The sequence below is a fragment of the Kribbella sp. NPDC043289 genome (assembly GCF_056436705.1).
Window position 1 is genome coordinate 57,517 of the sequence record NZ_JBWKCB010000004.1, and the last position, 57,671, is coordinate 115,187.

Consider the following 57,671-nt stretch of genomic DNA (forward strand, 5'->3'; position numbering starts at 1 on the left):
GCCAACGCCCTCGGCACCATCCGATTCCACGCCCGCACCGACCGAGCTCACGACATCGGCGCCGTCCGAGCTCACGTCACCGGAGCCCGCATCCTCGGAGCCAGCCTCGCCCGCCACGACCACATCGCCGGCCTCACCGCCAGCGTCGCCAGAAGCAACGTCCGGGGAGCCCGCGTCGCCAGACGCCGTCTGCTCAGCCAGCTCAACCTGGCCATCGACCTCGCCAGCCGCGTCACTACCGGAGATCACACCGCCAGCAACCGCGCCTTCAACAGCCGCGACCTCGGTGTCGATCCCGCCAACGACCTCGCCATCCGCATCCGTCTCGCCAGACGCAACGTCAGCCGAGGCCACAGCAGCGGATGCCACATCACCCGAGACTGCAGCGCCAGCGACCACCGGCTCAACTGCAGCGGCGGCGTCGCCGAGCGCGCCGGCTTTCTCGTCGTCGGCGCTGTCGGACGTCCCGCCGTCGGCGCTGTCGGACGTCCCGTCGTCGGTGGTGTCGACCGCCTCGCCGTCGGCCTCGTCAGCCGTCTCCTGAGACGCACCGTCCCCGAGGGTCTCGTCGCCGGAAACCGCCTCGCCGGCGACCGTACGGCCAGCCTGCTCGGTCTCGCCGTCGGTCTCCTCGGAGCCCGACTTCTGCACCGACGCCAGGTCCGCAGATGCTGCCGTCTCCGATGCCGGGGCTTCACCGTCGTAGACCTGCCCGGAGGAATCGTCAACGGACGTCGTGTCTTCTGAGTCCTCGGAGTCGTCAGAGGCGGTGCTCTCCGAAACGGTGCCGTCGGCAACGATCGGCGACGCAATGGCCTCATCCCCAGCTACTTCAGCGCTCTCGTCGTCAGCCGTATCAGTGACCTCGGCAGCCCCACCGGTCGTACCTGCAGCCACGCCAACCGTCGGTCCTTCACCTACGTCGACGGTCGTATCCGCGGTGGTGTCAGTGCCGTCGTCGGTCGCGTCAGCAGCTGCGTCGGCGTTCGTGTCCTCGGTGGTGTCAGTGGCGTCGTCGGTCGGTTCTGCCGACGCGATGGTCACCGCCTCATCAGCGGCGTCTGCGGTCCCATCGGAACGCGCGTCGATAGCTGTGGCGCTCGCCTCAGCATCTGCGTCAGCCGCCGTGACCGGGGTGGCGTCGACGGATGCGTCAGTACGCGTGTCGGTGTCGTCAGCGCTCGGCTCGGCGACAGCGTCGGCCGTTGCGTCAGAGGTCGTGACCGAGTTCCCATCGGCACGCAGGTCGGTGCCATCGGCGGTTGCCTCTGCGTCAGCCGTTGCATCTGCCGCCGTGCCCGCGGTGGCGTCGGTGGTCCCGTCGGCGGCCGCGTTAGCCGTTGGCTCGGCGTCGGTGGCATCGTCCGCTGCGGTCTCTGGAGTCCCGTCCGCAGCGGCGAGGTCCTCAGTTGCTTCGGCAGCCTTGTCCGCGCTGGCGTCGGCGGCTACCTCGGCGTTTGTCGCATCGACCGCATCGTCGGGGGCGTCAGTGGTTGCGTCGGCACCCTCATCCGCAGTTGCGTCGGTGGTTGCCTCAGGCACCGCTACGGCGGTCGCGTTGATGGTGGTTGGGGCGTGGTTGTCGTGAAGGTCCGCGCTAGTTGAGGGGGCGGTGGCCTTGACGGGCTTGGGGTCGGCAGAGGTGTCTGCTGGGCCTTGGCCTGCAGGCGAGTCGTCCGAGTCGTTGGCCGGCGCTGGCGGAGCGGCGTACTGGCGGCGGACGTCGGTTGTCTTGGAGCTGACGGTCGGCTGGGCAGGCTCGGGGTGCGTTGGTACCCGTTGCAGTTCGACGGTGTCTGCTTCGTCGTCTGCGGTCGGCTCAGTCTTGTCAGCCGTTTGCAGGTTGGAATCGGGTACGTCGGTTGTGGTTCCTCTGGATGCTGCGTCGGTCTCCGCAGTGTCCGCTGCCTGCTCGGTGGCCTCAGCGGTGGGTGCCGGAGGGCGGGCTGGCGCCAACGTGATGGGCGTTGCGGAGGCGGGTGGTCTTGAGGTCAGCTCGTGGCCGGGCGACGGCGCGGAGGCGGCCGTTGGCGCCTTGGAATCATCAGAGTCAGCCGCGGGCGCAGAGTCAGGTGTGACTGCAGAGTCCGGCGTCGCATCTGACAGTGGCGCGGGCCCAGAGGACGGCGTCGAGTCGGACGGGCGCGAGGGCTCGGACGGCGGTGCGAGCTGAGAGGGCGACGCGAGCTCGGAAGCCGACGCGGGCTCGGAAGAGCGTGTGGGCTCAGACGATGGCGCGGGCTCCGAGGCAAGTCGCGCGGATTCCGAGATCGATGGTGCGGACTCCGGGGCAACCGACTCGGACTCCGGGGCAGCCTGAGGGGGCTCGGAGGCAGACGGTGCGGACTCCGGGGTCGCCGGGGCGGGGTCCGGGGTGGTTCGGAGGGTGGGGCGTTCGGGGGGTGTGGGGATGGATTGTTGGAGTTCGCGTTTCCAGGCGAGGCGGACCACTGGGAGTTCGGTGGTGCGTTCGGAGGCGTCCTCGTCGGCGTACGGGGTGGTTTCGGGGGTGGTTGACGGGCCCTGGCCGGTGGGGCCGGAGCTGGAGGTGGCGCCGGCTGGTTCGACGTGGGGGGCGGTCTGGTGTTCCAGGGTGCCTTCGAGCCAGCGTTGTTTGAGCAGGGGGCGGAGGATCTTGCCGCTGGGGGTGGTCGGGAAGTCGCGGCGCGGTACGCCGACGACCTCGGCGGGCAGGCCGAGGCGGGTCTGGATCAGGCTGCGGATGGCCTGGTCCATGCCGGGGACGGAGTCCGGGGTCAGGGCGTAGAAGACGACCAGGCGGTCGGTACCGGTGACCTCGTCGGCGACGCCGCAGGCGGCGAGCAGGCCGTGTTCGGCGCCGACCACCGTGGCGGCGACGGACTCGATGTCGTGGGCGTAGTGGAGCTTGCCGGACAGGATGATGCGTTCGCTGTCGCGGCCGGTGATGACGACCTGGCCGCCGGTGATGAAGCCCTGGTCGCCGGTCGCGAGCCACTTGCGGGCCGGCCAGTTGCCGACCGGGAACGCGGCGCGGTCAGCCTCGAGATTGCCGAGGTACCCGGGCGTGACGCGCGCGGACGCGACCTGCAGCTGACCGATCCGGCCCTCGGGCAGTACGGCGCCGTTCGGTGCGACGATGCGCACCGTCGTACCGGGAGCAGGCGCGCCCACCGACACCAGGCTGAGGACGCCAGGCGCCTCGGTCCGCGGCTTGCCCGGGCGTGCGACCGCGACCTTGCCGGAGGACGGGCGCTGGTCGACCCACTCGACAACACCGGTCGGTGGGATGCGTACGCGGTGCACGTTCGGCGTCAGGCCAGGCCGGGCGAACGTGATCCCGGTGACCGTCTCGGTCATCCCCCACGCCGCGACGAACGTCTCCGGCACCACGCCGAACCGGTTCGTCACCCGCAGGAACTCCGACACCACCGGCACCGTGATCTGCTCGCCGCCGCTGACCAGACTGCGCAGCGCTGACAGGTCCCAATGCCGGTCCGGCTCGCCCGCGATCGCCTGGGTGGTGAGCCGGTACCCGAAGTTCGGCGACCACGAGTGGTTCACCCGGTGCTGGTCCATCAGGTCCAGCCAGCGCAGCGGATTCGCCAGCACCCAGTCGGCGTTCACGTGGATGTTCGTGCACCCCGTGAACACCGGCAGCAGGTGGTACAGCAGGAACGCGCCGCTGCGATCCAGCGGGAGCCAGTTCAGCGTCGTCTGACCGGGCCGCACCGGCAGCATCGCCGGCGTACCGGCCGCGAACTCGACCAGCCCGCGGTGCGTCAGCTGCACCATCTTCGGCGCGCCCGTGGTCCCGGACGACAGCATCAGTACGGCGACGTCGTCCGCCGCCGGTCGATGGAAGTCGGACGTCGGCTCATGCCCCGCCATCGCGTCCGGGTCGAGAACCGGCAGGCCGAGGTCGTTCGGCAGATCCGACGGGCGGCCGATCAGCACCGTCCAGCCGAGCAGGTCGGTGATCTTGCGGAGCCGCTCGCGGCCCTCCTCGGTACGGTCGCCGGCCGGGTGCGGCGCGACGAGCAGCGGCCGGATGCCACCGAGCGTGCAGGCCCAGAATGCCGCGAAGAAGCCGACAGGCTCCGTGCAGTGCACGACCGCGGGATCACCGGCCCGTACGCCGTTCGCGCGCAAGCCGGCGAGGATCCGCGCGGCCAGTTCGAGCAACGTCGGGAAATCGAGCTTGGTCTCGCGCCCGTCCGGCCCGATCTCGACGACGCCGGCGCTGCCGTAGTCACGCGCCGCCCGGAGCAACGCGCTCGGCAGGTCGCGGGGGTAGCCAGCAGGAATCATCAACGCCGGCCCGGTGGAGATCGCCGGCCGGTCCGCACCACTTCTCACGCCGATGCCACCACCAGCAGAGACTCACCCGTGAGTACGACGGGACGCGGGAAGACGCCGGCCGGTTGGCGACCCACGGACACGTGCCTCCCCAACTGGACGGAGCGGGTTCTGGGCAGACCCGCCTCACTTCACACCGACAGCAGCCCCGTTTTCCACCTGCCGGAACCATGCCGCGACCGGGGGCACCCGGTGCGTCATCGCGCCGACCGACAGCCGTGAACCCTACCAGCCGCGACCCGCCCTGGAGGAGTCCGTTCTCACCAGCCGAAGGTTAAGAATTCCGGCAGGAACCCTGGTACCGCCGACATGCTTCCAACGAGTGACGGCGGGTTCCGATACGCGCCGTACGAAAGCCGTGCACCCGTGCCCGATCAGCGGCCCGCGAGCGGCGTACCAGCTGCTCGTCGTCACGCCGCGTCAGCGCTGTGGCGGTCCCATGTCAGGGCTCCCGGGGAGTGTTGTCGACGTCAGCAAGACCACCGAATGAGGAGTACGAAACATGTCGATCCAGTCCCCGGACCACGGCACCGTCGAGCAGAACCGGGCTGAGCTGCAGAAGGCCGTGCAGGAGTTTGTCGACGCGGGGTTCGGCGGTCTCGAGCTGCGGGTGCACGACGAGCACGGCGAGTGGGTGCGTACTGCCGGGATCCGCGAGATCGGGCAGACCGAGCAGCCGCCGATGGACGGTCAGTTCCGGGTCGGCAGCGTGACCAAGACGTTCGTCTCGACGATCGCGCTGCAACTGGTGGCCGAAGGCAAGCTCGAGCTGGACGGCCCGGTGGCCGGTCACCTGCTCCGGTTCGAGCTGGACCCGCGGATCACACTGCGGATGCTGCTGAACCACACGAGCGGGCTGTTCAACTACACCGGTGAGTACTACCCGGACGGCACCGTCGTCATGGGCCTCCCCGCGACCGGCAAGGAGTGGGCCGACAACCGCCTGCAGGGCTACACGCCGGACGAGCTGGTCGAGTTCGCGCTCGCCAAGCCGGCCCGTTTCGAGCCGGGCGCCGAGTGGAGCTACTCGAACACCAACTACACCGTCGCAGCGCTGGTGATCGAGGCGGTCACCGGTCGCACCCTGTCCGAGGAACTGCAGAGCCGCATCATCGAGCCGCTCGGCCTGACGGGCACCATCCAGCCGGGTGATCGGACCGACATCCCCGGGTCGCACTCGCACGGCTACTTCCGCTACCAGGACGGCGAGGAGTGGAAGGTCGTCGACGTCACCGAGCAGAACCCGTCACTTCTGTTCGCCGCCGGAAGCATGCTCTCGACCACCCGCGACCTGCACCTGTTCGCCTCCGCACTCCAGGCCGGCAAGCTGATCCCCGCCGACCTGCTGGCCGAGATGCGTACCCCGGAGCCGAAGAGCGGACCGCTGAACTACGGCCTGGGCCTGTTCAAGCAGGACGTCGACGGCCAGACCCTCTACCACCACAACGGCAGCGCCCCCGGCGGGTACGGCGCCCTGATGTACAGCACCGCCGACGGCACCAAGACCCTTACCGCCGCCATCACCATGGCCGACGCCGACGTCAACCTCCTGGAGATCTTCCCCCCAGCCCTCGACCGCCTGGTCAAGGCCGTGTTCGGAAAGAAATAGGGGTGGGCGAAGAGGGGATCGAACCCCCGACATCTTCCTTGTAAGGGAAGCGCTCTACCGCTGAGCTATTCGCCCGGATCCAGCGACCGCAGGAGTCTACCTGAGGTCTGGCCTCAAACTTGCCAAGGCTGTTGCGTAGTCGTCTGGGTTGCGGGCCTCTGCGATTGGGTTGACGACTGACCAGCGGATGAGGCCGGTTTGGTCTATGACAAAGGTGCCTCGGCGGGCGCAGCCTTGGGTGGGGTCGAGGACGCCGTAGGACGACGCGATCGCACCATGTGGCCAGAAATCGGTCAGGAGACCGAAATCCAGCCGCTGTGCGTCGGCGTACGCCCGGAGTGTGAACATCGGGTCGCACGAGATCGCCAGGAACTCCGCGGCGGCCAGCAGGTCCGGCCGGTCGCGGAGTTCGGCCAGCTCACTCGTGCAGACCTGACTGAACGCATAGGGATAGAAAACCAGTACGACGTCCCGGTGGCCGGCGTAGTCGCTCAACCGGACCTGTTCGCCGTACTGGTTCCGTGTGCTGAAGTCGGGTGCCCGGCTGCCCGCAGCCGGGACCGTCACCCGCGGCGACCGGACTTCGGAACCACCAACTTGGTGGCCGACCAGTCGTCGGTGACGCTCAGCGTGCTCGTGGTGGCCAGCCCCGCGACCGGTGCGGCCTCGGTGATGTCGCTGGTCTCCACGTAGCCGTCGCGGCCGACCTTGGGGGTCAGCAGCCACACCACGCCACCGGCCTTCAGGTCGGTCAGGATGTCGAAGAACGCGTCGACCAGGTCGCCGTCGTCCTCACGGAACCAGAGCAGGACTGCGTCCACGACCTCATCGGTGTCCTCACCGGCGAAGTCCTCTCCGGTGATGGCCCGGATCGCATCACGCAGGTCGTCGTCGCAGTCGTCGTCGTACCCGATCTCCTGCACGACCCAGCCGGCCTCCAGGCCCAGCCGGGACGCCATGTTCGGCACTCCGCTCTTGCCGTCCGCGTGATCCGCGGTCGCGCTCACGTGTCCTCCTCCGTGGTCCCCGCTTGCCCGGGGGTAGGTGTCAAAGCCACTCAACTAGCGATAGTCCATCGTGACGTACCGCGTCGCGCAAGTATGCACCAGGGTTCCGTGACGTGTCCGGTATGCGCGTGCCGGGTACCGGGCGTGTCCGCTGGCATCACGCCTGGCGAGCCGGAATGGAGCCTTCTGGGAAGGCGAAGTAGAACGCATTCCGAACAGGTGACAGGATTGCGGGTGAACACAACCAGAGAGAACGGCAGGACACCGTGGCTTCCGGACACGAACCACCAGCCATCATCACCGAGGGGATGCCCACCCAGCTCCCCGACATCGACCCTGACGAGACGCGTGAATGGGTCGAATCGCTCGACGCCGTCCTGGACGAACGGGGCAAGGCGCGAGCGCGCTACCTGATGCTCAAGCTGATCGAACGAGCCCGGGAGCGACAGGTCGGAGTGCCCGCACTGCGGAGCACCGACTACATCAACTCGATTCCACCCGAGCGGGAGCCCTGGTTCCCCGGCGACGAGCACATCGAGCGCCGGATCCGGGCCTTCATCCGGTGGAACGCCGCGGTGATGGTGAGCAAGGCGAACCGCAAGGGCCTGGAGGTCGGCGGTCACATCGCCACCTACCAGTCGGCCGCCAGCCTGTACGAGGTCGGTTTCAACCACTTCTTCCGGGGCAAGGACCATCCCGGCGGTGGCGACCAGATCTTCATCCAGGGGCACGCCTCCCCCGGTATGTACGCGCGCGCCTTCCTCGAGGGCCGGTTGAGCGCGGACGCACTGGACGGTTTCCGCCAGGAGGTGTCGCGCGGGCCGCACAACGGCCTGTCGTCGTACCCGCACCCGCGGTTGATGCCGGACTTCTGGGAGTTCCCGACGGTCTCGATGGGGCTCGCCGCGCTGAACTCGATCTACCAGGCGCGCTTCAACCGGTACCTGCACAACCGCGGCATCAAGGACACCAGCCAGCAGCACGTCTGGGCGTTCCTCGGTGACGGCGAGATGGGTGAGCCGGAGTCGCTCGGCGCGATCGGCCTGGCCGCGCGCGAGGAGCTCGACAACCTCACCTTCGTGATCAACTGCAACCTGCAGCAGCTGGACGGACCGGTCCGTGGCAACGGCAAGGTCATCCAGGAGCTGGAGGCGTACTTCCGCGGCGCCGGCTGGAACGTCATCAAGGTGATCTGGGGCCGCGAGTGGGACAGCCTGCTGGCCCAGGACCACGACGGCGCGCTGCTGAACAAGATGAACAGCACGCCGGACGGCCAGTTCCAGACGTACTCCGTGGAATCCGGTGAGTACATCCGGAACAACTTCTTCGGCGGCGACGCGCGGCTGCGCCAGATGGTCAGCGGCCTGTCCGACGAGGAGCTGCGCAAGCTGCCCCGCGGCGGTCACGACTACCGCAAGGTGTACGCCGCGTTCAAGAGCGCGACCGAGCACGTCGGGCAGCCGACCGTGATCCTCGCCCAGACCATCAAGGGCTGGACGATCGAGGCGCTGGAGGGCCGGAACGCGACCCACCAGATGAAGAAGCTGACCTCGGAGGACCTGAAAGCGTTCCGCGACCGGCTGTACCTGCCGATCGAGGACAAGGACCTCGAGGACGCGTACAACCCGCCGTACTTCCACCCCGGCACCGACTCGCCGGAGTACCAGTACATGATGGAGCGGCGTAAGCAGCTCGGTGGTTCGCTGCCGGAGCGCCGGGTCGCGCCGAAGACCTCGCTGACACTGCCGGGCGACGCGGTCTACAAGCCGCTGAGCAAGGGCAGCAACCAGCCGGTGGCGACCACGATGGCGCTGGTGCGGCTGTTCCGCGACCTGATGAAGGACCCGGAGATCGGCGACCGGATCGTCCCGATCGCCCCGGACGAGTACCGCACGTTCGGTATGGACTCGATGTTCCCGACGGCGAAGATCTACTCGCCGCACGGGCAGCAGTACGAGGCCGTCGACCGCAACCTGCTGCTGTCCTACAAGGAGTCCGAGCAGGGTCAGCTGCTGCACGAGGGCATCAGCGAAGCCGGTGCGATGGGCTCGATGATCGCCGCCGGTACGTCGTACGCGACGCACGGCGAGCCGATGATCCCGTTCTACATCTTCTACTCGATGTTCGGCTTCCAGCGGACCGGTGACTCGCTCTGGGCGCTCGGCGACCAGCTCGGCCGGGGCTTCCTGGTCGGCGCGACCGCCGGGCGTACGACGCTGACGGGTGAGGGACTGCAGCACGCGGACGGTCACTCGCCGCTGCTCGCCTCCACGAACCCGGCGGCGGTGCACTACGACCCGGGCTTCGCCTACGAGGTCGCGTACATCGTCAAGGACGGCCTGCGCCGGATGTACGGCTACGGTCTGGACGACGCCAAGCCGTTCGGCGAGGACGTCTTCTACTACCTGACGGTCTACAACGAGCCGGTGGCGCAGCCGGCCGAGCCGGAGAACCTCGACGTCGCGGCCCTGCTGAAGGGCATGTACCGCTTCAACGAGGGTCAGACCGCGGACGGCGACGACGCGCCGCGGGTCCAGCTGCTCGGCTCCGGTGTCGCGCTGCCGTGGGTGGTCAAGGCCCAGCAGATCCTCGCTGAGGAGTACTCGGTGGCCGCGGACATCTGGTCCGTGACCTCGTGGAACGAGCTGCGCCGGAACGCGATCGCGGCCGAGGAGCACAGCCTGCTGCACCCGGACGAGCCGGAGCAGGTGCCGTTCATCACCGAGCAACTGAAGGACACCAAGGGTCCGGTCGTTGCCGTCAGCGACTTCATGCGCGCGGTGCAGGACCAGATCTCCCGCTGGGTGCCGAACGACTACACCTCGCTCGGTACCGACGGTTGGGGTCTGGCCGACACCCGGGCGGCGGCGCGGCGGCACTTCCACGTCGACGCCGAGTCGATCGTGGTCGCCACGCTGGAGATCCTCGCCAAGCGCGGTGACGTGAAGCCGGAGGTCGCCGCCGAGGCGGCCCGCAAGTACCGCATCGACGACCCGACCGCGGTCGCCGGCGTGAAGCAGGAGGGCGCCGGGGCCTGAGTCCCGGATCGCCTCGGCCACGGGCCGCTCACCTCACGGTGGGCGGCCCGTGACCGTTCTAGGCTCGGCGACATGTTCGAACTGATCGATCCGACCGTTGACCTGCGGGACTCCTGGCTGGAGTCGGCGGCCGAGTGGGACGGCGTCCACCAGGACGGCGCCGGGGTGTGGGAGGCGAGCGACCTGAGCACGCTCGACGGTTTCGCGACGTGGGTCGGGCGGTTGCGCGAGCAGTCCGACGAGACCCGCGAGATCGAGGCCGGCCGGGTGCACGCGTCGTACTGGTGGGTCGTCGAGGGCGGGACGTACCTCGGCGCGATCAGTCTCCGGCACCGGCTCAACGACCGCCTGCTCGAGGGCGGCGGGCACATCGGGTACGGCGTCCGCCCGTCGGCTCGTGGTCGCGGGGTGGCGACGTGGGCGCTGGGAGCCGCGGTGGAGCGGGCGCGGGGGCGCGGGATGGACCGCGTGCTGGTGACGTGCGACGACACCAACGTCGCGTCAGCGCGGACGATCGAGCGCAACGGCGGGGTGCTCGAGGACATCCGAGACACCTGGCTGGGCCGCGCCCGCAGGTACTGGATCACCCTCTGAATCACCCGCTGGATGGGGTCTACACGTCGGCGTGACCTTCTGTTGCTACGGTCGGACCGGCAGTCCGATCTCACGGGGAGTAGTCGAGCGTGTCCGTATCGCAACAGACCAGCGGGGAGAAGACCTTCCTCGGTCATCCGCGCGGCTTGATGACGCTGTTCACCACCGAACTGTGGGAGCGGTTCAGCTACTACGGGATGCGCGCGATCCTGCTGCTGTACCTGACCGACAAGGCGCACGGTCTCGGCCTCGGCGAGTCGCTCGGCCAGGCCGTGGTGTCGATCTACGGCGCGTCGGTTTACCTGCTCTCGGTGCTCGGCGGCTGGTTCGCCGACCGCGTCTTCGGCGCCCGCCGCACGGTCCTGTACGGCGGGTCCGTGATCGTCGCCGGCCACGTGTGTCTCGCGCTGCCCGCCACCGGACCGGCGTACGCCGGGATCGCGTTGGTTGCCCTTGGCACGGGTCTGCTGAAGCCCAACGTGTCGACGATGGTCGGCACGCTGTACGAAGACGGCGACAAGCGCCGCGACTCGGCGTTCTCGATCTTCTACATGGGGATCAACATCGGGTCGTTCACGGCGCCGTTCGTGGTCGGGTTCTTGCGCCGCGAATTCGGGTTCCACGTCGCGTTCGCGGCCGCCGCGGTCGGGATGACGCTCGCGCTGATCGCCTACCTGCTCGGCCGGCGGACGCTGCACGGACGCGGCGACACCCCGCCGAACCCACTGACTGCCGAGGACCGGCCAACGATGGTGCGGGTCACGGTCGCGGTACTGGCGCTGCTCGCGGTGGTGTTCGCGTGGTCGGCCTGGCGCTCCGGCGGCATCGGCCCGAAGCCGGTCGTGGACGCGATCTCGTACCTGTGCTTCCTGGCCCCGATCGCGTACTTCGTGATGCTGCTCCGGAGCCCGCTGGTGACACCGGTGGAGAAGCAGCGGGTGCGCGCGTACGTCCCGCTGTTCATCGCCGCGATGCTGTTCTTCATGCTGTTCGAGCAGGCGGCGACGACGCTGACCTCGTTCGCCGCCGACCGGACCGACCTGCACCTGTTCGGGATCGAGATCTCGCCGGAGTTCTTCCAGTCGGTGAACCCGTTCTCGATCATCGTGCTGGCGCCGGTGTTCGCGGTGATCTGGATCAAACTCGGCGACCGGGGCCCGTCGATCGGGCAGAAGTTCGCCACCGGCCTGCTGCTCGCCGGGATCTCGTTCGCGGTGATGGCGCTCGCGTCGTCGGTCGCCGGGGACAACCTCGCGTCACCGCTGTGGCTGGTCGGCGTGTACGTGATCCAGACCCTCGGCGAGCTGTTCCTGTCCCCCGTCGGGCTCGCCGCGACCACGGTGCTGGCGCCGCGGGCGTTCCTCAGCCAGATGATGGCTCTCTGGTTCCTCGCGCCGGCCGCCGGTCAGGCGATCACCGCCCAGCTCGTGCAAGCCACCGAGGGCGCCTCCGACACCGCGTACTTCGGCGGGCTGGCGATCGTCACGATCGTGGTCGCGGTCGCCGTGTATGCGTTCGCGCCGTGGATCCGCCGGCACACCGACGTACGACAAACCTCGTAGTCGCGCCCTGGGGCGAGTTGCGCATTCTGTCCGACGCGGCCCCACCGACATCTTCGCGAAACTCGACGTACCGTCCCGAACGGCCGCCGTGGCGTACGCCCACGACCACGACCTGCTCTGAGCTGTGCGGCGATCTAGTCCGTGAGGCGGTCGGCCAGCCAGGCGATCGCGAGCGGGTGGCGATACTCGACGGCGCGATGACCGCCGTCGAAAAGCTCGAAATGGACGGCGTCGGCGGAGACACCGACGTCGGTCAGCGTTCGGCGGAACGCCTCGGCACCGAGGTCCAGGAACCACTCGTCACTGGTCCCGGCGTCGATCCAGATCGCCCGCTGGGAACAGAGGGCCTCGGCGTGGTCCGGCGCCATCCGGACCGGGTCCCACCGCAGCCAGCGCGCCCAGACCTCCGGCCGGAGCGCGCCGGTCTGGGGGTCGAACGGCAGCCGCGGCGTACCGTACGGGTCGGGTGAGAAGCAGGCCGAGACGCCGAGCAGCTCCAGCAGCCGCTCGTCCTCGGCCTTGGTGAACGCGACCCGCTCGGTGAAGTCCGACCACCAGCGCATGATGTCCCCGTCGTAGGCCCGCAACTGGCGAGCCGCCCAGAGAAAGTGCGGGATGTACTGCGCCTCGGACAGCGCGTCACCCGAATGCGACGCGAAGGCGCCGAACAGGTCCGGCCGGAGCATCGGCGTGATCATCGCGCCGAGCCCGCCGCTCGACTTGCCGGCGATCGCCCGATAGTTGCGGTCGGCAAGCGTCCGGTAGCGGGCGTCGACCCACGGGACCACCTCGTCGCACAGGTACGAGTGATAGCGGCCGGTGCCCGGCGAATCGACGTACTGACTCCCGCCGTACTTCGTGAACGCGTCGACGTAGACCACGATCATCGGCGGGGCCCCGCCACTGCTGAAGAGCGAGTCGATCAGTTCGGGGACCGGTCGCCGGAACGGCATCCGGTTGCGCCACAGCGGCAGCGTTCCGCCGTACCCGAGGAGCAGGTAGACGACCGGGTAGCGCCGGGTGCTGCCGTCGTACCCGGGCGGGGTCTGGACCCAGATCGGTCGCTGGTGCGGATCGTTCAGTGGATTGCCGCGCAGCACCTGGCTGTCGACCACTCCCTCGTCGATCCGGCCGGTCAGCTCGAGCATGGCATCGCCTCCTCATTTACTACGAAACCATAGTATATGGATTCGTAGTAGTCTCCTGCTCGTGGCGGAGGACTCGATCGATCGGCACATCGCGTACTGGCGGGCCGAAGTACCCGACCTCGACGACAGCGTCGAGGGCATCGTGACCCGGATGCAGATGCTGGTCCGGCATCTGCAGCATCGGCGGGCCGAGGCACTCGAGGAGCACGGCCTGCGCGCCTGGGAGTACGACGTCCTGTGGCAGCTGCGAGCAGCCGGGCCGCCGTACCGGGTGGCGCCGACCGCGTTGGCGATCGCGCTCGACACCCATCCGGCGACCCTCACCAACCGTCTCGATCGGCTGACCCGCGCCGGCCTGGTCGAGCGCAGCCGCGACGTGACCGACCGGCGCAGCGTGGTCGTCGTCCTGACCCCCGAGGGCCAACGGGTCTGGGAGGCGGCGATCGATTCGCAGGCCGACGCCGAGCACACACTGCTGCAGCCGCTGTCTGAGCGCGAACGCGAGACGCTGACGAAGCTGCTGCGCAAGGTCGTGCTGTCCGCGGAGGAGGACGGACCCGCACTGATGGCGGTGCCGCGGAGCTGAACGCTCTCCGGAGGGAGCGGGTTCACTCCTGCGGGTGAGGTGCGGCGGGGTCGCGTGACCGGATGCTCTTGGGGTGACTACCACCGAGCGTCCTGTCCCCCGCTGGGCGTACCGCCTGGCTCATGTCATCCCGTTCCTGACCCTGCCGTCCGGCCTGTGGCGACTCGGGCTGGTCTTCGGATCGTCGATGGGCATGTTCGACGACAACGGCAACCCCGCCGACCTCGGCGGCGTGGGCGCCAAGGTGTACGTCGTCTCGCTGACGATCTTCTCCGAACTCGTCGCCCTCACCGCGCTGGGTCTGGTCAGCCGCTGGGGCGAGGTCGCTCCGCGCTGGATCCCGTTCATCGGCGGCCGCCGCGTCCACCCCTACGCGGCGATCGTGCCTGCCACCCTGGGCGCGCTGTCGCTGATCGCGATCTGGACGTACGGGTTCCGGGACGCCTGGACCGACCACTTCATCCCGTTCGCCGGCACGGGATGGAAGGTACTGATGTTCGCCTGCTACGCACCCCTGAACCTCTGGGGCCCGGCACTGCTCGTCCTCACCTGGGCGTACTACCGCCGCCGCGGTGTGTCACTCCAACCCGTCACCGAGAGCGTGGCCGGGGTCTGAGCGTGGTCGCCGGCAGCGGCGGCGCCGGGAGCGGGTCGCCGTCGTAGCCCGGGACCATCGGGAAACGGTCGTTCCCCTCAGCGGCGATCGCGGCCTGCCAGGCGTCCCGCGCGGCGACGATCTCCTCGTGACTGCGGCCGATGAAGTTCCACCACATCACGAGCTCTTCCTCGAACGGTTCACCGCCGAGCAGCAGGAACCGCACACCGTTGTCCGAGGCAACCAGATCGATCGCGTCCCGGCCGGCGCCGAGGTAGGCCATCTCGCCGAACCCCGGCGTCAGGTCTCCGACGCGCAACGATCCGTCGACCACGAGGACGGCGTACTCGTTGGACGGGATCAACGGGAGCGTCAGGGTGCGGCCGGCTTCGACGGTGACGTCGGCGCCGACCAGCGGCGTGTACGCCGGTGCGGGCGACGTGACACCGGCGACGGTGCCGATCATCACCGTCACCTTCGCGCCGTCGAGGTCGAGCTTCGGCAGGTCGGCGTACGCGTTGAAGGCGGGCGGGGTCGTCGTACGGACGTCGTCCGGGAGAGCGACCCACAGTTGCGCGCCGTGCAGCATCGGCGGGGCGTCCGGCGTGGAGACCTCGGAGTGCGCGATCCCGGGGCCTGCCGTCATGATGTTGAGCTCCCCCGGCCGGACGAGAGCATGCGAGCCGACGCTGTCCCGGTGCTCGATCTCCCCCTCGAACAACCAACTCACGGTCTGCAGGCTCGTGTGCGGGTGCGGCGGAACAAGCATCCCGCTCGCCCCCGGTACGCCGTACGAGTCGACCCTCCGGGTCAGGTCGTCCGGTCCGTAGTGATCCACGAAGCACCACGCACCGACCATCCGCCGATCCTTGTTCGGCAACAACCGCCGCACAGTCGTCGACCGCCCCAGCACAACCTCCCGCCCCTCGAGCATCTCCAGCGCGGGCCCTTCACAGTCCCCAGTACCGACAACTTCCGCCGGGTGCTTGTCCAGATCGCTCACGATGACGTCCATTCCAGGAGTTGTTGCTGGTCCCAGGTGTTGATGACCCGGTCCGGGGTGACGCCGCGGTCTTCGGCGCGTTCGCAGCCGTAGACCTGCCAGTCGAGTTGGCCGGGGGCGTGGGCGTCGGTGTCGATGGAGAACAGGCAGTCCATCTCCACGGCCATCGCCAGCAGGCGCTTCGGTGGGTCCAGGCGTTCGGGGCGGGAGTTGATCTCGACCGCCGTACCGAACTGGCGGCAGGCCTCGAACACCACCTCGGGGTCGAACTCGGACTCGGGCCGGGTGCCGCGACCGCCGGTGATCAGGCGGCCGGTGCAGTGGCCGAGGATGTCCACGTGCGGGTTCGCGATCGCGCGGACCATCCGTTCGGTCATCGGTTCGGAGGCCATCCGCAGCTTGGAGTGCACGCTCGCGACCACCACGTCGAGCCGGGCCACGATCTCGGTGTCGCAGTCCAGCGTGCCGTCCTCGTTGATGTCGACCTCGATCCCGTTCAGGATCGTGAAACCGTCCAGCTCGTCATTCAGCTTCTTGTTGAGTTCGGCAACGACCTCGATCTGCTGCAGCCGCCGCTCCCGCGACAACCCGTTCGCGACGGTCAGCCGCGGCGAGTGATCGGTGAGCGCGATGTACTGGTGCCCGAGCCGGTGCGCCGTCCGCGCCATCTCCTCGATCGGGCTGCCGCCGTCGGACCACTCCGAGTGCAGATGCAGATCCGCCCGCAACGCGCCCCGCAACTCCTGGCCGGCGGTCGTCAGCGCCCCCGCCGCTTCCTCCAGCTTCACCAGGTACGACGGTGTCGCGCCGTCCATCGCCTCGACGATGACCGCCTCGGTCTTCGGCCCGATCCCGGCGAGCTCGGTCAACGTCCCGGCCCGGCGCCGCGCCCGCACCTCGGTCGGCGGCAGGGCGGCGATGGTGTCGGCCGCGCGCCGGTACGCCTTCACCCGGTGCGTCGGCTGCTGGTCGCGCTCGAGGTAGTACCCGATCGCCCGCAGCGCCGCGATGGCGTCGTCCACACCCGCCTTGTCGGTCATACGCCCATCATGGCAGCGCGGACCCCCAGGCCATCACAATCCGGCCGGCGAACCCGGCGTCCGCGGGGACCCGCCGGGAACCGGCGATTGTGATGGCCTGGGGATCCGGGGTTTATGGTCTGGACGTGGCGACCAAGGAGCATCTGGCGCGGGCGGAGCGGTTGCAGGGCGCAACCGGTGCGCTGGCCACGGCCGCGATGGCGGCGATGGACGCCAAGCTCCCGTGGTTCGCCCAGCTGTCCGCGCAGGACCGGTCCTGGATCGGACTGGTCGCGCAGTCCGGGATCTCGGCGTTCGTCGAGTGGTTCCGCGACCCCGAGGCGCACTCCTCGATGCCGACCCGGATCTTCGGCTCCGCGCCGCGCGAGTTCACCCGGGTGATCTCGCTGCACCAGACCGTCGACCTGGTCCGCACCACGATCGAGACCATCGAGAACACCATCGGCACCCTGCTACCGCCGGACGACGTACCGGTCGTGCACGAGGCGATGCAGCGCTACGCGCGCGAGGTCGCGTTCGCCGCCGCGACCGTCTACGCGCAGGCCGCCGAGATGCGCGGCGCTTGGGACGCCCGTCTTGAGGCGCTGCTCGTCGACTCGGTGATCCGCGGCGAGGCCGACGAATCGGTCCGCTCGCGGGCCTCCGCCCTCGGCTGGACCGGAGCCGCCGGTACGACGGGATCCGCGGAGGTCGCCGTGGTCGTCGGGCGGGCCCAAGCCGCGGAGGTCCCGCAAACCGGCAACAACACCTCGAACGTGGCGGACATGGTCCGGCACGCCGCGCGGGAGGCGGGTGCTGACGCTCTGTGCGCGATTCAGGGCGACCGCCTGGTCGTCGTACTCGGCGGTACGAGCAAACCTGTCGAGATCGTACAAAAGCTCGCGCGCTGGTTCGGACCCGGTCCGATCGTCGTCGGACCGGTCGTGAAGGACCTGATGTCGGCCGTGACCTCGGCGCGGGCCGCCGTCGCGGGTCTGCGAGCGGCGGCCGCGTGGCCGGGTGCCCCGCGGCCGGTACAGGCCGACGAACTACTTCCCGAGCGGTCACTCTCCGGAGACGGTCACGCTCGTCGGCAGCTCGCGACAGAGGTCTACGGCCCGCTCACCGTGGGCGATGGCGTGCTCCTGGACACGGTCTCGGCGTACCTGGACTCCGGTGGTTCGATCGAGGCGACGGCCCGGGCGATGTTCATCCACGCCAACACCGTGCGGTACCGGCTGAAGCGTGTGGCGGACCTCACGGGGTACAACCCGCTGGATCCCCGCGACGCTTTCACAGTCCGTGTCGCACTGACCTTGGGTCGCCTGCTCAATCCCGAGCCGGGCAGCACGGTTTTGTAGGATCTCTACAAACCGGCCCCGAAGAATTCGTGCTCGCCCTTCGGCTCACGGCGGGTCCGGCTGAGGGAGAGTTGTCACGTGCTCGTCATCGCCGCGCCCGGTCAGGGTGCCCAGACTCCAGGATTCCTCGAGCCGTGGCTGGCGGATCCCGTGTTCGAGAGCCGGCTGAACTGGCTCTCCGCGGTCGCCGGTCTCGACCTCGCCCACTACGGCACCCAGGCTGACGCGGACACGATCCGCGACACCGCGATCGCGCAGCCGCTGCTGGTCGCGTCCAGCATGCTGGCCGCGCTGGCGGTGTTCCCGCACCCGGCCGACGCCTTCGCCCAGGTCGGCGCGGTCGCCGGTCACAGCGTCGGTGAGCTCGCCGCCGCGGCCGGCACCGGCGTACTGACCGCCGAGCAGGCGATGGTCATGGTCCGTGAGCGCGGCAAGGCGATGGCCGCCGCGGCCGCGCTGACGCCGACCTCGATGACCGCCGTCCTCGGCGGCGACCGCGAGGAGGTCCTCGCCAAGCTCGCCGAGCACGGCCTGACCCCGGCCAACGACAACGGCCCCGGCCAGATCGTTGCCGCCGGCACCGTCGAGCAGCTCGAGGCGCTGGCCGCCGACCCGCCGGCCAAGGCCCGGCTGATCCCGCTGTCGGTCGCCGGCGCGTTCCACACCAGCCACATGGAGCCCGCGGTCCAGACGCTCGCGAAGTACGCGACCGCGATCAGCACTCACGACCCGCGGACCCGCCTGATCTCGAACCGGGACGGCCACGTCGTCCACGACGGCCGCGAGGTCCTGCAGCGGCTCGTCAACCAGGTGAACGCCCCGGTCCGCTGGGACCTGTGCATGCAGACGATGTCCGACCTCGAGGTCACCGGCATCCTCGAACTGCCGCCGGCCGGCACCCTGACCGGGATCGCGCGGCGCGCCCTGAAGGGTGTCGAGACGTTCGCGCTGAAGACGCCGGACCAGCTCGACGACGCCCGCGCGTTCGCCGAGAAGCACGGCAGCCCGTCCGAGATCGACGCCTCCCCCACGTGGCGGCTGCTGGTCGCCCCGATCAAGGGCACCTTCACCCGCGAGGTCGACGTACGCCGGGACTCCGGTGACACCGTCGCCGCGGGCGAGGTCGTCGCGAAGGTGGCGAGCCTGCGTGACGAGGTCGCGGTCACCGCGCCGCACGGCGGCATCGTCGTCGAATGGCTCGTCGAAGAAGGCGACCCGGTCGCCCCGGGCCAGCCGCTCGTCCGCCTGCACCCCGCCGGAGGAACCGCATGATCACACCGTCGACAGGTGCGCAGTACGCCGGGATTCTCGGGATCGGGTCGTACCGACCGCGGCGCGTCGTACCGAACTCGGAGATCCTCGAGCAGATCGACTCCAGCGACGAGTGGATCCAGACCCGGTCCGGGATCAAGGAACGCCGCTGGGCCGACGACGACGAGACCGTGCTGATGATGTCGGTGAACGCCGCGAAGGAAGCGCTCGCGGAGTCCGGTATCGACCCGGCCGACATCGGCTGCGTGATCGTCGCCACCGTCACGCACCTGTACCAGACGCCGGCGATCGCGACCCAGATCGCCGTCCAGGTCGGCGCCCCGACGGCGGCCGCGTTCGACATCTCGGCGGCCTGCGCGGGCTTCTGCTACGGGATCGCGATGGCCAACGACCTGGTCCGCGGCGGCAGCGCGAAGTACGTACTGGCGATCGGCGTCGAGCGACTCAGCGACATCACCGACCGGACCGACCGCGGTACGGCGTTCATCTTCGCCGACGGCGCCGGTGCAGCGGTGGTCGGTCCGACCGACGAGCCGGGGATCGGCCCGGTGGTGTGGGGTTCGGACGGCACGCAGCACCAGGTGATCAGCCAGCGCGAGTCCTGGCAGGAGGTGTTCGGCACCTACAACTGGCCGCACCTGACGATGGACGGCAACCCGGTGTTCCGGTGGGCGTCGTTCGAGATGGCCAAGACCGCGCAGCAGGCGCTGGACGTCGCCGGCGTGAAGGCGGAGCAGCTCGACCTGTTCGTGCCGCACCAGGCGAACATGCGGATCACCGACGCGATGCGCCGGGCGCTCAAGCTGCCCGAACACGTCAAGGTCGCACGCGACATCGAGCGCCAGGGGAACACCTCGGCGGCGTCGATCCCGCTCGCGATCAGTGCCATGCGCGACAACGGCGAGGCCAAGAGTGGCGACCTCGCACTGATCATCGGCTTCGGCGCCGGGCTGGTGTACGCCGCCCAGGTGATCCGGCTGCCGTAACAAGCAGTAGTCCATAGTTGTCCGGGGCAGCTCAGGTGGCTGCACCCGGCTGTCACGAGCCAGCAGAAATCCGAAAGGGAACCAGAGAATGGCCAGCACCGAAGAGATCCGTTCCAACCTCGCCGAGATCGTGAACGAGATCGCCGGCATCCCGGTCGAGGACGTCCAGCTGGACAAGTCCTTCACCGACGACCTCGACGTCGACTCGCTCTCCATGGTGGAGGTCGTGGTCGCGGCCGAGGAGAAGTTCGACGTGAAGATCCCCGACGACGAGGTCAAGAACCTGAAGACCGTCGGCGACGCGGTCGCGTTCATCGAGCGCGCCCAGAACGGCTGACGGACCCGTCACCGTGCTGGCCGGTGCTCATCGGTCCCCCGTTCGCGCGAGGCGGTCCGATGAGCACCAGACCGGCACCCCGCAGTACCCACCCCTCGCTCCCAACCGCAGATCGCTCTTGTGAAGGATGAGGTAACCATGTCGAAGACCCGAGTCGTCATTACTGGGCTCGGAGCCACGACCCCGCTCGGGGGCGACGTGGCCAGCTCCTGGGAAGGTCTGCTGGCGGGGCGCTCCGGTGCCAAGCGGCTGACCGACGAGTGGGTGCAGCCCCTGGCGGTGCAGATCGCCGCACCGGCCGCGGTGGACCCGACCGAGGTCATCGAGCGGGTGAAGGCCCGCCGCCTCGACCGTACGGCGCAACTCGCCGTGGTCGCCGCCCGCGAGGCCTGGGCCGACTCCGGCCTGGAGGACTCCGGGCTGGACAAGGAGCGCCTCGGTGTCGCGGTCGCGTCCGGGATCGGCGGCCTGCACACCACCCTGTCGAACTACGACGCCCTTAAGAGCAACCCGCGCCGGGTCTCGCCGCTGGCGATCCCGATGCTGATGCCGAACTCGTCGGCGGCGTACGTCGGCCTGGAGTTCGGGGCGAAGGCCGCCGTCCACACCCCGGTGTCGGCGTGTGCCTCCGGCAACGAAGCGATCTGGCTGGGGCTTGACCAGATCCGGCTCGGCCGCGCGGACGTGATCATCGCCGGTGGCGCCGAGGGCGCGATCATGGCGCTGCCGCTGGCCGCGTTCGGGATGATGCAGGCGCTCAGCAAGCGCAACGACGAGCCGGAGCGGGCGTCGCGTCCGTGGGACGTGGACCGCGACGGCTTCCTGCTCGGTGAGGGCGCCGGGGTCCTGATCCTGGAGTCCTACGAGCACGCCAAGGCGCGCGGGGCGAAGATCTACGCCGAGCTCGCCGGCGCGGGGATCTCCGCCGACGGTCACGACATCGCACAGCCCGACCCGACCGGTTCGGGTGCCCGGCGGGCGATGGAGCGGGCGTTGTCCGAGGGCGACCTCACCCCGGCCGACATCTTCCACATCAACGCGCACGCCACCTCGACCCCGCAGGGCGACATCGCGGAGTCACTGGCGATCCGGCAGGCGCTCGGCAAGGACGCGGACCACGCGATCGCGACCGCGCCGAAGTCGATGATCGGCCACCTGCTCGGCGGCGCCGGCGCGGTCGAGTCGGTCGCCACGGTGCTGGCCCTGCACCACCGGGTGTCGCCGCCCACCATCAACGTGGACAAGCTCGACGACCAGATCGACCTCGACGTCGCGACCGAGCAGCGCAAGCTGCCCGAGGGCGACATCGCGGCACTGAACAACTCGTTCGGCTTCGGCGGTCACAACGCCGCCATCGCGTTCAAGTCGGTGTAGTTCCTTCACCACGTTCGATCGGTGCAGTTCCTTCACCACCCTCGGAGGACACCATGACCGTCGCCCCGGCGAAACCCGCCAAGCTGCCCCGTGAGCAGGACCCGCGCAACCCGGTCACCCGGCTCCGCAACCTGCTCGACCCGGACAGCCTGGAGCTGATCACCCCGGACAACCTGTCCGGGATGGTCGCCGCTCGCGGGACGATCGCCGGGGCGACGGTCATCGCCTTCTGCTCCGACGCGACCGTGATGGGCGGCGCGATGGGCGACGAGGGCTGCGACGTCGTCGTCGAGGCGTACGACGTCGCGCGCGCCGAGCAGGTGCCGATCATCGGCCTGTGGCACTCCGGCGGCGCCCGGCTGGCCGAGGGCGTGCTGAGTCTGCACGCGGTCGGCAAGATCTTCTACGCGATGACACAGGCCTCCGGGAAGATCCCGCAGATCTCCGTCGTGCTCGGGCCGGCGGCGGGCGGAGCGGCGTACGGTCCCGCGTTGACTGACGTTGTCGTCCTCGGGCCGGAGGGCCGGATCTTCGTCACCGGGCCGGACGTGGTCCGCTCGGTCACCGGCGAGGACGTCGACATGCTGCGCCTCGGTGGCCCCGAGCCGCACGGCCGGCGGTCCGGCGTCGTCCACATCACCACCGACTCCGAGGCGGCCGCGCTCGAGCAGGCGCGCCGGCTGGCCGACCTGCTCGCCAACCAGGGCACGATCTCGACCGACATCCCGGACACCGACCTTTCTGGGTTCCTGCCGGAGTCGGCGAAACGCGCGTACGACGTGCATCCGCTGGTCGGCGGTGTGCTCGACGCAGAGTCTGGCGTCGAGCTGCACCAGCGGTGGGCGCCGAACATCGTCACCACGCTCGGCCGGCTCGGCGGGCGCACAGTCGGCGTGATCGCCAACAACCCGCTCCGGCTCGGCGGCTGCCTGGACGCCCTGTCGGCGGAGAAGGCTTCCCGCTTCGTCCGGATGTGCGACGCGTTCGGCGTTCCCTTGGTCGTGCTGGTCGACGTACCGGGCTATCTGCCGGGTGTCGGTCAGGAGTGGGACGGCGTCGTACGACGGGGCGCCAAACTGCTGCACGCGTTCGCGGAGGCCGTCGTACCGCGGGTGACGCTGGTGACCCGGAAGACGTACGGCGGGGCGTACATCGCGATGAATGCGCGGTCGCTCGGAGCCACGCGGGTGTTCGCTTGGCCGCGCGCCGAGGTCGCCGTGATGGGCGCGGTCGCCGCCGTCCGCGTCCTGCACCGGCGCAAGCTCGCCGACGTCGACCCGGAGCTCCGCCCGCAGGTCGAGGCCGAGCTCGCCGCCGAACACGAGAAGATTGCCGGTGGCATCGATCGGGCCCGCGAGATCGGCGTCGTCGACGAGGTCGTCGAACCCACCAGCACCCGCACCGCACTGGCCACCGCGCTGGCGAAGGCCGAAGCGGACGGCCCGACCCGCGGGCAGCACGGGAACATCCCGCTCTAGCCGGACATCACGAAGGGCGCGAACCCTGGGGGTTCGCGCCCTTCACGTGGTGCGGCCGCTGTTGTTCACAACCACCGGGGGTGTCCCGACACCCGGTGGCCCAGCGGCCACGGCCCCTCCCACCCTGTGCAACGTCTGATGCTCAGTCTCATCGAAAAGTTCGGGGAAGTCTCCGGACTTCATAGGTTTCTTCTGAAGTTCTCAGGATCGCCTCAGACAACCTGATGCAGCCACCGCACCGGCGCACCGTCACCGGCGTACCGGAACGGCTCCAGCTCGTCGTCCCACGGACGCCCGAGCAGCCGCTCGACCTCTTCGGTCAGGTCGGCCTCGCCACTGGCCGCCTTCAGCATCGCGGCCTTCAGCCGGTCCTCCGGGACCATGATGTCGCCGTGGACGCCGGTGGTCGCGTGGAAGATCCCGAGGTCGGGGGTGAACGAGTACCGCTCGCCCTCGGCGCCGTTGCTCGGCTCCTCGGTGACCTCGAACCGCAGCTTCTGCCATCCGCGCAGCGCGGACGCCAGCTTGGCCGCCGTACCGGCCTCAGCCTGCCAGGACAGTTCGGCCCGGTAGGTGCCCTGGGCCGCTGGTTGCGGCGTCCAGTCCAGTTTCACGGGCACGCCAAGGATGCCGCCCGCGGCCCACTCGACATGCGGGCACAACGCTGACGGCACCGTGTGGACGTACAGAACGCCACGAGTTGTCGCCACCGGGACCTCCTGTGCTCGAGCTGCGCCTTCCCCAGCGTTCTCGAACAGTCCGTCGATCTCGGCGTACTGGTTTCTCTACTTCAGTCTCTCAGGGCACCACAAGATGACCCGCGAAACACTTGACCATCTTGCACCACTGTTACCACAAACACCAGTAACCTCGCCGTGTCAACCACATCACTGTCGTGTCGCGACCGGGGGTCAGGTGACGCGGCCCGGCAGGGCGGCGGCGTACGAGTCTGCGGCCCGCTGCACGGCTTTGACCGTCTTGCGCTGCCAGAGGGCGATGACGGGGTCCGGCCAACTGGAGACGTTCTCGAGGCGATACGTGACCTCGGTGCCGCCGGCGTGCGGCGCGAAGGTGTACTCGCCGCGGTACCAGAACTGGCCCTGCAGGCCGATCGTGGCGGCCGCCGGGTCGGCGTCCACCGAGACGCCCGCCGGGTTCCCCCCGTCGAGGCCGAGCAGCACCTTGCAGCGGTCCTCCGTGAGCAGCGGCTCGACCTGCTCGAAGGGAACGGCGGCTACTGCCTTGGCGGTTCCGAGAAGTCCCATGCCGCCAAGGGTAGCCTGTCTACTTATTGGATCACGGGAACCGGGTGGCGAGGGCGATACAGGCGCCGGCCGCGGCGAGCGTGAAGAGCATCGCGATCCCGGCGTACCGAGCGGTGACTTCCTTGTCCACCTCGTCGTACCCGACCGAGGAGCCGATGTCCTTGTAGACGTCCTCGAGCTCGCCGGCCGACTCCGCGGTGTACGCCTTGCCGCCGCTGATCTCGGCGACCGAGCGCAGTTCGGTGCGGTCCGGTGGGACGCGCTGCCGGATGCCGTCCATCTCGATGAAGCCGGAGTCGGTGCCGAAACAGATCGTGTACACCGGGGTGTTCTTCGCCTTCGCCGCCTGCGCGCCCTCCTGGGCGGTCCGGCCGACTGTCCGCTTCCCGTCGGACAGCAGCACGATCCGCGCCGGGGCGGGCTCGTTCGGGTGCTCGGGGTCCGGCGGGACCTGGGTGAGCGCCTGCAGCGAGGTGAAGATTCCCTCACCGGTCGCGGTCGACTCGGCCAGTTCGAGCCCGTCGATCGAGCGCAGTACCGTCGCCCGGTCGGTGGTCGGCGGCACGATGATCGATGCCGTACCGGCGAAGTTGACCAGCGCGACGTTGAACTTGCCCGGCAGCTGGTTGACGAAGTTCTTCGCCGACTTCTTCGCCGCTTCCAGCCGGTTCGGGTCGATGTCGGTGGCCATCATCGACAGCGAGACGTCGATCGCGACCACGATCGTGGCCCGCTCGCGCGGCACCTTGACCTTGTCCTTCGGCTGCGCGAACGCCACGATGCAGGTGAACGCGGCCACCAGCGCCAGCCCGACCGCGAGATGCCGCCGCCACTGCGGCCGCCGCGGCGCGACCCGGTCCAGCAGCGCGATGTTGGTGAAGCGCAGCGCGTACTGCGAGCGCCGGTGCTGGAGAAAGATGTATCCCGCGATGATCAGCGGGATAAGTAACAGGAACCACAACCGCCCCGGAGACAGGAACTCCATCAGCGAGCCACTCCCTTCGGCGGTTGGTGCAGGCGGGACGCCACGTGCCGGTAGGCGAGCACGAAACGCACCGTGTCCGCGACCCAGTCACGGTCGGTGCGCAGCACGAGATGACCCGCACCTACCCTACGCAGGGCGGCCCTGGTTCGTTCCCGCTGCGCCAGCGCGGCCACTCCGAACGCCTCCCGGACCTTGCGCCGCCGGGTGTCGATCTCGCGGACCTCGCCGGTCTCCGGGTCACCGATCGTGACCACACCGATGTTCGGCAGTTCGAGCTCGCGCGGGTCGACGATCTCGACCGCCAGCACCTGGTGCTGCGCGGTCAGCTTCCGCATCGCGCGCTCCCAGGACGGCTCGATCCCGCTGGCCACCTCGCCGTCCTCGGGGGTGAGGAAGTCGGAGACGATGACCCGCAGTCCGCGCTTGCGCTGCGTCCGCGCCATCGACTCCAGCGCCGCGGCCAGATCGCTACGGTGCGCCTCCTGGTCGGTGCCGAACTGTTCGGCGAGCAACGCGCGCAGCAGTCCGTAGAGCGCGAGCCGCCCGGACCGGGCCGGCCAGCGGCGCAGCGCCGAGTCGCGGAGCATCAGCCCGCCGAAGCGGTCGCCGAGCCGGTGGGTGAGGAACCCGACCGTCGCGACGGCCGCGACCGCGAGCTCGCGCTTCTCGAGGGTCGACGTACCGAAGTCCATTGAGCCGGACAGGTCGACCAGCGCCCAGGTCTCCAGCTCCCGGTCCGCGATCAGGTCGCGGACGTGCGGGACCGTGGTCCGGGCGGTGACCGCCCAGTCCATCCGCCGGACGTCGTCACCGACCTGGTACTCACGGGCCTCGGCGAGCTCGGTCCCGGGCCCGGGGAGCAGGCCCAGATGTTCCCCGTGCAGGTAGCCCTCGAGGCGCCGTACGACGGTCAGCTCCAGCCGCCGCAACGCACGCTCGGGAGCGAGCTGCGAGATCGTCATCGCAACTCGCGGATCGGGACGGTTTGGCATCAGTGCTCCGGGCCTGGGAGTGCTTGAGTGGTTGCGGCGGTCAGGTGCGTGCATCGCGGTGCTAGGCGAGCGTCCTCGATGCGGAGCATCGTGGATGCTCGGCTAGTCCCGTGAGGTGCGTGCCTGGGCGTCGCAAGCACCAAGCACTCCCGGGCCCGGAGCACTAGACGAACTCCGGGCGGCCGGTGCCGTCGGCGCCGTCGCGCCAGACCGGCTGGGGCGGCGGGACAGTCGCCAGGATGCGCTCGATCACGGCCCGGGGGTCGATGTTGTCCGCGACCGCGTCGAAGGTGAGGCCGAGGCGGTGGCCCATCACGTCCAGCGCGACGGTCTGGATGTCGCTCGGCAGCAGGTAGTCGCGGCCGTGGATCAACGCGAGTGCGCGACCGGCCGAGATCAGGCCGAGCGTGGCGCGCGGGCTGACACCGAGCTCGATGATCGGTTCGAGGTCAGGCAGGTGGAAGTCGGTCGGCGTCCGGGTCGCCATGACGAGGCGTACGGCGTACTCCGCGACCAGGTTGTGCACGAAGACCTGCTCCGCGGACCGCTGCAGCTCGAGGATCGTCTCCGGCTTCAGCACCTGCCGCGGCTCCGGCGGGTCGACACTCATCCGGCGGAGGATCTCGAACTCCTCGTGCCCCCGCGGATGCGGTACGTCGATCTTCACCAGGAACCGGTCCCGCTGCGCCTCGGGCAGCGGGTACACGCCTTCGGACTCGATCGGGTTCTGGGTCGCGATCACGATGAACGGCTTCGGCATCGGGAACGTCTGGCCGCCGATCGACACCTGCCGCTCGGCCATCAGCTCCAGCATCGCGGACTGCACCTTGGCAGGCGCGCGGTTGACCTCGTCGGCGAGCACGAAGTTCACGAACGTCGGGCCGAGCTCGATGTCGAACGTCTCACGGGTCTGCCGGTAGATCCGGGTGCCGACGATGTCGGACGGGACCAGGTCGGGGGTGAACTGGATCCGGGCGAACGTGCCGCCGACCACGCTCGCGAAGGTGCGCACGGCGAGCGTCTTGGCGACGCCCGGAACACCCTCGAGCAGGCAGTGACCCTTGGCCAGCAGTGACACCATCAGCGTCTCGACCATGTGCTCCTGGCCGACGATCACCCGCTTGACCTCGCCGACGGCCTCGCCGATCAGCCGGGACTGCTGGGCCACCGTTCCCGCCGGCACCGTGGTTTCGGTCATGCCTGTCCTTCCGGGGCCCGCGCACGGACCATGTCAAACACCGTCAATCCCCACTTCGCAACACCGGCCATTCCATCAGATCCCCGGGTTCAGCACCCGCAGGGCCCACCGGATCCCTCCCAATCCTCCCCCGCCCACCCAAATCCCGCCCGGTCTGCGCACTTTGAGCACCCACCGACCACCTCCGTGCCGGATCCGTGGTTGGTGGGTGCTCAAGGAACTCGGTGGCGGCCGTGGCGACAGTGCTACCAGGGATGTGGTGGGATTGGGGTGATGACTGCGACCGATTCCCAGCCTGAGGTGCAGCCGGCGGATGCGCCGGAGGAGCGGCCTGCGCTGGAGATTCCGGACGCCCTGCCGCTGCAGCCCGAGGACCCGCCGCGGGTCGGCGAGTTCTGGCTCCGCGGCCGCCTCGGCGCCAACGCTGCCGGATTCCTGTACGCCGCCACGGACGATTCCGGCCGCTCCGCCGTGGTCGCGATGATGGCCGAAGGCTCCGCCGACGACGCCGCGGCTCGGGAACGGTTCGTGCATGCCGTCGACGACCTCCCCGAAGACGCCGTCCTCGCACACAACGACTCCGATGACGACGACCTCGCACTGTGGGTCGCGGTCGGCCCGATCCGGGAGGACGACGGGTCGAGCGCCGTGTCCGACGAGCGGCTGCTGGCCGAGCGCCGCGGCGAGGACGTCCTGTCCTCGGTACTGATGGACCGGGTCCCCCAGATCGGGAAGCTGCGTGGGCCGGATTTCCGGCACTACTGGGAGAACCGCCGCCGCCCCGGCCTGTTCCGCATCTGGCCGCTGCCATGGCCGGAGGCGCTGCGCCCGGCGTCCCGGTGGGCGCTGGCGCTGGCGCTGTTGACGATGGCCGTGATCATGGCTCTCGCGGTGTTCCTGGCGTGGCTGCTGTTCCGGCACGCCCAGCCGCTGGAGCCGGAGCCGGTGATCCCGACCCCGACCGGCACGACGACCGTCACGGTCACGCCGACCACACCGCCGCCCGGCACCGGGTCCGTGAGCCCGAGCACCGGCGGCCCGTCGACGGTATCGCCGAGCCCCGGCGGCACTCCTCCGACGGAGGTACCGACGGGTTCGCCCCCAACGGCGACGAACCCCGGCGACAAGTTCTAGCGGTCCCTAGTGCTGCGGGGCCGCTGCTCGAGCTAGCGGTTCCTAGTGCTGCGGGGCCGCTGCCGGGCGGCCGCGGCGCAGGCCGATCAGCCCGATCAGGCTGATGACTGCCCAGCTGCCCTCCAGCAGCAGGAAGCCCCAGGACAGCTGTACGGCCGCGATCGCCGCGAGGACTCCTGAGCCGAGCAGGTTCAGCAGCTGATAGGTGACAGTGCGCTGCTGCAACCGACCGGCCTGGGCCGCCGCGAAGGCGACCAGAATCGTGAGCGCGCCAACGATCTCGAGAACATCCAGAACGTGCATGAGGACGAACCCCTTCCAAGAGGGTGAGGCGCCGTCTTGTCAGACCGGGTACGGCGCCGCTCGTCCGGGGAGCCGCGGAATGGCGAACTCCTACTCCGAGTCTAGCAAGCCCACGAAGTCCGGGTCGTTCCACAGCCGCTCCGGCACGGGCTGCCGGACGAGTGCCGCGTCGGCCCGGATCTCCGCCGGCGACGAGGCCGCGATCAGCACCGAGGTCACGGCGGAGTGCCTGCTCGGGTACGCCAGCGCGGCCTGCGGCAGCGAGACGCCGTACCGCTCACAGACCGCCGAGATCCGGCGGGCCTGGATGGCCAACGGGTCGCTGAGCTTCTCTGCCTGCATGACCTGCGGGCTGAGGACGCCGGACACGATCACCGACACTCCGCGTGCGAGGCAGCGGTCCAGCAGTGGTGTCGCCGAGCGGTCGAGCAGTGAGTACTGCGCGGTCAGCAGCACGCAGTCCAACTCGACGTCACGCACCAACTGGTCCAGCTCGCGCCACTCCCCCGACACCGTCCCGACCGCTTTGATCGCACCGTCGCGCCGCATCCGATCGAGCACCGGGTACGCCGTCTCGTCCTCGGCGAACACCAGATCGACCGCGAGCCCGAGCCGCTCGGAACTCGCGCGCACCGATGCCTCCGGATCGGCCCCGGCGGGCACCTTGGTCGAGACCAGGAACTCACCACGGGGCCGCTGCTGCAACGCCGTACCGAGTCGCCGCTCGGAGTCGCCGTACGCCGGTGAGCTGTCGAATAAGCGGATACCGGCCTGGTACGCCGCGTCCACGGTGGCGACCGCTGCCGCGTCACCGTCCGGGCCCGGGGGTTCGCCGAGATGCGAACCGCCGAGCCCGAAGCGTGGCGGCCGGAACCTGACCGTCGAGCGGGGCGCGAGCACCTGGCTGGGTGCGGGCATCGCACTCACCTCCGCTGGTCGGCTTGGGTACCTACAGGATCGGCTCTCTACGAGACTTTCGCATCTCGAAACTAGGATCCGGATTCGTAGAGTGTGCGCACCTCCGCGTCCGTGAGAGCGCGGTCGTACAGGTGCACCTGGTCGACCGTTCCGTCCAGGAAGTCGACCTGGTTGCCGCCGAACTTCGCCCGTCCGATCACCGTGTTGCCGGTCGAACCGGAGTCCAGGCTGCAGGCGGCCTTGGTGGCGACCAGGGCGCCGTCGACGTACAGCCGCAGTTCGCCCTTCACGACGTCGCGGACGCCAGTGACGTGGTACCACTGGCCCGGGTTCGGCTTGGTCGGCGCCAGTGCCCGAATGCCCGGGAAGCTCATCGCGAACCGCTGGTCCTGGCCGGAGTACTGCAGGAAGAACGCGCTGTCCCGCGCGCCGTCCTGGCTGACGAACGTCTGGAACGAGCCGTCCACCTTGTCGAGTTTCACCCACGCACTGGCCGAGTAGTTACCGCTCGTGTCGAGCAGTGCGGCGCCGGTGTCGACAAACTGATTGTCGCCGTTGAGTGCGACGCCTTGGCCGTTCTTGCCCTCGGCAAATACTGCGCCACCTTGGAGCGTGGCGTCGTTGTTGCCTACGGCATCTTCTCCGGTTCCGTTCAGCGGATAGAAGTGAATGCCGTCGGCGCCAGGGGTTCCCGGGCCTGGGTTCGGTACGCCGGTCCCGGTTCCGTCGGCGCCCGCGATGATCGCCTGGTTGACGGTCCGGACCTGGGCGAAGTCCATCTTCGGGATCCGCCGGTCGTAGGTGAAGAAGCCGTTCAGCTCCCCTTCGACATCGGTGATCTGGGTGTACACCGATCCGCTGATCCCACACTGCCGAGCCGACCTGAGGACGTCGTTCTGGTTCTCGACGTACCGTCGCGTAAGCGTCGCCGAGTCAGGCTCCATCTCGTACGCCGACCCGTCGCCGAACCACATGTGGTCGGGCACCTTCAACCCGAACCCGCCGTGCTCGCCGTCCACCGCCGCTCTCTCACCCGCCGGTGCTGTCGTCGCCGGGCCGAGGTAGGCATGGTTGTCGATCAGGTCGCCGCGGCCGGAGTCACCGTGGGAGTTGCAGCAGTTGACGCCGCTGTGCGCGTTGACCAACCGGGACGGGTCCTGCGCCTTGACGGAGTCGGCGATCCGGCCGGTCTCGGCCTGGTCCCACTCGCCCCAGCCCTCGTTGAACGGGACCCAGACGGTGATCGAGGTGAAGCTCTTGTGCTCCTCGACCATCTCGCGCAGCTCGGACTTGAACTGCGTCCGCCACGGCTCGGGCATCGGGTCGGTCTTCGACGCCGGCATGTCCTGCCAGACCATCAGACCCAGCTTGTCGGCCCAGTAGTACCAGCGATCCGGCTCGACCTTGATGTGTTTGCGCACCGTGTTGAACCCGAGCCGCTTGTGCTGCTCGAGATCGAACCGGAGCGCCGCGTCGGTCGGCGCCGTGTTCAGGCCGTCCGGCCAGAACCCCTGGTCGAGTGTTGACAGGTTGAACAGGATCTTCCCGTTCAGCGCCATCCGAAGCTTGCCGTCGGCACCTTTCTGCAGGCCGACCGACCGCATCCCGGCGTACGAACCGATTTGGTCTACCATTTTGCCGCGATCGACGAGCCGGACCTTCAGGTCGTAGAGGAACGGGTTGTCCGGCGACCAGGTCTTCGGGTGCGGGATCGGCAGCCGGAGCTCGGTGTTCGCCTTGCCCCGCACCTGACCGGCGACCTTGCGGCCGTCGTACGCCGTGACTTCGACGTCGAGGCCTGCGGGACCGGTCGTCTCGGCGGTGACCTTCAGGGACTGGTTCGGGAGGTCGGGCGTCAGCTGGAGGCGGCTGATCGAGGAGGCGTTGACCGGCTCCATCCAGACGGTCCGCCAGATGCCCGAGCTGCCCTGGTAGAAGATGCCGTGGTCGCTGACCTCACGCTGCTTGCCGATCGGCTGGTACGTCTCGTCGGTCAGGTCCTCGGCCCAGACGATCAGCTCCTGCGGGCCTTTGGCGTGCAGCGCGGAGGTGACGTCGACGTCGAAGCCGTCGTACCCGCCGCGGTGCGTGGCGACCTGCCGGCCGTTGACCCAGACCTTGGCGTCGTAGTCGACCGCGCCGAAGTGCAGCAGGAGCTGCTTGCCCTTCCAGTTGTCCGGGACGGTGAAGGTGCGGCGGTACCACATCCGGTCCTCGTGCTCCTGCAGGCCGGAGAGCGCGGACTCGATCGGATACGGGACGAGGACCTGATCGGCGAGGGTGCGGCCGAAGGGTGGTTGCTCGCCGGGGGTTGCGGCGGACCATTCCCAGAGGCCGTTGAGGTTGCGCCAGTCGGGGCGGGTGAGCTGCGGGCGCGGGTAGTCCGGGAGCGCGTTCGTCGGGGAGACGTCGGCGGTCCAGGGGGTGGTGAGGGGTGGGGTTCCTGCGTGCCAGTCGGTGGTGGTCTGGGTGGCCGCTTGAGGTGTTGAGGCTGTTGGGACGAGGGTGACCGACGCTGCGAGGACGGCCGCGGCGAGGACTTTGAGCATGGGCGGGAGGCTCCTCTCGGGGCGGAGAAAGGCGATCCCATGACAACGCTCTCACCACAAAACCGCAAGAGCTCGCGCACGATCAAACATTCACGCAGACCGGACTCGGGGTACTGAAGTCACTGACCTGGGTCAGCCCGCCACTCGTTTGGTCTACCAAAAACGTCGTGATGTTGTTCGACTTCTGGTTCGCGACGAACAGCAGCCGGCCGCTCGGGTCGAACGCGCAGTGCCGCGGCCAGTCGCCCCCGCAACTTGGCGTACCAACGGGCTCGAGCTCGGCGCCGTTGGTCCTGAAGATCGCGATGCTGTTGTGCCCGCGGTTGGTCACGTAGACGAAGGCTCCGTCCGCCGACACGACGACCTCGCCCGGGTAGTTCTGTGCCCCGGCGGGTGCGGTGGGCTGACTCGAGAGCGGGGTGACGACACCGTCCTCGTAGCCGCAGACGGTGACCGTGCTGTCGAGCTCGTCGGCGACGTAGGCGTACCGCCCGGATGGATGGAATACCAAATGTCGCGGGCCGGCGCCGGTCTTCACCTTCGCCTGGTGCTGCAGGGTCAGCTTCCCGGCCGCGAGGGTGTAGGTGTAGATCGAGTCGGTACCGAGGTCGACCGCCAGGACGTAGTCCCCCGCCTGCACCACCTGGTGCGCATGCGGCTCGGAACCCTCGTGCTTGACCAGATCGGTTTGTTGCCCGAGGCTCCCATCAGGATTGATCGGGTGTACGGCGATGTCACCGGAGCCGTAGTTCGCGCTGAGCAGGTGGTCGCCGATCTTGGCGAGATGGCAGGGCCCGGATCCCTTGTTGGATTGGCGATTCAGGACCTTTGGTATACCAGCGATATCGATCGCGGTGACCGCGCCGGTGTCTTGCTCGTTGACGGCATACAGAAAGCTGCCAGACCGGATGACAAACGACGGATCCGCGACGCCGGCGATCGTCCCCGTCGCGGTGATCTTGCCCTTGTCGTCGTACGTCGCGATCCCGATGCCGTCGCCGTACGTCCCGAGATACAACGTGTTGCCGTCCCCACGACCGACCGGAGTGCTGGACGCGGGGGCGGCTGGGGTGCGGGCAGCTGGGGTGCGGGCAGCTGGGGTGCTGGCAGGATCGCCAGGCCCCGGTGTCTCGCGGCTGGCGGCCTGGTGGATCGGGGCAAGCGCGGCCGCGGTGAAGCCGAGAAACCCTCGGCGACTGACCCTCACGACGCCACCAGGACGCGGATCCACGACGGATCCCCCGCCGGGGAACTGAATGTCACCGTCGACCCCACCGCGCTTCGCCCGAGGTACCGCGGGTCCACCGTGTCCACGACCAGTACGAGGTGATGCCCCGCCGGCACCTCCCAGCTCGTCGCCTCCAACGTCACGTCGAGCGGCACCGCCTTGCCGGGTGTCGCCCCGCGCAGCGTGTACGGCTTGTGTGAGATCAACGACCCGACCCCGAGCGCGTCAACGTCGTACAGATAGGCGAACAGCGAGGTGTCGGCTGCCGAGGGTTTCACGGTCACATGCACCTTCGGCGCCCCATTGACCACCGCGCCACCACTGCACACCGGCCCCGACCAAAGGCCCGCGAACGACCTGTCCACCAACGGCGTCGCGACCCCCGTCGGGATCGACAGCAAACCTTGCAGCGCTCCCGACACCAGGGCGACCCCACTGTCCGCGACGGTTGGTATACCAGCGCCGATCGCCCGGCTCCACCCAGTCGACGCCGAGCCCTGCAACGCGCCGCCCTTCGTGAGGTACGACGTCCGCTCGGACCCGACCGCGACCCAATCGGGATACCCACGCCACACACCACGCTGCGACTTCAACTCCACCGGGGCCTCGGCGTCCGCGCCGTTGTCCGCACCGGTCAGGTAATGCCGCAACCAGCCGGCCAGCTCGTCCCACGTCTCGTTTGGTAGACCAACCGCACCGCCGGCCTCCGGCGTCGCGTGATCGCCGTGTGCGAGCAGCAGCCGCTTCGGACCGGTCAGCCGGGTGAAGAAGTCGGTGTACTGCGACGGCGGGAAGATCGAGTCCTCGAACGCGTTCGCGAGGAACACCGCCGGATGCCGTGCGTTGATTTGGTCTACCATCGTCGCCGCCGACCGAACCGGCGACAGTTGCCTCGCCTCCGCGATCGCCCCGTCGAAGTCACCCGTGGCGAACTTCGTCTGCAACGCCGCCATCTCCGGCCCCGGCCGTCCCGTGACGTTGCCCAAGGCAAGAAGACCGGCCACGGCCTGCAGAGCGACTGTGTCGTTCGGATCCAGCGACCGGATCAGATCGGCCCATCCACTGAGCGCCCCGACCGCCTTGATCCGCGGATCCTGCGCCGCAGCGAGCAGCGATACGCCCGCGCCGTACGAGATCCCGACCGCCGCGACCCGGCTGGTGTCCGCCGGCGTGTGGCTGCCGGCCCAGTCGATCACCTTGCTGACGTCCGCGACAGTGGGCGGACCGGCGATGTCGATCCCGCCGCCGGTGTCCCAGAAGCCACGACTCGAGTACGAGATCACCTGGAACCCGGCCGAGGCCAGCTTCGCGCCCTGCCCGACGTACTCCGCGTTTGGTATACCCCAGCTCGACGGCATCACCACGAGCGGGAACGGACCAGAACCCTGCCCGGTCGGCGTGAGCACGACAGCGCCGATCTCGATCCCACCAGCGCCGGGAATGCGCTGGTATGCCGCACTGAAGCCCGCTGCGGTCTGACTGGCGTCAGCGGACGGCCCAACCCTGACCAGAGTCAGCGTGATCAGGGTCAGGGCGACTGCGAGGGCGGCAGCAAGTCTGCGCACAGGGGCCTCCGGCGTTGGGAACTACCGGAGGGTAACCAGAAAGTTGCCGCTGTGTCACTACTTCGGCACGGTGAGTGCCGGATCCACTCCGGTCGCGTCGACCGACCACGCCCAGAGCCGCTTCGCCAGCTCCGGGTCCTGCGCGGTCCGCGTCGGCAGCACGACCTTCGGCGCACCCCGGTATTCGAAGAAGCTCGGCCCGACGAACGACCCCGGCCGCAGATCCGGGTACGTCGCGGCGTACAGGCTCGGCCACGCGCCGGCGGCCGCGGACTGCGCGACGAGTCGAGTGGCGGTGGCCATGACCTGCGCCTGGAAGACCCGCCCGGCCAGCTCCGGCCCAGCGGCCTGCAAATGCGTCGAGGCGTACCCAGGGTGCGCCCCCACGCTCAACACATCGGCCCCGGCAGCGCGAAGCCTCCGGTCGAGCTCGAGCATGAAGAGCAGGTTGGCGAGCTTCGACTTCCCGTACGACTCCCACTTCCGGTAGCTGCCCGCCGGCCGCCGCAGGTCGTCCTGGCTGATGCCCCGAACGGTCTTGTGCATGAACGAGCTGACCGTCACGACGCGGCTTGCCGGCGTCTTGAGCAGCAACGGCATCAGCCGCCCGGTGAGCGCGAAGTGCCCGAGATGGTTGGTCCCGAGCTGCAGCTCGAACCCGTCGATCGTCTGCCGGTACGGCGGTGCCATCACGCCGGCGTTGTTGATCAGCAGATCCAGCCGGTCGGATGTCTTGACGACCTCGTCGGCCGCCCGAGCGACACTCGCGAGATCGGCCAGGTCGAGTTCGAGCACCGTCGGCGCCCGCCCGGCCGACTTCGTCAGTCGCTCCGCCGCCTGCGCCGCCTTCTCCGGGTTGCGCGCGGCAACGAGCACATCCGCCCCGTGTCTGAGCAGCTCCAGCGCGGTCTCGTACCCGAGCCCACTCGTGGCGCCGGTAACGAGCGCCCGTCGTCCGGTCAGGTCAGGAATGTCCGCCGTACTCCAGGTCATGGGGCCTCCCGGCCTGGACTGAGGAACGCAGGGAGCGAAGCGACCGGAGAGACGAGGGAAGGCCGGGAGTCAAAGCCCCATGACCCGCCGCGCCGGAGGCGTGGCATGAATACAGTCATGCGCCCAACAGTAGTGGTGGGCGCATGACCTGGGTCGTCACTTCAGGATCTTGCGGTCCTGGAAGGCCTTGGTGACCTGAGTGGCCGCGGCCTTGCCGTAGAGCAGCCGGGCCGCCTGGACGGTGTCCTGGGCCGCGGCGGCGAACGAGGTGTCGGGGTCGTAGAAGAACGTCGCCTCGAGGATCAGCTTGTTCGCCTTGGTCCGGCCGAGCGCCTGGTGGATGTCCCACAGGGCCCGCGACCAGATCTCGCCGTCGTCGTGCACCTCACCGTCGATGTCGTCGGTGGTCTTGGTGCCGTCCGTACGACGCAGGCAGTGCGGCTCGTCCGTCGTGTACGACGTGGCGTCCCAGTCCATCACGCACGGCAGGTTGAACCCCTTGCTGACCGGCACCGACATCGTCACGGCCCAGTAGTCACCGAAGCCCTCGCCGATCGCACCGCCCTGCTCCGACTCACCGAAGCCCGGCACCACGTCGTCCTGGATCGCGTGACCGTACTCGTGCCAGATCACCTCGGCGTCCTCAGCGTCGTCGACACCGCCTTCGCCGTACGTGATCATGTCGGTCGACGGGTCGTAGAACGAGTTGTCGTCGGCGTAGGTGTCGACGGACACGTCCTGGGACTCGTTGTTCACCTCGGTGAAGCCCAGTTGCTGGATGTACTCCTGCGCCTGGTTGATGTGGTAGTACGACATGACCTGCTCGAACTTGTCGTTCTGCCGCTGGTACACGAAGGTGTTGGTCTTGCTCTGCGCGAGACCGCCCTTGGCTTCCTTGATGTTGACGTAGCTGCCGTTGAGCTTGCCGGAGCCGTCCAGGTTGCGCAGGATCACGTTCTTCTGCGCCAGGAACAGCGCGTCCTGGTTCTTGTCGTTCTGATCGGTCAGCTTCTCGTTCTGCTCACTGACCACCGGGTTCGGGTCGAACACCGAGCCGCGCCCGTCGATGTTGTCGCTGATCACCTTCGACTCGACAACACTGCCGCTCTTGGCGTCGACCAGCGACCGGCTGACACCCTCGGTCGAACGGCTGGTGACGTTCCAGACCAGGCGGGCGTTCGGTCCGCCGATCACCGCGAGCTGCGCGGCACCGCTCGTCGCGGCCGGCTGCTTGACGAAGCTCTTGCCCGGCTCACCCGATCGGGACCGATTCGCCCGCGCGGTGACCGTGGCGTTCGCGCTCTGCGTCGCGGACGCCGAAGCGACCGTCGCGCTGACGTCCAGATTCGCCGGTACGGCGTCGCGTCCGTCGGCGACCTCCACCGAGCCGTCCTTCGCGACGTGCTTGGCGTAGTACCCGTTGATCACCGGCAGCCCCTTGAAGGTCTGCTGGTACCAATAGTGCTTGCCGAGCAGCGACGTCTTGGTCTTGATCAGCTGCAGCCCGTCCGGGTTCGCCGTCGCTGCCTGCGGCGCGGCCCCCGCCGCGCTGGTGAAGGACAACCCGAGCGACATCGTCGCCACTCCGGCGGTCACGGCCATCAGCGCCTTGCGGCGTCTCCTCATACGTTCCCTCCCACGCTCATGGTGCGTAACGCAATCACTACGATCCGTCGAACCCTAGTTCGGCACAGCACACCGAGGGAAGCGGAAAGCCGGACGCACAAGGGAAACCCTCCGATCGGTAGCGGTCCGATCCTGACCGCTACTCCGCCTAGTGTTGGACCCGTCGATTCGGAGAGGATCCCGCCATGTCCAAGCTGAGCCTGCAAGCCCTCAACCGCGCCACGTTGCACCGCCAGTGGCTCCTCGAACGCCACGACGCGACCGCGCTCGAGGCGATCGAACATCTCGTCGGCATGCAGGCCCAATCCCCGCAAGCGCCGTACGTCGGTCTGTGGACCCGGCTCACGAACTTCGACCCGGCCGACCTGGTCACGCTCCTCGAGAACCGCGAAGCCGTCCGCGGTTCGATGATGCGGGCAACGATCCACCTGGTGTCGAGCCGCGACTTCCTGGCCTTCCGCCCGCTCATCCAGCCGCGTCTGGAGCGCGAGGTCTACCAGAACATCACGTACGGCCGGCATCGCCTCGAGGGCCTGGACATGGACGCCGTACTGGCCGCCGGCATCGCCCGCATGACCGAGAGCCCCGCCACCGCCGTCCAACTCCGCGACCACCTGGCCAAGCTCTACCCCGACCGCGAGCCCGCCGCACTGGCGCACGCCGTCCGCTGCCTGCTCCCCACCATCCAGGTCCCGCCCCGCGGCATCTGGAACAAGGGCGGCAACCCCACCATGTCCACCGCCGAACTCTGGCTCGACTCCCCCGTCGACGCCGCCCCATCCGTCGACACCATGGTCCTCCGCTACCTCGCCGCCTACGGCCCCGCCTCGGTCGCCGACGCCCAAACCTGGTCCGGCCTCACCCGCCTCAACGAGATCTTCGACCGCCTCGACCTCCGCACCTACACCGACCTCGACTCCGGCCGCACCCTCTACGACCTCCCCGACCTCGCCCTCCCCGCCGAAGACACCGAAGCCCCCACCCGCTTCCTCCCCGAATACGACAACCTCCTCCTCTCCCACGCCGACCGCACCCGCTTCATCTCCCCCACCACACGAGCCGCCTTGTCCCTTCATGAGGTCCTGACCCAAGGCACCCTCCTACACGGCGGCCAAGCCACAGCCCTCTGGAAACTCACCAGGAAGAACAAGCAGACCGTGATGCTGCAGATCAAGCCCATCACCAAGCTCAGCAGCCACATGTACGAATCCATCGAAGCCGAAGCCAAGGAGCTACTCGCGTTCACGGCTCCAACTGCAGAGGCCACCGTCACCTTCGGCCCGTAGTCCGCACATCCGACCTGTGGACAAGAAGCGCGAGTCAGCGGCGTTGGAGATAGACCTCGAGAGCGCTGATGCGTTCAGCGACTGATGGTTGCCCGGTGAGCCAGTCCGGCTGTGCAAAGGCTCCTCGGCGTTGCCCGCGCTCGTGCTCGGCCTGCCACCCGTAGAGGACTTCAAGAAACTTTCGCCCATAGCCAAGGTCGGCGGTCGTATGGTCGGCCATCCGTTCCGCGAACTTGTTCGCGCCGATGAACAGCAGCGGCGAGAACAGTGGCGCGAGAAACGCCAGCGGCATGGCAAGGCTGTCGTAGAAGATCAGCGCGCCGAGGATCAGACCGAGATAGGCGACGAGCAAGAATCCGATGATCGTGCATCCGACGGCCGGAATCGTCCGACTCAGCTTGAGCAGCTGCCAAATCAGAAAGCCAATGATCCGAGCCGGCACCGAGTACCAATGCAAGATGCGGCTCACCAAGAGATGGCCGCGTCGGCGCACTGCCAGGTCGTGGGCCAACGCCGACTCGAGGTGGCCCGGAGGCAAGGTGTAGAGCGCCCAACTCGTCACCGAGAGTGTGTTTCCACCGGTAGACGAGCCAGTCGGAGTCTCGGCAGTCCGGATCCAGAGCGTGAACTTGCTCGGATCGGCTCCCGCTCTCTCGGCGAGTGCGAACCAGATCGGCGCCAGACGCTGACTCTCGATCATCGTCGGGCGGCGTAGTCCAAGCAGAAAGCGGGCGATCAGGCCGTCCGACTCGCGCCACAGCACGATGAAACCGGTGAGCAACCAGACGGCGATCACGACTACGGCGTTCCAGTCGAAGGTTCCTGACAGCCAATAGATGATGACAAAGCTCGCAGCGACCCAGAGCAACATGGCAATCCATTCGGCCGCAACCGTGCTTGCTCCACCAGGTACGTCAGCCTGAGGAGCTCCGCCGCTTGCACGCTCGGGGACCCGAGGAGTCTGTGGCAACGGCACCTGTGGAACGGCATTGTCCCCGTTCGATCCACTCGATGCCCAGTCTCGAGAGCCACGCTCACGAGAGCCCTCACCGGAGCGATCAATCGGGTCCTGCGAGCTGTTCATGTACCGCCTCGATAGTCGGAGTCAGTAGAGCGACACGTGCACGTGATCGTAGTGGCCGCCTGTCGCGTCGGTCGGGTTGTAGACACCGCCTCCGTTGTAGGCCTTCCACTGCCCGGTGCGAGCGCTCCAAATCTTTCCGTACCAGATGACGTAATGCACGCCGGTCGTGCCCCCGGTCTGTATCGCCCAGTTCGCGATGCGATCCCCCTTAGTTCTAGCGGGAGCTGACTGCCGCGAGTCACCGCCGACGAAGACGTCGCAAGCCTTACCTTTCGGATGGTCACTGGTCGGGTTCCAAGCGTGTGCATCCCAGCAGCTCATCGGCGGGTTGGCCAACGCGGCGCGCGCCTGACTCACCCATGCTGCGGTGCGCTGGGTCACCAGACCGCCGGTACCACTCGGATCTGTCACGCTTGCAGTCTGCGGTGGCCACACCCCGTTGACGGGACGTCCCGCAATCAAGCCGCCGCCGTTGTCGCAGCCGTCCGCGCCGGTCTGCTGAGCGGGACTGGCGACGGGCCGCCGAAGCCCGAGGCGTCCCGCGTACGGATCACCGGACCTCTCCACGTCGATGCCGGCCTCCGCCGCAATCTGGCGGGCAGTTCGCTCATGCCTGGCGTAGGCGTCGGGGAAAGCCGAAACCTGGACTGCCTGCGCGGCGTCCGTGAAGGACATCGACGGCCATCCGTCGATGTCGACCAGACCCCGGGGGCTCGGCGGATTCGATCCGCCGAAGAATGCCTCCGTCGCGTAGGTCGGATCCATGATCTGCTTCACGGTCCCCCAACCCGCGGAAGGACGCTGTTGGAACAATCCGACCGAGTCGCGGTCACCGTAGTCGATGTTCTCCAGACCGGATTCCTGAAGCGCCGTCATCAAGGCGATCAGAGTGGCCCGACCCGGAAGGCCTCGCGCGACGGCGACGCTGTCGATGATCTTCGCGAAGGCGACCTGGCTCGCCCGCGTCGGCGCATCGGCTGGCGGGTCATCTGCTCGGTTCCCATCGCTGGCTGGACAACTCGCAAGGAACTTGTTACCACCGGCACCGAAAGGGACGATCAGCACCAGGCCCATCAGGCCTACTACGACCATGACTCCAAGCGCTTTCAGACCCAGAAGTTTGCCTGCGGCTGCTCCAAGTACGCCGCCGCCGGCATCGCGATCCATGAACATCATTGACCCCGTTCGCTCACGGACCTGTTCCGCCATTCAGATCACTGATTACCCAATTACTGCCATCGGGCACCAGCGTGAGCAGCAAAGGCAGGATCATTCGATTGGGCCGCTTACCGGTGACATCGATGGTGATGGTGACCAGACGGCTGATACGGGTCGGCGTATCGACTGGGGCCGAGTCCGGCCTGGGCATCTCGACCTTCACGTTGGAAACGGTGGACTTTCCACCGTCAGTCTTCAGGGCGTCGTAGGTCGAGTCGCCCTCAGTCTGCAAACTCTCACCAAGCTCGGTGGTGATGTAGGGCGCGGTTTTGTCGATGAGATTCTCATATGTCTCGGCCGACGGATCGCGTGTGTAGAACGCCCTCGCCCAGGCGTTCACGGTGTTGAGTGCGGCGGTCGTCGCGGCCGCGGAAGGACGCTCTGTCAGGATCGGTGGCGTGGAGTTCTGCAGAGTCCCCGTGCCTGACGGCGTCACCGTCGATTGTGGCGCAACCGGAGTCTGCGCTTGGTCCGGTGGGCGGGACGGAGTCAATACCCCGACTCCGCCGCCAGAACGTTCATCGCCGCGGAGCAAGCGGGGCAGACCTCCGCCGAGACCGAGGACAACGATCGCAAGAATCACGACAGCCACGATCACAGTGACCGGGCTTGTCGGTTCGGCCCGCCGCTGCTGACGCAGCCACGCCACACGTTGGGCCTGATCGTCGCGGCGCCAGGTACGCCTCGCCTGACGGCGCTCCTTGCGAGTCAGGTCCTCCATCTCGTCCGGATAGTCGTATCCGGTTCGAACCATGTCGCGCCAATTCGCCGGCTGATCCGGCCGGGTCTTAGCCGATCCGTCCGCGCCCTCACGTCGCGATGAGCTGCTTCGCTTTTTCATCGCATCGTCACCTGCGGGTTGGCACCATGACTGTCACACCATCCTTTGTGACACTCGAGTACTCACGGAACCGCCGCCCCGCTCCGGATGCGGGCTTGCGGCGATCACGACTTGCCTTTGGAGGCCCATCGCGAAGGCTTGCTGAGTGCGTGTGAACTCGTGGTTCGAATCTGCTGTGAGACGCAGGGCGGCTGTCACTCTTGGACGCCTTCGCATGCCTAGCCTGTCGCGCTTCAGCTTTCGCTGATCCGCCGCTCGCGGTCGCGGACCGAGATACACCAGCGGCCGCCCCTGACTTGGACGACGCGGCGGGCAGTCCGACAGTAATCGCGCGACGCCGGCCCAGGGCTCCGTCTCCGCCTGGTGAAGCAGCGACCGTCCCTGCCGTCGCGCCGGCGACTGCCCGGGCCTGGTCCTCGAGACGTGCAAGCTGCGAGTCCTTGCGGGCGCCGGGAACCCCGCTCGCTCCCGCTCCAGCCGGATCTATGGCACGACGTTCAGGAGAGCCAAGTTCATAGCCCGGAGCCTGTCGCGGAGCCATGACACGTTGCCCAGCTCCGAGCGCCGGCGCCTGCCGGAAGACGCGGACGGACGTTGCCTGCTGGGCTTGCGTACCTTGCGCTCCGCCGCCTCTGGCAGCTCGCTCCGCGACCGACGGACTCGCTGCTCGACTGCCAACGGCGCCCAAGAGCCGTCGTACGGCGGTCGTCGCGCCTCGGCGCGCCAGGCCACCCATGACGAGGCTCCCCATCCCTGGCCGCATCATCGAACTCATGCTCTCGAAGAGCCGTCGCATGCGAAATCCTGCAATGAGAACAGCGATCGCGAGGCCGCTGACAGGCAGCCATCCAAGTGTGTCGGTAAGACTGAAGACCGCTGTGACGAGGGCCAACGTCGTGGAGAACACAAGTAGAGCGAGGATCGACTGCAAGACCAGGCCCAGCAAAGCCTCGAACCAGTTCATGCCCCACTGTCTGGTCCGACCCGGAATGGCCCAGAGGCAGGTGAACAGAACCCCGACCACCAGCAGGATCATGCAGCCTATGAAGGCCATCAGTGCGGTAAAAGCGAGAGACACGGTCAGAAATGCAAACAGAGTCGCCGCTATTGCGCCAAGAGTCAGTACACCGACACGACCGAACGGATTGTCGCCTTTCGCCCACTTCACGGTGGGCGCATTGCCCCCACCTTCAGCCTTGCTGACCTCCTGGTCGATGTAGCTCTTGCGGGCGTCGCCGTCTGTCCCCTTGTCGAGAATCGCTTTGCCGTAGCGCTGACAAGCCTGGAGGGAGCCGAACTCGGCAACGCACCACGGGGTTGCAGCAAAAGCCCGCCAGGTCGCGTCTCCGGACTTCCGCAGCAAAGTGTCCCGCTTCGAACCCGTGAAGGCCGGTTCAGACCATTCGATCGGCACCTTTGTCGTCGCCCCGAGAACCTCCGTCGAGGTTCCGACAACGGCGTCTGATCCAATCTGTCGCGCGCCGTCAACGCCGCGCAGCCAAGTTGCCGGTGCAACGGCGAAGCTGGTGGCGAGAAGCCCGGCGGCGAAGACCCACACCAGCTGACTCATTGCACTGCCGTTCGCTCGGCGTTGCGCATAAGCCGCAATTGCACCGAACGCCAGCGCAGACGGCAGCAACCAACCGGCGAGTTGTGTGTTCACCAACCCAATTGCCGAAGACGCGGTATCGGTCAGGGGCTTCATGTCGGTGAACGAGAACAGCCACCAGCCGACAGAGATAGCTGCCCGAGTAATCGCGACGATGTAGAGCATGACCATGTGCGCGTACCCGTTGAACACAGCCTCCATGGGATCGCGGAAGCTGGTTTCGAAGTCCAGACCATAGACCGTCGGGCTGTACTGCTCGAACAAGGTGCGCGTATCCCCGTGCGTCAGATCGGGAGTCGGCAGGAGGTCACCGAAGCCGGTGGGGTTTGTGGGGCCCTGGTTGGGGTCTGCGGCTAGGGCTAGTTGGGCGGAGACTATGAAGGAGATCGAGAGGACGAAGGCCGCTCTTCGGAGGCGGCGGGGCCACCTCATGCGACGTGCTCCTTGCCGCCGGGGCGGTTGGTGTTTTGGGGGTTGTCGGGGTCTTCGTAGGCCGGGTACATGGCCTCGTTGTAGGCCGCTTCGTCGGCTTCTTGGTCGTAGACCTCGTCGGGGCCGATCGGGGAGTCGTGGCGGAGGGGGTGGTGGTTCTCGTTGGGGGGCGTGGGGGGATGGCCGTTTTGCTGGGCCACCGGTGCGCCCGGTGCCTCCACTGGTGCCGACGACGCGTGCTGCGCGGGTGTCGACCGTTCGTTGTCTGCGGTCGGTGCCAGCGGGGTCTGCGCGTAGCCAGCGGCCGGCGGGCGCTGCGCGTGGCCGGGCGCCGGCTGGTTCTGCGCGTAGCCAGGCGCCGGCTGGTTCTGCGCGTAGCCAGGCGCCGGCTGGTTTTGCGTGTATGCAGGCTGGCCATTCGTCGCCTGGGCGTGGGCGGTCGGCTGGCCGTTCTGGGGCGCTGACGTCTGGCCGTTTTGGGCGGCCGGCTGGGAGCCGTGTTGTGCGGTTGGTTGGGAGCCGTGTTGTGCGGTTGGTTGGGAGCCGTGTTGTGCGGTTGGTTGGGAGCCGTGTTGTGCGGTTGGTTGGGAGCCGGGTTGTGCGGTTGGCTGCTGGCCGTTTTGGGTGGGGCCGGCCTGGGGGGACGTAGCGGTGGGGGCTGACGGTCCGCGGGTGCCGTTGGTGGGCGCCGGTGTGGTCGGCCCAGCCGATGGAGCCGGAGCCATAGTGGGCGCGGGGGTGGTCGACGCCGCCGGAGGCGCGGTGGGCTCGTTGGAGGTTGGTGCCGAGGGTGTGCGGGCTTGGGCGGTGGCGGCGGGCTCGAGGTCTTCTTCGTCGTCGGCGAAGGGGTCTTCGGGCTCGGGCGCCGTGGCCACTGGGTCGCTCGTGTCCTTGGAGTGTTCGGACTCCGGGGTGGTGCGGAGGAGGGCGGCGACCTGTTGGCTGGGGATGTCGATCTGGACGGTGGCTACTTCGTCCCAGCGGTCGCGCATGATGCAGTGGCCGTGGCGGATGGATTTGCCGTTGGCGGCGGTGTTGATGCCGCGGACAAGGGTCTGGTACGGCGGGGTTTGCGGGCGACCGAGGAGCTCCAGCAGGGAGTCGACCTGCTCGCGGGAGCGAAGGCTGAACGCGAACAGGGTGGTGATCTGCTCGACCAGACCCGGGAGCTTCAGGATCGACGCGGGGTCCTGGGTGTCGAGGACCAGCGATGCGCCCAGGGCACGGCCGACACGGGCGATGTAGTCGAGGAACGAGGCGCCGTCAGGCGTCTTCGTCAGCAGGTGGACCTCGGGGACGATGACGACCTTCGAGCGGCCGCGGAACTCGCGGCGGCCGGTCGTGCGGACCATCCAGGCGAGGCAGCCGCGCAGGCAGGCCATGCCGACACGTTCGATCGGGGACCAGGACTCGGGGGCCGCCTCGGGTGAGGGCAGCGTGAGGCCTGGCATCTGGACGACCCAGAGGCCTGGGTTCGTGGTCAGCGAGGAGAGGCCGGACGGCGGTCCGGCGACGACCGAGCCGAGGCCGGTTTCGACCAGGTCGCGCAACGCGAAACCGACCGTACGGATGGTTTCCTGTTCGGAGTTGCACAGTCGCTGGATCACGCCCCACGAGGACGGATCCGGTGACTGGATCTCCGCACGGGTGGCGGCGACGACCGGCGCCTCGGCCGCGCCGCGCAGGTGCGGCGGCAGCAGAAGCATCAGCTGCGAAGGTGCCTGCAGCAACGCATCGTCGACAGGCAGCACGCGGAGCAGGTCCGCGGCGCCGGAGAACTGTGCCGTGATCTCGATGACAGCAGTGGGTACGCCGTATTCGGCAGCGACCGCGGACACACCGGCGGCGTCGCCCTTCAGGTCCAGCAACGGAACCCATGCACCGGCGAACGCGGAGTCGAGACCGCCCATCATCGCGGCAGTCGTCTTCCCTCGACCCGACCGCCCCAGGAAGAGCGTCGTCGTCGCGTCACCAAGCGCAGAACCTGCGGCCGCGTCGAAACGCACCAGACCAGGCGTCGACCCCGTCAGATACCCAATCGCCGGACCGGTGGCGTCACCAATGGACGCACCGCCCCAGAACCAGGAGCCGAAGAACGCCGTCGACTCGCGCACATGCCCGAGGTCAGGCACGCGCAACTGGTCGCCCGGCAACGACTCCAGCCACAGGTCGCGCTGCTCGTCGGCGCCGGCGGCAACCGTGATGCCGCGATCCGCATAGTGCGCGATGACCGCGTCGACGTACGCCTCGAGGTCCTCGCGGGTGTCCGCGCTGACCAGCAGCCGTGGGTGATCCTCGACCAGGGTCAGACCGCTCCGGTTGATGTCGCGTTTGACCTCGCGCATGACGCGCTCGGTCTCGACGATCTCGTCGGCGGTCTCCTCCGCGGTGCCCTTCGCGGCCGATCGGCGTTGTTCCTTCGCGCTCTTCCGGGTCTCGTCGACCAGGTGGCGCGCGGTCTTCTTCGTCAGTACCCGGAAGCGGACCGACGCCTCCACGGTGACGTCGATCTCGTCGCCGTCGTCGTCGATCGCCTTGATCTCGGACAGCGTCCGCAGCCACTCCCCCGCGCCCGGCGTCTCGAGCTCCTCGGGGAAGTCCGTCATTGCCAGCACAGTCGTGTACGCCGCGATCTGGCCGCGGGTGTCGTAGATGCGCAGGTGGTCGGTGTACGGGACCACACGGCCAGACGTCAGTCGGGCCAGTGCAGCGCCGGTGATGAGGCCACGGCGCGGCGCCGCGACGGCGCCACGGTGCATCTCACGGCTGATCAGCCACGAGATCACCTCGGCCGGCGCGGTGTGCGCCCGCCAGACCGTCGAGCCGAGCTGACGAGCGAGCTTGCGCACCCGCTCGTCGAGGTGCGCGAGCTCCCGCGCACTGACCCGCCACGACGTCGTACCCAACGCGTCACTGATCGAGCCGCGGACCTGCGCGGTCGCCCGCGGGTCGCGATCGCTGAGGTGTACGCCGAGGGCGACGTACCGCTCCGGCATCCGCATCTCGTCGATGCGGTCGGCCCGGGTCTGCGCCCACGCCTCGTGGTCGCCGAGCCGGTAGTGACCGGCGACGGAATCGATGTAGTCCTGACCGGTCGAACGGCCCCAGACCACCTTGAGGTGGCTGAGCCGGTCGCCGAGGATCGTCGCGGCCGCGCTGACCGCCGCGTCGAGGGCGGCGTCCTGTTCGGCCTCGGTGGCGAGGTCGGTGTTCGCCACCGAGATCAGGAACCACGCCTCGGCACTTCGCTCGGTGACCAGCAGACCGTCGGCGATGGCCACCAGACGCGGTGGAGGCAGGCCGCGCTCGCGACCGACCCCCACCAGGTTCAGAAGCTTGTCAGCGATCTTCATCCAGGCCTCTTCCCTGATGACGTCCTGCGACTGACCCGTTGTACGTGATCCGAACCCAGCAGCCGGGCTCGCTGGTTGACGGTGATGTCCGCACCCGCGCGGACCATCGGGTCGAGCTCCACGACGACCTCGCGTTCCCACTCCGGCGTGACCCGCGCCTTGGCCAGGTCGGCGACCTTCCGGGTCGAGACGCGCTCACGCCAGGGCAGGTACTCCGACTTGTCGGCCGCCCGGGCACCGAGACCGATGATCGGCCGGTGCGCCCGCAACGCGTAGCGCACGGCGAGCGCCCACTCGGTCACCCGGCGGCGGCGTTCGTGGAACTTGCCCGGTCGCCAGCCGAACGCGGTGATCACGAACGGCGGCACGACGTACAGACTGACGGTGGGTTTCTGCGGTACGCCGATGAACGGGAACAGCAGCGCGACCCAGAGCACGATGATCACCGCACCGAAGATGATCATCCGGCGCCGGGCGCCTTCTCCGAGGTCGATACCGAGCAGGTCGTACTGCCGGGTCTCGATCTCGAAGTGGTGGGTAAGGGTACGGCCGACGCGCATCAATTACCCCCGGACAGCAATCCCCAAAAGCCCTTGAGCACGTTGATGGTCTGGTTGTTGGCGTAGATCAGCCCGCCGACCAGCACCCCGGCCGCGATGTGGCCGAACAGTTCGCCCCACTCGCGCTTGAAGTAGTGGCCGATGGCCCGCAGTACGAGGATGGCGATGAAGATGTTCCCCGCGATGACCAGGACCCAGTCCTTGAAGTCCGCACCGGTGGGGACGTTCGGGTCGGCCATCGGCACGGCAAGCTGAACCACGCTCGCAGCCAGTTCGTGCGTCGTCATTGAGGTGTCTCCCTTGTTGCCTCGGTCATCCGATGGCCAGTCGCTGGATTCATCCGACGGCAGCCACTTGCCATCGCTGTGCTCCGTCCGTGGCGACAGTACGCCTCAGCGTGAGCGTGTAGGTCTGGTCCAGCGTGGTGTCACCCACGCCGTCCCAGGTGACGGCGGCGGTCGCCCGCCGCTCGTCGTCGTTGCCGGTGTAGACCTGCCAGTCCTTCAGCACCCCGAACTTCACCGCACCGTTCAGGCTGCGGATCGTCGAGCCGGGCGAGGTCACGGCCGACACCTTGTTGTCCGACTCGGCGTACGCGCTGAAGAACGCTTCCGCGTCCTTCTGCGTCGCCGCGGTCAGGTCGTCGTCGGGCGCCCCCGCGCCCGGCATGTTGTCCGGCAGCGGAGCCCGGACGTCCGGCACGAACGTCGGCGGTCCGCTGACCACCACGCGCGCCGCCGTCCGGACCACTGGGACCGATACGCGGTCCCAGGAGACCGGACCGGCCGCCCAGCCCCTGCCTTGTTTGGTGAAGGAGTGCACGCGCACTCGTACGTCGACGGTGCCTGTGAGGCCGTTGGAGTCGGTCTTGACCTCCCCCGGGTAGGCCACGTCGGCAGTCTGCTTGCCGCGACCGTTCCAGCCCGCGCGGCTGTCCAGGCCGGCCGCGAGGTCGAGGCCGATCTGGGCCGGGCGGGCGTCGGGTGCGTTCTCGTCCCAGGTCAGGTACGAGACGGCGTACCGCGTCGCGACCGCGCGGGCCTCGTCGGCCGGGAAGCTGCTCTGCCCACTGACCACCGGTTGCTGCGTCCGGTTCGGGCTGACCCAGGAGCGGATACCGCTGATCGCGGCCAGCAGCAGTACGACGACCACGAGCCCGCGAAAGAACCGCCGGGCCCAGGTGGAGAACGACGACTCCGGCTCGGTCGACCACGGCGCCTGCCCGGGCCCCATCACCTCGCGGGCCTGGCCCGGCGCGGCGTGGGCGCCCTGTGCGCCATGCGGAGAACGCTGCTTCAAACGCTCGGGTGAGCGGTGTTCAGGGTCCTGCGGCGCGCCGTCCTGGCCGCGAGCGGCGGGACGACGGGGCGGAGCCATCACACCGCCGGGTGGCGGCGGGGTCTTGCCCTGCGGAGCGGAGTACTGCGCGGCCACGCCCTGCGCCTGGCGAGGACCGGGTGACACCGGACCACCGGGGTGGTCCCACCACTCCGGCGCGGTGCTCTGCGGGCGTCCCTTGCCCGGTTTCTTCGTCCGGCGCTGGTCCGACCAGTGCTCACCTTGTGGCGGCAGGTTCAGTAACGTTCGCCACCAACTCATCCCTACCCGCCCCTCAGACAGCAGTTACGCGGACAGTAGCCGCGAGGATACGGCACGCAACCATCCTCCGGGAGGCCTGAGCCCGGCATCCGGATGCTCCATCGCTCCCCGCAGCCATACTGTTACCCGACTCGCGGGCGGTGTCACCCTGAACGGCAAGCCGCGACACCTTCGGTACCGTCGTCATAGCTCCTCTCTCATGCCTACTCGGGGTCCGAGCAAGCAGCGCACACCATGCCACACGCCGCGGACAGGTTCGAAAATCCGTGCGAAGAACAGGGTAAAAGAACGCATCACCTGATCACGCATAGTAACCGATCGAGCGGGCCCGCCTGTGGAAAACTCTCCCGTGGCGAGGGGTCAAAATCGGCTTCGGACAACCGCTTGCCAGCAGGACTTCCGGGCATAAGGTCGGAGTGACCCCTGCTACCCCCTGGAGGACCAGGATGGAAACTCGCCGACTGGGCCGTCTCGGCCACGAGAGCTCGGTACTCATCTACGGCGCCGCATCGCTCGGCGGTGTCGACCAGGACCGCGCCGACGCCTCGATCCAGGAGGCCCTCGATGCCGGCATCAACCATTTCGACGTCGCCGCCGACTATGGCGACGCCGAGCTGCGGCTCGGGCCCCGGATGCCGGAGATCAGGGACCGCATCTTCCTCGCCACCAAGACCGGTCGCCGGACCTTCGAGGAGGCCTGGAGCGAGATCAACCGGTCCCTGGAGCGGCTGCAGACCGACCACGTCGATCTGATTCAGATGCACGCGGTCTGCGATCTGGAGAACCTGGATCTCGTCACCGGCAAGGGCGGTTCGCTGGAGGCGGCGGTCCGGGCCAAGGACGAGGGCATGGTCCGGGCGATCGGCATCACCGGCCACACCGCGCAGGCGCCGTCGGTGCACACCGAGGGCCTGCGCCGGTTCGACTTCGACAGCGTGCTGACGCCGCTCAACTACAAGCTGTCCACGGACCCGCAGTACGCCGCCGACTACGCGGCCCTGGTCGAGGCCGTGAAGGCCTCGGACGCGGCCCTGATGACGATCAAGATGATCGCCCGGCGGAACTGGGCCGACGGCGAGCAGAAGACGTACGACACCTGGTACCGACCGTTCGACGAGCAGCGTTACATCACGGCCGCCACCGCCTGGCTGCTGAACGGGCATCCGGAGATCACCGGCCTGGCTACCGCAGGTGAGACCCGGCTACTGCAGCAGATGATCGTCGCGGAACGCGAGCGGGCCGATCTCTCTCCGGAAGCGGCCGCATCGATCCTGCAAGAGGTCCAGGACTACGCGTCACCCTTCGTGGACATTCCGATCTAGGAGAGTGGCCCAGGTCACATTCGAGACTCCGGATTCCGGTCAGGTCGTACGGCGTACGACTTTCTGTCGGCATGCCCGGATGAGACACGTGCGGGGTCCGGGAACAACCGAGACCCCGCTCGGTGTTGACTGCGGTGTACTCATCTACTTTCGGAGGTCGTAGTGGCAACGGTCGAGCTGACCCAGGACAACTTCAACGAGGTGGTCGGTGGCGACGGTCTCGTACTCGTGGATTTCTGGGCCGAGTGGTGTGGCCCGTGCAAGATGTTCGGACCGGTTTTCGAGAAGTCGTCCGAGACGCACGAGGACATCACCTTCGGCAAGGTCGACACCGAGGCTCAGGCCGAGCTGGCGCAGGCCTTCCAGATCGCGTCCATTCCGACCCTGATGGCGGTTCGCGACGGCGTCGTCCTGTACTCGCAGGCCGGTGCGCTGCCGGCGGCGAGCCTGGAGGACCTGATCGGGCAGCTGCGCGCGGTGGACATGGAAGAGGTCAAGGCCCAGATCGCCGCCCACGAGGCGGAGCACGGCACCGAGCCGCACACGCACTGATCTACAAGCAGGTCAAACGCTTCAACGGATCCGGGAGTTCGCATCGAGCTCCCGGATCTGTTGTGCCAGGGCGATCCGGTCCGGGCCCATCTGGAGCTTCGGGTTGTGGTCGAGCGCGGCCAGCAGCTGATTGCGCTCGCCGGGCGTGAGCCGTCCCCAGCCGCTCTGCACCAGCTTCAACGCGTGGTACTGCTCGTTGGCGGTCAGCGGTCCGCGGATCGCCTCGAGCAGTACGTCGCTGTCGATCAGCGAACGGTCGCCCTCCATCAGACCGAGGGCGAGCACCCGGACCACCGGTGAGCCGGTGACGAACAAGTCCCGTACTTCGTCCTTGTCGAACTTCTCCACCGCGGCAGCGTTCGCGACCCGCTGGAGAATCCGGTCCATGATCAGGCCGCGCAACGGGGTGAGCTGCTCCTCACGAAGCTCGGAGTAGATCGTCGCGTACGCCGAGAGCTCGGGCCCCATCCCGAGCCGCTCCAGCGTTTCGGCCGTCTTCTTCGCGGTCTCCGCCATCTGGCGCAGCAGATCCACTTCGAACGAGCCGAGTTTCATCGTCCGGATCCGGTCGACGATCGACGGCATCACCAGGAGCAGCAGGCCGGCAGCGAGCACCGTCACCAACTGCCCTTCGCTGACGCCGGTGAACAGCCCGACGATGCCGGCGACAAGCAAGGCGCCACCCAGCAGCAGGCACAGAATCCGCGCCACCACGTCCACCACCGGCCGAGCCTTCGCCGCCCACGCGGGCGCACCCGTGCCGCCCACACGCCGCGGCGCAGGTGGTGGCGGTGGTCCGTTCACGTTCGACATCACGCCCCGCCTCCGTCCGTCGCAACCCGGTGTCCTGATCGTGCCCGCCTTGATCAGCAATCAGCAAGCGGTCAGCCGATGCACCCGGCACACCGGCCGTCAGCTCGTGGATCTAGGAGTCTCTGGAGCTGAGGACGCAGAATTCGTTGCCTTCGGGGTCGGTGAGGACGGTGAAGGTCGCGTCGGTGGGCTGGCCGATGTCGGCGCGGCGGGCGCCGAGGGCTTCCAGGCGGGCGATCTCGGCGTCGCGGTCCTGGCTGGTGTGTGGTGCGAAGTCGAGGTGCAGGCGGTTCTTGACCGACTTGCCCTCCGGGACCGGGACGAAGACCATGCCGGGGCCGATGCGCTCCCAGGGGGTGTCCTCGACGGTCTCGAGCTCGACCCAGGCGGGGACGTTCACGCACTCGTCGTCGCTCTCGTGGATCGTCTTCCAGCCGAAGGCCTCGGCCCACCAGGCCGCCTGCTTTCGGACGTCGTGACAGTCGATCACGACCGTGTACCAGCGCAGCACCATGACAGATCCTCCCCAGAACGTCGGAAAGCAGATGGTTGCACGCGACACCGACAAAACAGAGAGCGGGCCCCGGGCAGGGGATGTCAGCCAGGGCCCGCTCTCGGTGCTGACCGGAGCGGCAACGTGGTGGCCTGAGGAGGCGCGGGCAGATGAGGCGCTGCCCGAGGAGGGTCACCGAAAGGGCTGCTCGAGATGACGGTCAGCGGGATGGAGGGGCCACGTCGTTGGCGCCCCTCCAAGCCGTCGTCAGCGAAGTGGGTTGAACGGACGCAGCTCCGCGGGCGCACGGCCGGTGGTGATGGTCTCCGCGAGCAACTGGCCGGTGACCGGGCCGAGCGTGATCCCCCACATCCCGTGCCCACCGGCGGCGTACACCCGCGGCGACGCGGTCGCGCCGATCAGCGGCAGGCCGTCCGGGGTGCACGGCCGCGGGCCGACCCACTCGAACGTCCGGGCGTCCAGGTCGGCGTCCCGCAGCAGCGGCCGGGCGGCGTCGACGATCGCGTCGATCCGCCGCGGGTCGAGCTTCGCGTCGGGCTTGCGGAACTCCATCATCCCGGCGACCCGGAGCCGGTCCCCCAGCGGCGTGCAGGCGATCCGCTGCGCCGGGAAGTACACCGGGCCGGCCGGCACGTGCGCCATCGGCACGCTGAAGCTGTACCCACGCCCGGCCTGTACGACGGTCTTCACGCCGAACTGCCGCGCCAGGTCGCCGAGCCACGCGCCGGTTGCCATCACCACCGCGTCGAACGGGTCGGTCTCGCCGTCCCCGGTGATCAGCCGGACGCCGCGGATTTCGTCGACGATGTCCTTGACCACCACGCCACTGATGATCTGCCCGCCGCGGGCGATCACGGAGTCGGCGAGCAGCCGGACGTACTCACCGGGGTTGATGAAGCGCTGCCCGTGCAGCCGGATCGCCGCGCCGATCTCGTCGGACAGCGACGGCTCGATCTCACGGGCGTCGTCGCCGCTGATCGCCTCGAACTCGATGCCCTGACCGGCGGCGTGGATCTGCTGGATCTCCTCGAGCAGCACCTTGCGCTCCTCGACGGTGCGGTACGCGGCCAGGAACGACTTGGCCTCGTAGGTCTGCGCCTCGACGCCGGCCTTGGCCAGGAAGTCGAACGCGCTCAGGGACTGCCGGTTGATCGGAACCAGCGCCTCCATGGCGGTCTTCCAGCGTCCGGCGGTGCTGTTGCGAGCGAAGCGGGTGAGGAACTTGAGGAGCCGCGGGCTCGCGGTCGGTGGAACGTACACCGGTGAGGCAGGGCTCAGCACCGCGCGGACGCCGTACTTGAGGACCGCTGGTTCGGGCAGCGGGGTGGCCAGGCCGGGGGTCAGCCAACCGGCGTTGCCCCAGGACGCGCCTGCGGCGACACCTTCGCGATCGAGCACCGTCACCTCGACGCCGGCCTCCTGGAGGAACCAGGCGGTGGCCAGGCCGACCATGCCCGCGCCGACGACGGCGACGCGGTCGGGGACGATGTGGCTTGCACCAGGTACGGAACCAGCTGTGGTCATGTATCGATGGTGCGGCCGCCGCGCGCCGCTGTCATGGTGCGATCACACCATTGACGGGACAAATGACTGTGCTCAGCGCACAATAACCTCATGATCTCCGTGTCTGACCTGACCGCTGCCGTCGGCCCAGCGCTGTTCGAGGTGGTGGCGGCGGGCAAGGGCGACAGTGAGGTCCGGGACGTCTTCCTGGCCGATCCGCAGGAGCCTGCGACCGGTCAGCCCGGCGATCTGGTGCTCGGACTCGGTCTGCGCGACGCAGAGGACGCTGTCGAGCTGGTCGAGCGCTGCGCGGCCGGCAACGCCTCAGGAGTCGTTCTCCGTACGACGCTGGCGCACGAACCGACCGTGGCGGCCGCAGCGGAGCGGGAGGTGCTCGCACTCGTCGCACTGCAGCCCAGCGTCACCTGGGCGCACGTCGTCTGGCTGCTGCGCGGCGTACTCGACCGAGCCGCCGCACCGGACTCGCCCGCCGCTGGAGACGCCGGTGTGCACCAGGAGCTGTTCGCACTGGCCGATGCCGCTGCTGCCATCGTCGACGCGCCAGTGACGATCGAGGACAACCAGTCCAGGGTTCTGGCGTACTCCTCCGGTCAGGACTTCACCGACCCGACCCGTGTGTCGACGATTGTCGGACGCCGCGTCCCGGCCGAGGTGATCGCGCACTTCAGGGCCCGTGGCATCTTTCGGCGCCTGGCCCGGTCCAGTGAGCCGTTCCTGGTACCTACCGGACCGAACGGCATCCGCCCGCGTCTCGTCGTACCAGTGCGGGCCGGCGGTGAGTGGCTGGGGTCTATCTGGGCTGTTGTCGACGGTCCGGTGAGTGATGCGGTCACTGCGGAGCTCAGCAACGCCGCGTCGGTCCTAGCGTTGCACCTGTTGCGGCTGCGGGCTCAGGCCGACGTAGCGCGGCGGAGTGCGATCGACCGGCTGCGGACGATCCTGCGGCAGTTCTCTCCGGACAACCCGGTCGACGTACGGCTTCCACGTCAGCCCTGGCGCGTGGTGGCGCTCGGCTCACCCGAGGGGTACGACGTACCTCAGCAGCTCGACCTGTGGGAGTCGACCGGTCGTCGGCACGGCTGGAGCGAACCGCAGCTCGCGGACCTCGACGGAACGGTGCTGGCCGTGGTCACCGACACGGACGGACCAGGGTCGTGGATCTGGCTGCAGAAACTCGTCATCGAGCAAGCACCCGGCACGTACGCCGCGGCCGGTGGTCCGGCCCGCGGACCAGCCGATCTCCCGATGTCCCGAGCCGAGGCCGTCGAACTCCTCGGTCTGGTACGTCGGGGACTCGCGCCCGGCCCCGCACTTCGGGTGGAGGACGCCTGGCACCTGCTGACGGTGCATCGGGCCGTCACCTCGCTTGATACCACCAAGATGGATGGTCCGCTCGCAACGCTGCTGCGGCACGACATCGAGCACGACACGGGATTCGTGGAGACGTTGCAGGCCTGGCTCGACTATCCGGGGCAACCGCAGCGGGCGGCGCGCGCACTGCACCTGCACACGAACACGTTGCGGCACCGGATGAAGCGAATCGGCGAGATCGCGCACCTCGACCTGTCCGATCCGCGGCAGCGTCTGGCCCTGCAACTACAGATCGCGGCGGTCCGCACCGAGCACTGAAACCGGCACTGAGATCTTCGCCACAGCCCCATGTAACAAGGCTTCACATTCCGGCAACTGTTGAGCAACATCCGGCTGACAGAGTCTTCCTTGTCAGCCGGTCCGGCCTTTCACCAGGAGGCCGGAACGGCGGACCAAGGTCCGAGCTTTTCACCAGGAAGCTCGGCCCACCGTGGGCCCGGCGATTGTCTGAGCGATCGCCGGGCCAACGGCATTTCCGGGCCGATGTTGCCTACGACAACCGGTTGACGATGGCCGAGTACACGCCCGGCAGCCGTGTCGCCGCAGGCACGATCCGCGGCGCGAGCACGGAGCGGTTGCGGGCCCAGAGCAATGTCGCGGTCAGCAGGCGGCACTCCCAGGAGACCCGGCGCCAGGCGGCCTCGTAGTCCTGCGGGCGGTCGGCGCGGACGCAGTCGACGAGTTCGGCCGACGTACGAAGTGCTACCGCGATGCCTTCGCCGGTCAGCGCGTCGACGTACCCGGCGGCGTCGCCGACGAGCAGGACGCGGCCGGCGGTACGGGCGCGGACGCGTTGACGCAGCGGTCCGGCGCCCATTACGGCACTGGCCGTTTCAGCGTCGCGGAGGCGGCGTTTCAGTAGCGGGAAGGCGTCGAGGTGCGAGTCGAAGGTGCCGCGAGCCGAGGTGAGGACGGCGACGCCGACCAGATCGTCGGCGACCGGGGTGACGTAGGCCTCGCCGAGAGGAGACCAGTAGACCTCTACGAGATCGGTCCACGGTGCGACGTGGAAATGCTGTCGCAGACCGCGGCGGACTTCGCTGGGGTTCTCGGAGCAGAGACCGAGTTGGCGACGGATCGGTGAATGAAGGCCGTCGGCTGCCGCCAGATACCGCGCAGTGATGCCGGCAGCGGTGACCGAGGTCGTGTTCTGAGTGATCGGCCCGACCCGATCACGGATGACAGGGATGTCGAGAGCAGCCAAGCGCGAGACCAGACCTGCCTGCAGAGTGGTGCGGCGTACTCCAAGCCCAGGGCCCGCGGCGAAACGGGCGTCAACGGAGTGCGTCCCGTCGAGGTACCGGATGCCGTGGAACGGACGGCCGGTGAGTTCCACGCCCAGGCGGGAGAGGTACGACGCCGCGCTGTGGGCGATGCCCTCACCACACGCCTTGTCGATCGGAGCGGAGCGCGGCTCGACCACCACGACCGACAGACCGGCCATGGCAGCCCGGATGGCAGTGGCGGAACCGGCCGGTCCCGCTCCGGCGACCAGCAGGTCGATCACGTCACCAGCGCCGACTTCAGTGC

General features: G+C 68.5%; 48 protein-coding genes, 1 tRNA gene and 1 riboswitch (2 of these 50 only partly in view). Of the genes, 17 read left to right on the forward strand and 32 right to left on the reverse strand.

Annotation, left to right across the window (positions count from 1 at the left end; genetic code table 11):
- A protein-coding gene (locus tag AC0662_RS24635; RefSeq protein WP_478303498.1) for an amino acid adenylation domain-containing protein crosses the window boundary here: on the reverse strand, positions 1-4,338 show its start. 7,593 nt of this gene lie to the left of the window's left edge; 4,338 of the gene's 11,931 nt are visible here — the first part of the coding sequence; it begins with the start codon at positions 4,336-4,338; its stop codon lies beyond the left edge, outside the window.
- A gap of 502 nt (positions 4,339-4,840) precedes the next feature.
- Here AC0662_RS24635 and AC0662_RS24640 point away from each other — a divergent pair.
- Positions 4,841-5,947, forward strand: a complete 1,107-nt coding sequence (locus AC0662_RS24640) for a serine hydrolase domain-containing protein (RefSeq protein ID WP_478303500.1) — start codon at positions 4,841-4,843, stop codon at positions 5,945-5,947.
- A 3-nt stretch (positions 5,948-5,950) separates the two neighbouring features.
- Here the strand turns inward: AC0662_RS24640 and AC0662_RS24645 are convergent.
- From AC0662_RS24645 to AC0662_RS24655, 3 genes are all read right to left on the reverse strand, one after another.
- Positions 5,951-6,022, reverse strand: a tRNA-Val gene (locus tag AC0662_RS24645).
- Between the two features lie 21 nt (positions 6,023-6,043).
- Entirely contained in the window at positions 6,044-6,514 is a 471-nt protein-coding gene (locus AC0662_RS24650) for a peroxiredoxin (RefSeq protein ID WP_452198009.1), read from the reverse strand.
- The gene (locus tag AC0662_RS24655; RefSeq protein WP_452198011.1) at positions 6,511-6,954 is read right to left on the reverse strand and encodes a DUF3052 domain-containing protein; all 444 of its coding nucleotides are present in this window, start codon (positions 6,952-6,954) and stop codon (positions 6,511-6,513) included. Before AC0662_RS24655 ends, AC0662_RS24650 begins: the two co-directional genes overlap by 4 nt.
- A 308-nt stretch (positions 6,955-7,262) precedes the next feature.
- Here AC0662_RS24655 and aceE point away from each other — a divergent pair, with 308 nt between their 5' ends.
- From aceE to AC0662_RS24670, 3 genes are all read left to right on the forward strand, one after another.
- Positions 7,263-9,992 carry a pyruvate dehydrogenase (acetyl-transferring), homodimeric type gene (aceE, locus tag AC0662_RS24660; RefSeq protein ID WP_452198249.1) on the forward strand — a complete coding sequence of 910 codons (2,730 nt, stop codon included), beginning with the start codon at positions 7,263-7,265 and terminating at the stop codon, positions 9,990-9,992.
- Between the two features lie 72 nt (positions 9,993-10,064).
- On the forward strand, positions 10,065-10,586 hold the full coding sequence (locus AC0662_RS24665) for a GNAT family N-acetyltransferase (protein ID WP_478303503.1): 522 nt from the start codon (positions 10,065-10,067) through the stop codon (positions 10,584-10,586).
- An 89-nt stretch (positions 10,587-10,675) separates the two neighbouring features.
- Positions 10,676-12,148: a peptide MFS transporter gene (locus AC0662_RS24670; protein WP_478303505.1), complete on the forward strand. Its 1,473-nt coding sequence runs from the start codon at positions 10,676-10,678 to the stop codon at positions 12,146-12,148.
- Between the two features lie 134 nt (positions 12,149-12,282).
- Here AC0662_RS24670 and AC0662_RS24675 read toward each other — a convergent pair whose 3' ends face one another.
- Positions 12,283-13,296: an alpha/beta hydrolase gene (locus tag AC0662_RS24675; RefSeq protein WP_478303507.1), complete on the reverse strand. Its 1,014-nt coding sequence runs from the start codon at positions 13,294-13,296 to the stop codon at positions 12,283-12,285.
- Positions 13,297-13,357: 61 nt separating this feature from the next.
- Between AC0662_RS24675 and AC0662_RS24680 the strand changes: the two genes are divergently transcribed.
- Together AC0662_RS24680 and AC0662_RS24685 are read left to right on the forward strand one after the other, a co-directional pair.
- On the forward strand, positions 13,358-13,882 hold the full coding sequence (locus AC0662_RS24680; protein ID WP_478303509.1) for a MarR family winged helix-turn-helix transcriptional regulator: 525 nt from the start codon (positions 13,358-13,360) through the stop codon (positions 13,880-13,882).
- 73 nt (positions 13,883-13,955) lie between these two features.
- Positions 13,956-14,498 (forward strand): hypothetical protein, encoded by a 543-nt coding sequence (locus tag AC0662_RS24685; protein WP_478303510.1) that lies wholly within the window; start codon positions 13,956-13,958, stop codon positions 14,496-14,498.
- Here AC0662_RS24685 and AC0662_RS24690 read toward each other — a convergent pair.
- Positions 14,473-15,480, reverse strand: a complete 1,008-nt coding sequence (locus AC0662_RS24690) for a pirin family protein (protein WP_452198022.1) — start codon at positions 15,478-15,480, stop codon at positions 14,473-14,475. The genes AC0662_RS24685 and AC0662_RS24690 overlap by 26 nt on opposite strands.
- On the reverse strand, positions 15,477-16,520 hold the full coding sequence (locus AC0662_RS24695) for a PHP domain-containing protein (protein WP_452198024.1): 1,044 nt from the start codon (positions 16,518-16,520) through the stop codon (positions 15,477-15,479). The genes AC0662_RS24690 and AC0662_RS24695 overlap by 4 nt, the downstream gene beginning before the upstream one ends.
- 92 nt (positions 16,521-16,612) lie before the next feature.
- On the opposite strand from AC0662_RS24695, the gene AC0662_RS24700 reads away from it, so the two are divergent.
- From AC0662_RS24700 to AC0662_RS24725, 6 genes are all read left to right on the forward strand, one after another.
- The gene (locus tag AC0662_RS24700; RefSeq protein ID WP_452198026.1) at positions 16,613-17,860 is read left to right on the forward strand and encodes a PucR family transcriptional regulator; all 1,248 of its coding nucleotides are present in this window, start codon (positions 16,613-16,615) and stop codon (positions 17,858-17,860) included.
- 78 nt (positions 17,861-17,938) lie between these two features.
- Positions 17,939-19,132, forward strand: coding sequence for an acyltransferase domain-containing protein (locus tag AC0662_RS24705; RefSeq protein WP_452198028.1), 1,194 nt, complete (start codon positions 17,939-17,941; stop codon positions 19,130-19,132).
- Positions 19,129-20,118, forward strand: a complete 990-nt coding sequence (locus AC0662_RS24710; protein ID WP_452198030.1) for a beta-ketoacyl-ACP synthase III — start codon at positions 19,129-19,131, stop codon at positions 20,116-20,118. The genes AC0662_RS24705 and AC0662_RS24710 overlap by 4 nt, the downstream gene beginning before the upstream one ends.
- An 88-nt stretch (positions 20,119-20,206) precedes the next feature.
- A complete protein-coding gene (locus AC0662_RS24715; RefSeq protein ID WP_130446978.1) occupies positions 20,207-20,455 on the forward strand; it encodes an acyl carrier protein in 249 nt (82 codons plus the stop codon).
- Between the two features lie 138 nt (positions 20,456-20,593).
- Positions 20,594-21,829, forward strand: coding sequence for a beta-ketoacyl-ACP synthase II (gene fabF, locus AC0662_RS24720; RefSeq protein WP_452198033.1), 1,236 nt, complete (start codon positions 20,594-20,596; stop codon positions 21,827-21,829).
- Positions 21,830-21,882: 53 nt separating this feature from the next.
- Positions 21,883-23,307: a carboxyl transferase domain-containing protein gene (locus AC0662_RS24725; RefSeq protein WP_452198035.1), complete on the forward strand. Its 1,425-nt coding sequence runs from the start codon at positions 21,883-21,885 to the stop codon at positions 23,305-23,307.
- 212 nt (positions 23,308-23,519) lie between these two features.
- On the opposite strand, the gene AC0662_RS24730 is transcribed toward AC0662_RS24725, so the two are convergent.
- The 5 genes from AC0662_RS24730 to AC0662_RS24750 form a co-directional block, all read right to left on the reverse strand.
- The gene (locus AC0662_RS24730; RefSeq protein ID WP_452198037.1) at positions 23,520-24,017 is read right to left on the reverse strand and encodes a DUF3145 domain-containing protein; all 498 of its coding nucleotides are present in this window, start codon (positions 24,015-24,017) and stop codon (positions 23,520-23,522) included.
- Between the two features lie 201 nt (positions 24,018-24,218).
- A complete protein-coding gene (locus tag AC0662_RS24735) occupies positions 24,219-24,572 on the reverse strand; it encodes an SRPBCC family protein (protein WP_452198039.1) in 354 nt (117 codons plus the stop codon).
- A gap of 31 nt (positions 24,573-24,603) precedes the next feature.
- Entirely contained in the window at positions 24,604-25,557 is a 954-nt protein-coding gene (locus AC0662_RS24740) for a VWA domain-containing protein (protein ID WP_452198041.1), read from the reverse strand.
- The gene (locus AC0662_RS24745) at positions 25,557-26,519 is read right to left on the reverse strand and encodes a DUF58 domain-containing protein (RefSeq protein ID WP_387784583.1); all 963 of its coding nucleotides are present in this window, start codon (positions 26,517-26,519) and stop codon (positions 25,557-25,559) included. The genes AC0662_RS24740 and AC0662_RS24745 overlap by 1 nt, the downstream gene beginning before the upstream one ends.
- Positions 26,520-26,712: 193 nt before the next feature.
- On the reverse strand, positions 26,713-27,747 hold the full coding sequence (locus AC0662_RS24750; RefSeq protein WP_452198043.1) for an AAA family ATPase: 1,035 nt from the start codon (positions 27,745-27,747) through the stop codon (positions 26,713-26,715).
- 273 nt (positions 27,748-28,020) lie between these two features.
- On the opposite strand from AC0662_RS24750, the gene AC0662_RS24755 reads away from it, so the two are divergent.
- Positions 28,021-28,881, forward strand: coding sequence for a hypothetical protein (locus tag AC0662_RS24755; protein WP_452198045.1), 861 nt, complete (start codon positions 28,021-28,023; stop codon positions 28,879-28,881).
- 42 nt (positions 28,882-28,923) lie between these two features.
- Here AC0662_RS24755 and AC0662_RS24760 read toward each other — a convergent pair whose 3' ends face one another.
- The 7 genes from AC0662_RS24760 to AC0662_RS24790 all read right to left on the reverse strand — a co-directional run bounded on the left by AC0662_RS24760 (position 28,924) and on the right by AC0662_RS24790 (position 38,063).
- A complete protein-coding gene (locus AC0662_RS24760; RefSeq protein WP_452198046.1) occupies positions 28,924-29,184 on the reverse strand; it encodes a CBU_0592 family membrane protein in 261 nt (86 codons plus the stop codon).
- A gap of 25 nt (positions 29,185-29,209) precedes the next feature.
- Positions 29,210-29,273: riboswitch (guanidine-III (ykkC-III) riboswitch) on the reverse strand.
- 1 nt (position 29,274) lies between these two features.
- Positions 29,275-30,102 carry an aldo/keto reductase gene (locus AC0662_RS24765; RefSeq protein ID WP_478303519.1) on the reverse strand — a complete coding sequence of 276 codons (828 nt, stop codon included), beginning with the start codon at positions 30,100-30,102 and terminating at the stop codon, positions 29,275-29,277.
- A gap of 71 nt (positions 30,103-30,173) precedes the next feature.
- Positions 30,174-32,651 carry a LamG-like jellyroll fold domain-containing protein gene (locus AC0662_RS24770; protein WP_478303521.1) on the reverse strand — a complete coding sequence of 826 codons (2,478 nt, stop codon included), beginning with the start codon at positions 32,649-32,651 and terminating at the stop codon, positions 30,174-30,176.
- Between the two features lie 82 nt (positions 32,652-32,733).
- Positions 32,734-33,858, reverse strand: a complete 1,125-nt coding sequence (locus AC0662_RS24775) for a lactonase family protein (protein ID WP_478303523.1) — start codon at positions 33,856-33,858, stop codon at positions 32,734-32,736.
- The gene (locus AC0662_RS24780; RefSeq protein WP_478303525.1) at positions 33,855-35,444 is read right to left on the reverse strand and encodes a CocE/NonD family hydrolase; all 1,590 of its coding nucleotides are present in this window, start codon (positions 35,442-35,444) and stop codon (positions 33,855-33,857) included. Before AC0662_RS24780 ends, AC0662_RS24775 begins: the two co-directional genes overlap by 4 nt.
- 57 nt (positions 35,445-35,501) lie before the next feature.
- Entirely contained in the window at positions 35,502-36,437 is a 936-nt protein-coding gene (locus AC0662_RS24785; RefSeq protein ID WP_478303527.1) for an oxidoreductase, read from the reverse strand.
- A gap of 156 nt (positions 36,438-36,593) precedes the next feature.
- Complete coding sequence (locus AC0662_RS24790; RefSeq protein ID WP_478303529.1) at positions 36,594-38,063, reverse strand: M4 family metallopeptidase; 1,470 nt, start codon at positions 38,061-38,063, stop codon at positions 36,594-36,596.
- Between the two features lie 185 nt (positions 38,064-38,248).
- On the opposite strand from AC0662_RS24790, the gene AC0662_RS24795 reads away from it, so the two are divergent.
- On the forward strand, positions 38,249-39,349 hold the full coding sequence (locus AC0662_RS24795; protein ID WP_478303531.1) for a winged helix DNA-binding domain-containing protein: 1,101 nt from the start codon (positions 38,249-38,251) through the stop codon (positions 39,347-39,349).
- 34 nt (positions 39,350-39,383) lie between these two features.
- On the opposite strand, the gene AC0662_RS24800 is transcribed toward AC0662_RS24795, so the two are convergent.
- The 8 genes from AC0662_RS24800 to AC0662_RS24835 form a co-directional block, all read right to left on the reverse strand.
- Positions 39,384-40,220 (reverse strand): M48 family metalloprotease, encoded by an 837-nt coding sequence (locus AC0662_RS24800; protein WP_478303533.1) that lies wholly within the window; start codon positions 40,218-40,220, stop codon positions 39,384-39,386.
- A gap of 234 nt (positions 40,221-40,454) precedes the next feature.
- Complete coding sequence (locus tag AC0662_RS24805) at positions 40,455-41,600, reverse strand: VldE C-terminal domain-containing protein (RefSeq protein ID WP_478303535.1); 1,146 nt, start codon at positions 41,598-41,600, stop codon at positions 40,455-40,457.
- A 22-nt stretch (positions 41,601-41,622) separates the two neighbouring features.
- Positions 41,623-42,492, reverse strand: coding sequence for a hypothetical protein (locus tag AC0662_RS24810; protein ID WP_478303537.1), 870 nt, complete (start codon positions 42,490-42,492; stop codon positions 41,623-41,625).
- A gap of 7 nt (positions 42,493-42,499) precedes the next feature.
- The gene (locus tag AC0662_RS24815) at positions 42,500-44,365 is read right to left on the reverse strand and encodes a hypothetical protein (protein ID WP_478303539.1); all 1,866 of its coding nucleotides are present in this window, start codon (positions 44,363-44,365) and stop codon (positions 42,500-42,502) included.
- Positions 44,366-44,529: 164 nt separating this feature from the next.
- Positions 44,530-47,886, reverse strand: a complete 3,357-nt coding sequence (locus tag AC0662_RS24820; protein WP_478303541.1) for an ATP-binding protein — start codon at positions 47,884-47,886, stop codon at positions 44,530-44,532.
- On the reverse strand, positions 47,883-48,446 hold the full coding sequence (locus AC0662_RS24825) for a hypothetical protein (protein ID WP_452198079.1): 564 nt from the start codon (positions 48,444-48,446) through the stop codon (positions 47,883-47,885). Before AC0662_RS24825 ends, AC0662_RS24820 begins: the two co-directional genes overlap by 4 nt.
- Entirely contained in the window at positions 48,446-48,733 is a 288-nt protein-coding gene (locus AC0662_RS24830; protein WP_134118528.1) for a hypothetical protein, read from the reverse strand. The genes AC0662_RS24825 and AC0662_RS24830 overlap by 1 nt, the downstream gene beginning before the upstream one ends.
- 49 nt (positions 48,734-48,782) lie before the next feature.
- Entirely contained in the window at positions 48,783-50,045 is a 1,263-nt protein-coding gene (locus AC0662_RS24835) for a hypothetical protein (RefSeq protein WP_478303544.1), read from the reverse strand.
- Positions 50,046-50,491: 446 nt separating this feature from the next.
- On the opposite strand from AC0662_RS24835, the gene AC0662_RS24840 reads away from it, so the two are divergent.
- Positions 50,492-51,367, forward strand: coding sequence for an aldo/keto reductase (locus AC0662_RS24840; protein WP_452198083.1), 876 nt, complete (start codon positions 50,492-50,494; stop codon positions 51,365-51,367).
- A 162-nt stretch (positions 51,368-51,529) separates the two neighbouring features.
- Positions 51,530-51,919 (forward strand): thioredoxin, encoded by a 390-nt coding sequence (gene trxA / locus AC0662_RS24845; protein ID WP_452198085.1) that lies wholly within the window; start codon positions 51,530-51,532, stop codon positions 51,917-51,919.
- Between the two features lie 21 nt (positions 51,920-51,940).
- Here trxA and AC0662_RS24850 read toward each other — a convergent pair whose 3' ends face one another.
- The 3 genes from AC0662_RS24850 to AC0662_RS24860 form a co-directional block, all read right to left on the reverse strand.
- Entirely contained in the window at positions 51,941-52,735 is a 795-nt protein-coding gene (locus tag AC0662_RS24850; protein ID WP_452198087.1) for a hypothetical protein, read from the reverse strand.
- A gap of 109 nt (positions 52,736-52,844) precedes the next feature.
- The gene (locus AC0662_RS24855; protein ID WP_452198089.1) at positions 52,845-53,246 is read right to left on the reverse strand and encodes a VOC family protein; all 402 of its coding nucleotides are present in this window, start codon (positions 53,244-53,246) and stop codon (positions 52,845-52,847) included.
- Between the two features lie 246 nt (positions 53,247-53,492).
- Entirely contained in the window at positions 53,493-54,770 is a 1,278-nt protein-coding gene (locus tag AC0662_RS24860; protein WP_478303547.1) for an NAD(P)/FAD-dependent oxidoreductase, read from the reverse strand.
- 90 nt (positions 54,771-54,860) lie between these two features.
- Here AC0662_RS24860 and AC0662_RS24865 point away from each other — a divergent pair, with 90 nt between their 5' ends.
- Entirely contained in the window at positions 54,861-56,399 is a 1,539-nt protein-coding gene (locus AC0662_RS24865) for a helix-turn-helix domain-containing protein (protein WP_452198093.1), read from the forward strand.
- Positions 56,400-56,631: 232 nt separating this feature from the next.
- Here AC0662_RS24865 and AC0662_RS24870 read toward each other — a convergent pair whose 3' ends face one another.
- A complete protein-coding gene (locus AC0662_RS24870; RefSeq protein WP_452198095.1) occupies positions 56,632-57,648 on the reverse strand; it encodes an NAD(P)/FAD-dependent oxidoreductase in 1,017 nt (338 codons plus the stop codon).
- Positions 57,645-57,671, reverse strand: partial view of an isoprenylcysteine carboxyl methyltransferase family protein gene (locus AC0662_RS24875; RefSeq protein ID WP_452198097.1) — the 3' end only. It continues 486 nt past the right edge of the window; 27 of the gene's 513 nt are visible here — the last part of the coding sequence; the start codon falls outside the window, past its right edge — the gene reads right to left on this strand; its stop codon occupies positions 57,645-57,647. The genes AC0662_RS24870 and AC0662_RS24875 overlap by 4 nt, the downstream gene beginning before the upstream one ends.

Bases quoted from the DNA above. Each gene is read 5' to 3' on its own strand.
- AC0662_RS24640 (WP_478303500.1), top strand. From the start codon at position 4,841: ATGTCGATCCAGTCCCCGGACCACGGCACCGTCGAGCAGAACCGGGCT.
- aceE (WP_452198249.1), top strand. From the start codon at position 7,263: ATGCCCACCCAGCTCCCCGACATCGACCCTGACGAGACGCGTGAATGG.
- AC0662_RS24665 (WP_478303503.1), top strand. From the start codon at position 10,065: ATGTTCGAACTGATCGATCCGACCGTTGACCTGCGGGACTCCTGGCTG.
- AC0662_RS24675 (WP_478303507.1), bottom strand. From the start codon at position 13,296: ATGCTCGAGCTGACCGGCCGGATCGACGAGGGAGTGGTCGACAGCCAG.
- AC0662_RS24695 (WP_452198024.1), bottom strand. From the start codon at position 16,520: ATGACCGACAAGGCGGGTGTGGACGACGCCATCGCGGCGCTGCGGGCG.
- AC0662_RS24700 (WP_452198026.1), top strand. From the start codon at position 16,613: ATGGCCTGGGGATCCGGGGTTTATGGTCTGGACGTGGCGACCAAGGAG.
- AC0662_RS24710 (WP_452198030.1), top strand. From the start codon at position 19,129: ATGATCACACCGTCGACAGGTGCGCAGTACGCCGGGATTCTCGGGATC.
- AC0662_RS24715 (WP_130446978.1), top strand. From the start codon at position 20,207: ATGGCCAGCACCGAAGAGATCCGTTCCAACCTCGCCGAGATCGTGAAC.
- fabF (WP_452198033.1), top strand. From the start codon at position 20,594: ATGTCGAAGACCCGAGTCGTCATTACTGGGCTCGGAGCCACGACCCCG.
- AC0662_RS24725 (WP_452198035.1), top strand. From the start codon at position 21,883: ATGACCGTCGCCCCGGCGAAACCCGCCAAGCTGCCCCGTGAGCAGGAC.
- AC0662_RS24735 (WP_452198039.1), bottom strand. From the start codon at position 24,572: ATGGGACTTCTCGGAACCGCCAAGGCAGTAGCCGCCGTTCCCTTCGAG.
- AC0662_RS24740 (WP_452198041.1), bottom strand. From the start codon at position 25,557: ATGGAGTTCCTGTCTCCGGGGCGGTTGTGGTTCCTGTTACTTATCCCG.
- AC0662_RS24745 (WP_387784583.1), bottom strand. From the start codon at position 26,519: ATGACGATCTCGCAGCTCGCTCCCGAGCGTGCGTTGCGGCGGCTGGAG.
- AC0662_RS24750 (WP_452198043.1), bottom strand. From the start codon at position 27,747: ATGACCGAAACCACGGTGCCGGCGGGAACGGTGGCCCAGCAGTCCCGG.
- AC0662_RS24755 (WP_452198045.1), top strand. From the start codon at position 28,021: ATGACTGCGACCGATTCCCAGCCTGAGGTGCAGCCGGCGGATGCGCCG.
- AC0662_RS24760 (WP_452198046.1), bottom strand. From the start codon at position 29,184: ATGCACGTTCTGGATGTTCTCGAGATCGTTGGCGCGCTCACGATTCTG.
- AC0662_RS24765 (WP_478303519.1), bottom strand. From the start codon at position 30,102: ATGCCCGCACCCAGCCAGGTGCTCGCGCCCCGCTCGACGGTCAGGTTC.
- AC0662_RS24770 (WP_478303521.1), bottom strand. From the start codon at position 32,651: ATGCTCAAAGTCCTCGCCGCGGCCGTCCTCGCAGCGTCGGTCACCCTC.
- AC0662_RS24785 (WP_478303527.1), bottom strand. From the start codon at position 36,437: ATGACCTGGAGTACGGCGGACATTCCTGACCTGACCGGACGACGGGCG.
- AC0662_RS24790 (WP_478303529.1), bottom strand. From the start codon at position 38,063: ATGAGGAGACGCCGCAAGGCGCTGATGGCCGTGACCGCCGGAGTGGCG.
- AC0662_RS24795 (WP_478303531.1), top strand. From the start codon at position 38,249: ATGTCCAAGCTGAGCCTGCAAGCCCTCAACCGCGCCACGTTGCACCGC.
- AC0662_RS24800 (WP_478303533.1), bottom strand. From the start codon at position 40,220: ATGTTGCTCTGGGTCGCTGCGAGCTTTGTCATCATCTATTGGCTGTCA.
- AC0662_RS24805 (WP_478303535.1), bottom strand. From the start codon at position 41,600: ATGGATCGCGATGCCGGCGGCGGCGTACTTGGAGCAGCCGCAGGCAAA.
- AC0662_RS24810 (WP_478303537.1), bottom strand. From the start codon at position 42,492: ATGAAAAAGCGAAGCAGCTCATCGCGACGTGAGGGCGCGGACGGATCG.
- AC0662_RS24820 (WP_478303541.1), bottom strand. From the start codon at position 47,886: ATGAAGATCGCTGACAAGCTTCTGAACCTGGTGGGGGTCGGTCGCGAG.
- AC0662_RS24825 (WP_452198079.1), bottom strand. From the start codon at position 48,446: ATGCGCGTCGGCCGTACCCTTACCCACCACTTCGAGATCGAGACCCGG.
- AC0662_RS24830 (WP_134118528.1), bottom strand. From the start codon at position 48,733: ATGACGACGCACGAACTGGCTGCGAGCGTGGTTCAGCTTGCCGTGCCG.
- AC0662_RS24835 (WP_478303544.1), bottom strand. From the start codon at position 50,045: ATGAGTTGGTGGCGAACGTTACTGAACCTGCCGCCACAAGGTGAGCAC.
- AC0662_RS24840 (WP_452198083.1), top strand. From the start codon at position 50,492: ATGGAAACTCGCCGACTGGGCCGTCTCGGCCACGAGAGCTCGGTACTC.
- AC0662_RS24855 (WP_452198089.1), bottom strand. From the start codon at position 53,246: ATGGTGCTGCGCTGGTACACGGTCGTGATCGACTGTCACGACGTCCGA.
- AC0662_RS24860 (WP_478303547.1), bottom strand. From the start codon at position 54,770: ATGACCACAGCTGGTTCCGTACCTGGTGCAAGCCACATCGTCCCCGAC.
- AC0662_RS24865 (WP_452198093.1), top strand. From the start codon at position 54,861: ATGATCTCCGTGTCTGACCTGACCGCTGCCGTCGGCCCAGCGCTGTTC.